Raw genomic sequence first — 54,641 nt, 5'->3', positions numbered from 1 at the left:
GCCGAGGCGGAATTCCGCGCCGCGGTCGATCGTTACTGCGAGGATTTCGAGAAGCTGCTCAAGGATGTCTCGCGCAACGACCGCGACAACATCATGGCGCAGACCTATCTGACCTCCGACACCGGCAAGGTCTACACCATGCTGGCTCACGCCAGCGGCCGGTTGCACTGACGCGCCAAGCGGAATCAGAACTAAAAAGGCGGGTCTCGACCCGCCTTTTTCATGTCCATGATTTCGATTGTCGGCTTGGCCGGCGCTCAGATCGTCGAATCCGTCCAGCGGACGATGTCCTTCGCCGCCTGTCCAAAGGCGTTGTCCAAGGCGTCGACATAAGCCGCATTGCCGCTTCCGGAGACCGGCGCGCCCGCGGTGAAGCTCTTCGAAGCGCGCACTTCGCCATTGCGGTCGTTCAGGATGCGCACGAACAAATCGACATCGGCATGCTCGCCGCCATCGACGCGCACCTCGAAGGAGCGCACCTCGACGATGATCTGGTAGTCGATCGCCAGCCCCTCGCCGGGCTTGCCGACGCCGGCAAAGCTGCCGGAGCGCTGGAAGGTTTCGGCCAGCCTTGCCTGGACGATCAGCGGCAGCCGGTCCGCCCATTGCGCGCCCTTCAGGAACTGGATCGATCGGTCGGGAGGCCTGATGACGATGTTCTGGCTATCCAGCGCCTTGAGCGCCGACGGCTGCGCAATCAGGATCTGGCGGCGGCTGTGGGCACGCACGTCGACCGACGGGGCCGACAATTCGAACGTGTCGAGCGGCGCCGGCTTGGCGCCCAATGCCGCGCAGCCGGCAAGCGCAAGCACCAGCAACGCTGCCGCGGATGATCTGAATGTCCCCGCCACCCTCACCGACTTCACGCCTGATCCCCGTCGTCCCCGGATCTTACGATCAACCCGCATTTGCAGTTTATTTTCTTGGCTGTCGCGGCAGCCGAAGTCAACGCCGCGCCCTTCCATCGAACTGCCGGACCTCGCCGGCGCCGCCGGACAGAATGCGCTGCGGATTGCGGCTGAGATCGGTTACCGCTTCCTCGATGCGATTGATCGAGCGCCGACTGTCCTGCACCAGCCCCTCGACATTCTGCAGGCCCTGGCCGGAGAAGCGCGACAGGTTGTCCACGATGGTGCCGAGGCGAGAGTTCAGCGTATCGGCCACCTGCTTGAAGGATTTCAATGTGGCCCTGGCATCGGCCATCACGCCGTTGGCCTCGCCGGAGCCGAGGAGATTGTCGACCTTTTCGAGGATGCCATCGACGCGTACCGAAGCGTCGTTGAGGCGCTGCGCAAGCTGGCGGGCATTCCTGATCGTATCGTTGATGTCGTCGGAGCGGCTGGCGATCTTGTCGGTGACCTTGGCTATGTCGGCGGCCGCCTTGTTGGCACTGTCGCTCGCCTTCTGGATATTGGCGAGCGCGGTGCGGACGTCATTCGGATCAATGCCGTCGAGCACGCCGTTGACCCTGGCCAGCGTCCCTTGCGTCTGCTTGGCGAAATCGTTGATTGAGCCGACCGCGGTATTGACGTTGCCGATGACGGTATCGAACTGCTTCGAGGTCTCCTTCAGGTTCGCCGTCACCGTATCGACATTGGCCACGATGCTCTTGATCTGGTCCTTGTCGACGGAATTGAGCAAGCCTTCGGCGGCCTTCAGCGTGCTGTCGAGGCGGCCCGAGACATTCTTCAGCTGATCCGAAAGCGAGCTCACCGCCGTCAGGAACTTGTCGATGCCGTCGGAGTTCTTGGCCAGCGCATCCGAGAAGGTTTCGACGTTCTTGACCGTCTGCGTCAGCGGGCCGCGAACATCCTTGGTGAAGCCTTCGAGCTCGCTCAGCACCTTGTCGGCGCGCGTGAAGATGTTCTGCGCCGTCTGCAGAAGGTTGGTGACCGCCGACGGATTGGCGGTTATCTCGGGGATCCTGCCCTCTTTCTCCGCCTCGTCGAGCAGCTTCGCTTCCTTGGGGTCGGCGCCCCGGAGTTCGATATTGGCTTGGCCGGTCAAGCCGGCCAGCCCGATATCGGCCTGTGTCGACTTTGTTATCGGCGTCATGCGGTCAATCTCGGTATCGGCGATGGCCACCGTCGGATTGTCGACGTCGATGTAAACCCGTTTGACGTCACCGACCTTGACGCCGTTGAACAGCACGAAGCTGCCGCGGCCGAGACCTGAGGCCGAACCCGGAATGCGCACGCGCAGCATTGCCGTTTCGCCCCTTTCGCCGATCGCCGCTGTCCAATAGACGAAGGCGAAGGCCGCCAGGATCGCACCCAGCGTGAAGATGCCGACAATAATGTAGTTGGCTCTTGTTTCCATCGCCCCACTTATGGCTATGCGCGCGCCGCAAGATCAAGTTGCCGGGCGCGTTTTCCGCGGAAATAGGATTTCACCCACGGCTCCTCGCTCTTCAGCATGTCGTCGATCGTGCCTTCGACCAGCACCCTCTTCTTGCCGAGCACCGCCACGTGGTCGCAAGCGGTGAACAGCGTGTCGAGATCGTGGGTGACCATGTAGACCGTCAGATCCATGGTGTCGCGCAGCTTGACGACCAGCTCGTCGAATTCGGCCGCGCTGATCGGATCGAGCCCCGAAGTCGGCTCGTCGAGAAAGACGATGTCGGGGTCGAGCGCCAGCGCGCGTGCCAGCGCCGCGCGCTTGATCATGCCGCCGGACAGCTCGGAGGGAAATTTCTGCGCCGCATCGGCCGGCAACCCGACCAGCTCGATCTTGAGCATGGCGAGTTCGTCCATCAGCGCCTTCGGCAGGTCGAGATATTCACGCATCGGCACCTGCACGTTTTCCAGCACCGTCAGCGCCGAAAACAGCGCTCCGTGCTGGAAAAGGACGCCGAGCCGCATGTCGATGCGCAAGCGGTCGGCGTCGCTTGCCTTATCGACGTCGACGCCGAACAAGCTGATCGTCCCCGATTGCTTCGGCATCAGTCCCAATATCGTGCGCAACAGCACCGATTTGCCGGCGCCCGAAGCGCCGACGAAGCCGAGGATTTCCCCGCGCTTGATGTCGAGCGAAAGCTTGTCGAGGATCAGCTTGTCGTCGATGGCGACGGTGACGTCGCGCACCGAAAGCACGATTTCGTCGTCGTTCGCGTCCCCCGCTGCCGTGGCGCCGTTGCCGTTCGCCATCTCAGAATCCGATCGCTGCATAGAACATGGCGAAAAGCCCGTCGAGGATGATGACGACGAAGATCGACTTCACCACCGACGCGGTGACGTGCAGGCCGAGCGATTCGGCGCTGCCGCCGACCTTCATGCCTTCGACCGATGCGATGATGCCGATGATCAGGGCCATGAACGGCGCCTTGATCAGGCCGGCAAAGATGGTGCTGAGATCGATGGCGACGCGCAGCCTGTCGATGAACGCGGCCGGCGGGATGTCGGAATACAGCCAGGCGGCGACGATGCCGCCGCCAAGCGCGGCAAAATTGGCGATGATCGTGAGGCATGGCAGCCCGATCACCAGCGCGACGAGCCGCGGAAAGACCAGCACGCCGATCGGATTGAGGCCGATCACCTTCAGCGCGTCGACCTCCTCGCGCATCTTCATCGAGCCGATCTCGGCGGTGATGGCGCTGCCTGAACGGCCGGCGAGCATGATCGCCGTCATCAGCACGCCGAGCTCGCGCAGGATGAGCACGCCGACGAGGTCGACGACGAAGATGTTGGCGCCGAAATAGCTGAGCTGATAGGCGCCCTGCTGGGCGACAATGGCGCCGACGATGGCCGACATCAGCACCACCACCGGTATGGCGCCGACGCCCATGCGATCGATCTGGTTGAAGATAGCGGCGGGATTGACCGCGTGACCGCGCCCGAGCTTCATCTGCGCGCCGCGGATCGTGGCGCCGAGGATGTTCATCGAGGCCAGGAAATCGTCGCGCATCTCATAGACGCGGCGGCCAACCAGCTCCAGCGCGCGCAGGATGATGTTGGGCGGGCCGGCCGGGCCTGATTCGGGCTCGCGGCGGACCGCGTCGCCGACCGCGCCGAGCAGGATCGAGGCGATCTCGCTCTGACCCTGCAAATGGACCTCGGTGCCTTTCTTCTCGAAGGCACTGGCCAGCCGATCGATCAGCCAGGCGCCGGCGGTGTCCATCTTTTCGATGTGGAAAAGGTCGAGTACCAGCTGTTTCGCGCCGCTTCTCTGCTCGATCTTGCGCATGTCGGCATCGACCGCCGCGACGGTGCGCGTCGTCCACACGCCTGAAAAAGCGCAGCTCAGGACACCGCCTTCTTCGCCAACGGCAACGCGCGGCCGGTGCTCGGCCTCCTTGGCGGCCTCGCCGCTTGCGTCGCGTTTGCGGATGGTCAACATGGCGTCCTGTTTAGCCTGACGGGACTGGCGTGTCGATTTGCCGGCAGACCGGTGTCGCACAGCCGGAGAAGAAAATTATGGCGCGTGTCATTTCGGTCGAAATTGAGCGATTCCCGATCGCCGGCACCTTCACCATCTCACGCGGATCCAAAACCGAGGCCGAAGTCATCACCGTAACGATCACCGACAGGGGACGTTCCGGGCGCGGCGAGTGCGTCCCTTACAAGCGCTACGGCGAGACCATGGAGGGGGTGCGCGCGGCCATCGAGGGCATGCGCGATCCGATCATCGCCGGAATCGACCGGACCGCGCTGCTCGCAGCGATGCCCGCGGGCGCCGCGCGAAACGCCATCGACTGCGCCCTTTGGGACCTGGAAGCCAAGCTGACCGGCACGCCCGTGGCGGCGGCGATTGGCGTTCTTCCGACTAGGCCGCTGGAAACCGCCTACACACTGTCGCTCGCCGAGCCGGAGGCCATGGCGGCGCAGGCGCGCGCCAACGCCACGCGGCCTCTGCTCAAGGTCAAGATCGGCGGCGACAACGACATGGCGAGGATTCGCGCCGTAACGGAGGCCGCTCCCGAAAGCCGCATCATCCTCGACGCCAATGAGGGCTGGACCGACGAGACTGTCGAGGCGAACCTTGCGTTCGCCGCCCAACGCGGCATCGCGCTCGTCGAACAGCCGCTGCCGGCGGGCCACGACGAGATCCTGCGCCGGATCACTCATCCGGTGCCGATCTGCGCCGACGAAAGCGTGCATGCGGCGAAGGACCTTGATGCGCTGGTCGGTCTCTACGATGCCGTCAACATCAAACTCGACAAGTCCGGCGGTCTGACAGAGGCATTGAAATTACGCGATCGCGCGCGCGACCTGGGCTTCGGCATCATGGTTGGCTGCATGGTCGGCACTTCGCTCGCCATGGCGCCTGCGGTGCTTCTGGCGCAGGATGCCGACTTCGTCGACCTCGACGGTCCGCTGCTGCTTGCGCGCGATCGCGAGCCTGGCCTCGTCTACCGGGGATCGCTCGTTTCACCCCCTGACAGCGTGCTTTGGGGCTGAGCGGGAAGCGAGGCCTATCAGCACCATACCGACGATCGCGATCGGGATCATCGCCCAGAAACCGTCGACGCCCAGGCGATCATAGAGCGGGCCGGACGCGAGCGTGACCGCCGCCATGAAGAAGCCGTTGAAGAAATAGGCGATGCCTTGCGCGGCACCCGTGCGCTCCTCGGAAACCGTCTCGCCGATCATCTTCTGCAGGCCGATCAATACCATTGCGACCGATACCGAATGCAGCGTCTGGACGCCGAAGAAGCCGGCGACGCCAAGACCAAGCGGCCAAACCAACGGAAAGGCGATCCAGCGCACGATCGAGCCGATACCGGCGATCACCATCACCCGGACCACCGAGATGGAGGCAAAAATACGATTGAAAAACAGAAACATGCAGACCTCGGAGACCACGCCCCAGGCCCACAGCAGGCCAACGACGGAATCGCCGATGCCGATCGACTTCCAGTAGATCGACACGAAGCCGTAGAGGAAGGCGTGGCTGGCGGTGATGATGCCGACGCCGAGCGTGAAATAGAGGAAATAGGCGTTGAACAGGCTCGGCGCCTTATGCTGGAGCTCGGTGGCTGACAGCGGCGAGGCTTTGCGAGGTCGCCCCATGCGCGGCGCCCATAGTCCCGCGACCAGAGCCGCGCCGAGCGCGATGAAAATGATGACCGGAACTGCCTGCGGACCCGTGGCCGCCAGGATGAAGCCGCCCACGACATTGGCGCCGAGATAGGAGATCGAGCCCCATTTGCGCATTGCCGTGTAGTTTGAGCCGAAGCGGCGCACGCCTGACAGCGCCAGCGAATCGGCCATCGGCGAATGCGGCGTCCAGGCGATCGTCAGCAAAAGCGACACGGCGAGCACGATCGCGTAAGTGGCCGGCAGGAAGTAACCGGCCGAGACGACCATCGAGGCCGCGACCAGTAGAATGTAGACATTGGCGCGGTCCTTCGCGCGGTCGGCAAGCGCCGTCAGCATCGGCGTCGTCACCACGCGCAGGAACATCGGCGCCGCCAGGATGACGGCGATCTGCTCTGCACGAAAACCTTTCGCCTGCAGCCAGAGCGGAAAATAAGGCAGATGCGTGCCCTGCGACACGAACAAGGTCGCGAAGATCAGACTCATGCGCAGTTCGAAGTGGCTGGGCTTGACGAGTTGCTCGGGCGACAGAGGCGGCAGCGACATGAATCGATCCAATTTCGTTGCATTTGACTTCCATGCAACGTGTCTAGACCCCCTAACATGCGGCAAGGCGCGGCGGAACTGGCTGGATCAATCGATCGGCGGCAAAGCTGTTGACGAACCGGGTCTGGGAGCGAGCGCCCCGCACGCATCAGCGCGACGAAGGCGCAAGACTGAACCGGGGACGGGCGGCTGGGTTCAGGCCGCCTGAGCCGCCCTGCCCGTCAGGTCGATGATGTCGATCGGCACCAGCGCTTCATTGCCGGCCGACGCCTCAGGCAGCACGTGCGCCCAGGTCAGGATCTCCATGCGCCCGTCGAAATGCTCGACCACCGCCGTGCAGCTTTCGACCCAGTCGCCGGTGTTGATGTACTGCACGTCGCCATAGCTTTCGATCGCGGCGTGATGGATGTGGCCGCAGACCACACCATCGACATGCGAGCGCCGCGCTTCTTCCGAAAGCACCGTCTGGAACGAGCCGATGAAGTTCACCGCCTTCTTCACCTTGACCTTGGCCCATGACGAGAACGACCAGTAAGGCAGGCCGAGCAGGTGACGCAGCCTGGTCACGACACGGTTGATCAGCATCGCCGTGTCATAGGCATAGTCGCCGAGATAAGCGAGCCAGCGCTGGTTGTGCACCACCGTGTCGAACTGGTCGCCATGGATGACCAGCAGGCGCCGGCCGTCGGCGGTCTCGTGGATGGCGCGGTCGGCGACGACGATGCCGCCGAAATGCACGCCCTGGAACTGGCGCGCGAACTCGTCGTGATTGCCGGCGATATAGGTGATCGAAGCGCCCTTGCGCGCCTTGCGCAGCAGCTTCTGCACCACGTCGTTGTGGCTCTGCGGCCAATGCCAGCTGCGCCGCAGCCGCCAGCCGTCGACGATATCGCCGACCAGATAGATGATTTCGGCATCGTGATGGCGCAGGAAGTCGATCAGGAAATCGGCCTTGGCCGCTTTCGAGCCGAGATGCACGTCGGAAATGAACAGTGCGCGGAAAGTGCGGGGCTCTGGGTCCGACATCACGATTTTACCCTTTGCTTTCGCGTGCCTATGTCCCGATTCATGCAACAACCGTATGACGGTTGCGGTTGGTCCAGCCCAGGCGCTAGCTTGCGCGACCAACGCAGCAGGAGAAAATCACCATGGATCTCGGCATTCGCGGCAAAAAGGCCATCGTCTGCGCTTCGAGCAAAGGGCTTGGAAAAGGCTGCGCAATGGCGCTAGCCGAGGCAGGCGTCGACCTCGTCGTCAACGGCCGCAACGCCGAGCTTCTGGCCAAGACTGCCGCCGAGATTCGCGAAAAGTTCGGCATCAAGGTGATCGAAGTCGCCGGCGACGTGTCGAAGCCCGACGTGCAGAAGGCGCTGCTTGGCGCCTGCCCGGATCCGGACATACTGGTCAACAACAATGGCGGCCCGCCGCTGCGCGATTTCCGCGAGCTCGACCGCGCGAAGATCCTCGAGGGCGTGACCCAGAACATGGTCACGCCGATCGAGCTGATCCAGGCGGCGATCGACGGCATGGCCAAGCGCGGCTTCGGCCGCATCGTCAACATCACCTCGCTGTCGGTCTATGTGCCGATCCCCGGCCTCGACCTGTCGTCCGGCGCCCGCGCCGGCCTGACGTCCTTCCTCGCCGGCGTGGCGCGCACGGTCATCGACCGTAACGTGACCATCAACAACCTGCTGCCCGGCAAGCTCGACACCGACCGGCTACGCGGCCCGCATGAGGCCGGCACAGCGGAAGACCCGGCCGCGGCGGCCGCGCGCAAGGCCCGCATCAGCGCCGACGTGCCGGCAAAACGTCTCGGCACGCCGGAGGAATTCGGCCAGATATGCGCCTTCCTGTGCTCGGTCCACGCCGGCTACCTCACCGGCCAGAATATCCCAGTCGACGGCGGCCTCTACGTCAGCGCGTTCTGACCGCCGCCGATCCAAAGGCTTGAAGTTCACAGCTCAACCATCTGGAATCGATCGAATATTTTCGCTCCGGCATTGTGAAGGCCGCAGCCCGCTATTTGCCGTCGCGAAAACTCTCCGGCACATGCTAAAAGGCTCCACATCAGGAACATAGGGAGGGCCGGATGGACGGCGAGAACAAGAAAACGGCCCGGTCGGACCTCGACGAGGCCGCCCTCTTCTTCCACAAGCACCCGACGCCTGGAAAGCTCGAGATCCAGGCGACGAAGCCGCTCGGCAACCAGCGCGACCTGGCCCTTGCCTATTCGCCGGGCGTGGCCGCGCCCTGCCTCGAGATCCGTGACGATCCCGCCACCGCCGCCGACTACACCGCCCGCGCCAATCTTGTCGGCGTCGTCTCCAACGGCTCCGCCGTGCTGGGGCTGGGCAATATCGGCCCGCTCGCCTCCAAGCCGGTGATGGAAGGCAAGGCGGTGCTGTTCAAGAAGTTCGCCGGGATCGACGTCTTCGACATCGAGATCGACGCGCCGGAGATCGAGCGCATGGTCGAGACGGTGGCAGCGCTCGAGCCGACCTTCGGCGGCATCAATCTCGAAGACATCAAGGCTCCGGAATGTTTCGAAGTCGAGGAGCGGCTGAAGGCCCGCATGGGCATTCCGGTCTTCCACGACGACCAGCACGGCACCGCGATCATCGTAGCCGCCGCGGTGCTCAACGGGCTGGAACTGGCCGGCAAGGCGATTTCCGAGATCAAGATCGTCACCTCCGGCGCGGGTGCTGCGGCCCTCGCCTGCCTCAACCTTTTGGTCTCGCTCGGCGCCAAGGTGGAAAACATCTGGGTCACCGACCGCTTCGGCGTCGCCCACAAGGGCCGCGTCGAGGAGATGGATCGCTGGAAAGACCCTTATGTGAAGGACACTGAGGCGCGCACGCTGGCCGATGTCATTCCCGGCGCCGACGTCTTCCTCGGCCTCTCCGCCGCCGGCGTGCTCAAGCCGGAGCTCTTGCAGCACATGGCGCCGAAACCGCTGATCCTGGCCTTGGCCAACCCCAATCCCGAGATCATGCCCGAAGTAGCGCGCACCGCCCGGCCGGACGCCATGATTTGTACGGGCCGCTCGGATTTTCCCAACCAAGTCAACAATGTGCTGTGCTTTCCTTACATCTTCCGCGGCGCGCTCGATTGCGGCGCCAGCGCCATCAACGAGGAGATGAAGATGGCCGCCGTGCGGGCGATCGCCGCCCTTGCCCGTGAGGAGCCTTCCGATGTCGCGGCGCGCGCCTATTCCGGCGAGACGCCGATGTTCGGCCCCGATTTCCTGATCCCCTCGCCCTTCGATCCGCGCCTGATCCTGCGCATCGCGCCAGCAGTAGCGAAGGCTGCCTGCGAAACCGGCGTCGCGACGCGGCCGATCGCCGACTTCGCAGCCTATATCGACAAGCTGAACCGCTTCGTCTTCCGCTCCGGCCTGGTGATGAAGCCGGTGTTCTCCTCCGCCAAGGCTTCCAGCGCCAAGCGCGTCATCTATGCCGACGGCGAGGACGAGCGCGTGCTGCGTGCCGCGCAGGTGGTACTGGAGGAAGGCATCGCGGAGCCAATCCTGATCGGCCGTCCGCATGTCGTGGAGGTCCGCCTGAAGCGTTACGGCCTGCGCATCCGGCCCGGCGTCGATTTCGGCCTGATAAACCCGGAAGACGATCCGCGCTATCGCCACTATGTCGACCTCCTGATCGAGCTTGCCGGCCGCCGCGGTATCACGACGGAAGCCGCCCGAACCATGGTGCGCACCAACAATACGGTGATCGCCGCCCTTGCGCTGAAGCGCGGCGACGCGGATGCCATGATTTGCGGGCTCGAGGGCCGCTTTGAGCGGCATCTGCGCAATGTCACGCTGATCATCGGGCCTCGCACCGGCATCAAGGACCGCGACCTGTCGACATTGTCGATGCTCATCTCGCAGCGCGGCATCATCTTCCTCACCGACACGCATGTCTCGGTCGATCCCACGGCCGAAGAAATCGCCGAGATGACGGTGCTCGCGGCCGAGGAAATCCAGCGCTTCGGCATCGAGCCGAAGGCAGCGCTTCTGTCGCATTCGGATTTCGGCTCACGCGATTCACCCGGCGCGCTGAAGATGCGCCAGGCCGCGGCGATCCTGGCTCGCATCGCCCCCGACCTGCAGTGCGATGGCGAGATGCATGCCGACTCCGCTCTTTCGGAACATCTGCGCCAGCGCGTCTACCCGCATTCCAGGCTGAAAGGCGAAGCCAATCTGCTGGTTTTCCCGAACCTCGATTCGGCCAACATCACGCTGACGGCGCTGCGCGCCATGATGGACGCCCTGCATGTCGGGCCGATCCTGCTCGGCACCGACAAGCCCGCGCACATATTGACGCCGTCGGTCACCTCGCGCGGCGTCGTCAACATGACCGCGCTCGCCGTTGTCGAGGCCGCGCATAAAGCGCAGGCGCTGGTCGACCTGAATTGAGGCGACGCGCCAAAGCACAATTGTGTCGGATTGCAAACTAGGGAACAGTTAACTACGAACGCGGTAGTTTTCCGGCCACGGGCAATCGGGATTCCAGGCGGATGAAGGGGTGGGCGCTGATGCATCTTGCGACGCTGCTTGCAGCGCTTGCATGTTCAGCTGTCACCCTCACGGAATCCAAGGCAGCTTCTCGCATATGCCGGCAACTCGAAGCCGAACTCGCCGCGACGCGCGGTGGCGGCGGAGGGCCGGGTCTCGTCCGCAAATATGACGACGCGATCGCCAGGCAGCGCGAGCAGCTTGCCAAGGCCCGCGGCCGGGCAAGCGATGCCGGTTGCGGCTTCACGCTGTTTTCGCGCAATGTCAGCCAATGCGCCGCGATCAACGCCTCGATAGAGCGCATGAACGCCAATCTCGACACGTTGCAGACCAAGCGCGAGCGGCTGGCCGGCGGCGGAGGCTCGCGGGGCGACCGCGGCCGTATCCTCGCGGCGCTCGATGCCAATGGCTGCCGCAGCGACGAGATCGCGCCGCGCCGCGCACCGCTTCAGGAGGCTTCCCGTGACAATGGTGGCGGCAATCTGTTCGAGCAGCTTTTCGGCCGACAGGACGAGCAGCTCGAAGCACCCGATGTCCCTGACATGCCGGACGCAGCGGACGTGCCGTCCGATGATCCCAGCGTGCGCAACTTCCGCCGCGTCATCAACCAGCCGGACGGCATGGACCTGCCGAGGCTGGGCGGCGAGTTCCACACCATGTGCGTGCGCACCTGCGACGGCTATTTCTTTCCGATGTCCAACGCCGCTTCCGTCGGCGATTTCGAGCGCGACCAGAAGAATTGCGAATCGAGCTGCCCCGGCACCGAGATGCAGGTCTTCTATTCGCGCGGAATGGACGACGATTGGGGTTCGATGACCTCCTCGGTCACCGGGCACCCCTACAGCGAGCTACCGACCGCCTATCTCTACAAGCAGGCCAATTACTCGCGCCCGCCGAGTTGCGGCTGCAACGCGCAGGCCGGCAATTTCACGATCATCGGCGGCAACCCGCCCAATCCCGAACAGTCGCGGCCCAACGGCGAGGCAGCGCCCTTCGTTCCCATGCCGGCAGTCAAGCCCGATCCGGGTGCCGATCCCGAAACGCTCGCCAATGCTGAAGGCGGGCTCGACCTGGACGCGATCAAGCGGCTGACCACCAAGGCGCCGGTGTCGCCGGTCTCGGCGCTGCCGCCGGATCAGCGCAAGGTCAGGGTCGTCGGGCCAGCGTTCCTTCCCGACCCATCAGCGGCAATAGATCTGAAAGCTCCGGCCCCGAAGTCAGCCCGGTAAGTGCCAGTCTCAGCGGCATGAACAAGGGCTTGCCCTTGCGCCCGGTCGCTTCCCTGATCTTGCCGGTCCAGTCTTTCCAGACCGTGCCGTTCCACGGCTCCTCGGGCAGCAGTTCGAACGCCTGATTGAGGAAGTCGCGGTCCTCGCCGGAAAAATCGGCCGGCTCTTGCGGACCCTCGTTCAGGATGCGCCACCAGGCGACCGCGTCCGACAGGCGGTCGAGATTGCCGCGCACCGCCAGCCAGAACGGCTCGGCCTTGTCGCCGGAAATGCCAAGCACAGTCAGCCGGTCGCGCGCTTCCTCGAACGACATATGATGCATCAGCGTGCGGTTGAGCACGAAGAGCTCGTCCGGGTCGAATTTGGAGGCGGACTTGGACGTCGCCGCCGGATCGAAATGGCCGGCAAGCTCATTGAGGTCGTGCGCGGCGGTGACATTTTCCGACGTGCCGACAAGCACGGCCAGCGACGCGACCGCCATCGGCTCGATGCCGTTCTCGCGCAGGCTTTCGATCGACAGCGCGCCGGTGCGCTTCGACAACCCCTCGCCCGACACGGTGGTGAGCAAATTGTGGTGGCCGAACACCGGCGGCTCGGCGCCCAGCGCCTTGAAGATGGCGATCTGCACGCCGGTGTTGGTGACATGGTCGTCGCCGCGAATGACATGGCTGATGCCCATCTCGATGTCGTCCACCACGGAAGGCAGCGTATAGAGATAGGTCCCGTCCTCGCGCACCAGCACCGGGTCCGACAGCGAGGCGAGATCGACGGTCTCCTCGCCGCGCACCAGATCGTTCCAATGCACTTCGGTGCGCTCCGGCTGCAGCGGATCGCTGGTGAAATTGGGCAGCAGGAAGCGCCAATGCGGCTTGCGTCCGTCCGACTGGTATTCGGCCACCTGCTCCGGCGTCAGCGTCAGCGCCTCGCGGCCATAGACTGGCGGCAGGCCGCGCGTGCGGCGCACCTTCCGGCGTAGATCGAGCTCTTCGGGCGTCTCATAGCAGGCATAGAGCACGCGTGCCGCCTTCAGCCGCTCGACCGCCGCGTCATAGATCTCGAAGCGGCGCGACTGGTACTCGGTGACATCCGGAAAGATCCCCAGCCAATGCAGGTCGTAAAGAATGGAATCGGCATATTCCTGCTTCGAGCGGGCAATATCGGTGTCGTCGAAGCGCTGGATGAAACGGCCCTTGTTGTTCATGGCGAAAAGCCAGTTGAACAGCGCGGTGCGCGCGTTGCCGATATGGATGCGGCCGGTCGGCGATGGGGCAAAACGTACGGTAACTGTCATGAGCGGGGCGTAGCGGATGATTTTGGTGTTGACAAGGCGCGCCCCCGCGCGAACGCAACAGATAGTGCAAGCCAGCTAAAATGAAAAGCCGCTGGCCTGACGGGCTTCGCGGCGGTCGGACAAAGCTCGTCAAGCGCCGGCAAACCCGGGCCTCTTATGTCCCCGTTATCCACATGTGTGACACACAAGATGTTGGGGTCACAAAAGCTACAAAAACGAATCCTTGACGGCTCGGAACGAGTCGCTTTTTATGGGCCATGCGCTCCTGTAGCGGGCGTGACCGGAGAGTTTAGAGGCCGGTCTTTTTTCCCGGATTTTGTGCGTTTTGCCAACTTTTCCGCCCGTCACGAGGCCGGCGGAAGCGTTGGATCGTTAGGGTTTGGGTGGGCGAAAGGGAGAATTGTCGGCCTGGAAAAAATGATCTGTTAACACTATATTTAGTGTTTGCAGGCAGGCTGAACCCTAGATAGTGTGAACCTCCCTCTTCCGAGGGAATCGACCAAAGTTTCAGTTGAGGGACCCGCGGGGGTCGGCCTGTAGCCCGGGCAAATGCCTGGCAAGGCGTTTTGCTGTCTGCATGACGGCGCCCGCGACGAGGAGAGTGCCGGCGTCGCCTGCGATGCCGGCAAACGGCGGATTGCGCTTTTCGTTCTGCGGGGCAGAGATTCTCGGAGAAAAGCGCTATATGTAGATACAAAGGGACCGGACCAATGCGCATCGAGCGTCGCTTCACCAAGCCAGAGCAATCAGCCTATGCGGAGATCGAATTCCGCAAGGCTTTGTCGGAGATCAAGAATCCCGACGGCTCGGTGGTGTTCCGCCTCGACAACATCGATGTGCCGGCGCAGTTCAGCCAGGTCGCGGCCGACATCCTGGCGCAGAAATATTTCCGCAAGGCCGGCGTGCCGGCGCGCCTGAAGAAGGTTGAGGAGAACGACGTCCCCTCCTTTCTGTGGCGTTCGGTTGCCGACGAGGCCGAGCTCGCCAAGTTGCCCGAGGCCGAGCGTTACGGTTCGGAAACCGACGCCCGGCAGGTCTTCGATCGCCTCTCCGGCACCTGGACCTATTGGGGCTGGAAGGGCGGCTACTTCAAGTCGGAAGAAGACGCGCGCGCCTTCCGCGACGAGCTTGCCTATATGCTCGCCACCCAGCGCGTGGCGCCGAACTCGCCGCAATGGTTCAACACCGGACTGCACTGGGCCTATGGCATCGACGGCCCGAGCCAGGGCCATTTCTATGTCGATCCCTTCACCGGCAAGCTGACCAAGTCGAAGTCGGCTTACGAGCATCCGCAGCCGCATGCCTGCTTCATCCAGAGCGTGCAGGACGACCTCGTCAACGAGGGCGGCATCATGGATCTGTGGGTGCGTGAGGCACGCCTGTTCAAATACGGCTCCGGCACCGGCTCGAACTTCTCGATGCTGCGCGGCGAGGGCGAGAAGCTTTCCGGCGGCGGCCGCTCGTCCGGCTTGATGAGCTTCCTCAAGATCGGCGACCGCGCGGCGGGCGCCATCAAGTCGGGCGGTACGACGCGCCGCGCGGCAAAAATGGTCATCGTCGACGCCGACCATCCGGATATCGAAGACTTCATCGACTGGAAGGTCAATGAGGAGCAGAAGGTCGCCTCGCTGGTGACCGGCTCGAAGATCGTCAAGAAGCACCTCGAAGCGATCATGAAGGCCTGCGTCAATTGCGAAGGCAATGGCGACGACTGCTTCGACCCGGCGCTGAACACCGCGCTGAAGCGCGAGATCAAGGCGGCCAAGAAGGACGCAGTGCCGGAGAATTACATCTACCGCGTCATCCAGTTCGCCCGCCAGGGCTACACCTCGATGTCGTTCAAGACCTACGACACCGACTGGGACTCGGACGCCTATCTCACCGTCTCCGGCCAGAACTCCAACAATTCGGTGTCGCTGAAGGACAATTTCCTGCGCGCCGTGGAGGCCGATGGCGACTGGCAGCTCACCGCCCGTAAGGACGGCAAGGTGCTGAAGACGCTGAAGGCGCGCGACCTGTGGGAAAAGATCGGCTACGCCGCCTGGGCTTCCGCCGATCCGGGCCTGCATTTCAACACGACGATGAATGACTGGCACACCTGCGCCTCCGCCGGTGCGATCCGGGCCTCCAACCCATGCTCGGAATACATGTTCCTCGACGACACGGCCTGCAACCTCGCCTCGATCAACCTCTTGCCCTACCGCAAGCAAGACGGCACGATCGACATCGCCGCTTACGAGCACACCGTTCGGCTGTGGACCGTCGTGCTCGAAATCTCGGTGATGATGGCGCAGTTCCCGTCGAAGGAGATCGCCAAGCTCTCTTACGAATACCGCACGCTCGGCCTCGGCTACGCCAATATCGGCGGCCTGCTCATGACCTCGGGCATCCCTTATGACTCCGACGAGGGCCGCGCGATCTGCGCAGCGCTCACCGCCATCATGACCGGCGTCGCCTACTCGACCTCGGCCGAGATGGCCGCCGAGCTTGGCGCCTTCCCGGACTATGACCGCAACGCCCAGAACATGCTGCGCGTCATGCGCAACCACCGCCGCGCCGCCTATGGCGACAAGGACGGCTACGAGAAGCTCGCCGTCAATCCGGTGCCGCTGGTCGCTGCCGACCTCAAGCAGCAGGCGCTGGCCGAGCATGCCCGCGCCGCCTGGGACCGCGCCATCGAGCTCGGCGAGGAGCATGGCTACCGCAACGCGCAGGCGACCGTGATCGCGCCGACCGGCACGATCGGCCTCGTCATGGATTGCGACACCACCGGCATCGAGCCCGACTTCGCGCTGGTGAAGTTCAAGAAGCTCGCCGGCGGCGGCTATTTCAAGATCATCAACCGCGCCGTACCGGAGGCGCTCAGGACGCTGGGCTATTCCGAGAGCCAGATCGCTGAGATCGAGGCCTACGCGGTCGGCCACGGCAACCTCAACCAGGCGCCCGGCATCAACCCCTCCTCGCTGAAGGCCAAGGGTTTTAGCGACGAGAAGATAGCGGCGCTGAATGCGGCGCTGAAGTCGGCCTTCGACATCAAGTTCGTGTTCAACCAGTGGACGCTCGGCGCCGACTGGGTGAAGGACACGTTCGGCTTCACCGATGAGCAGCTTAGCGACGTCTCGTTCGAGATGCTGCCGGCTCTCGGCTTCTCGAAGAAGGACATCGACGCCGCCAACATCCATGTCTGCGGTGCCATGACGCTGGAAGGCGCGCCCTTCCTCAAGGCTGAGCACCTGCCGGTGTTCGACTGCGCCAGCCCCTGCGGCAAGATCGGCAAGCGCTCGCTGTCGATCCAGAGCCACATCCTGATGATGGCGGCTGCGCAGCCTTTCATCTCGGGCGCCATCTCCAAGACCATCAACATGCCGAACGAGGCGACGGTGGAGGATGCCAAGAACGCCTATATGCTGTCGTGGAAGCTGGCGCTGAAGGCGAACGCCCTCTACCGCGACGGCTCGAAACTGTCGCAGCCGCTCAACGCCTCGCTGCTCGCCGATGACCACGAGGATGAGGACGAAGCGGTCGAGCAGCTGATCGCGGCGCCCGCCGCGCAGCGCGCCGTGCAGGTGACGGAGAAGATCGTCGAGCGCGTCATCGAGCGGCTCTACCGCGACCGCGAGAAACTGCCGAACCGCCGCAAGGGCTACACCCAGAAGGCCGTCGTCGGCGGCCACAAGGTGTATCTCCGCACCGGCGAGTTCGACGACGGCCGCCTGGGCGAGATCTTCATCGACATGCACAAGGAAGGCGCCGCTTTCCGCGCCATGATGAACAACTTCGCCATCGCGATCTCGCTCGGCCTGCAATATGGCGTGCCGCTCGACGAATATGTCGAGGCCTTCACTTTCACCAAGTTCGAGCCGGCCGGCATGGTGCAGGGCAACGACGCGATCAAGAACGCGACGTCGATCCTCGACTATGTGTTCCGTGAGCTCGCCGTCTCCTATCTCGGCCGCCACGACCTCGCCCATGTCGACCAGTCGGACTTCGACAAGACCGCGCTCGGCCGCGGCATCACCGAAGGCAAGGCGACGCCCTTCTCTAAGGGCCTCTATCGCGGCGCCTCGCCGGTGAAGCTGGTGTCGGGCATCGGCTCAGAGCCCAAGGGTTTTGGGGGCTCAGCCCCGACCACCACCCCTGCCCGCGCCGCGCCCACCGCCTTCGCCGGCTCCAACGTGCTGGCGCTGAAGCCGGCCAGCGACGAGGCGCTCGCCTACAAGCGCGACTACGAGGAGCGCGCCCGGGAACTGGCCGAGGATATGGTGGAAAAAGCAGCCGAGGCCGCCGGTGGCACTGAGGCTTTATTCACCGACGCCGCAGCCAACGAAGCCGCCGAGGCCAAGAAGCTCGCCGCGACAAGGCGCCAGCAGTCGCTGCTCCAGGGCTACACCGGCAACGAATGCTCCGAGTGCCACAACTTCACCATGGTGCGGAACGGCACCTGCGAGAAGTGCGACACTTGCGGTTCGACGAGCGGGTGCAGCTGAGACCAACAAGCCCCTGCCACTCTTGCGGCAGGGGCATTTTTTTGAGGGAGCGTTTCACCTACAGGTGAAAAAAGAAGGAAGCAAAATATGTCGGGAAAGACTCTGACGGCATTTGGGTCCGCATGCCGAGAAATCAGAATGGCGCGAAAGTTGCGGATGATCGATCAGGCAAAGGAGTTCGCCTGCTCTCCGTCGTTTATCTCCACTGTTGAAACAGGAGGAAAGCAGGTTCCAGAAGGTTACGTCGAAAAATTTGGAGACTGGCTGAAACTGGACCTTGTAACGAGAAAACATCTTCAAGCACTGGCCGACGCTCGTGCAAATGTCATTCGATTCATACCCGTCAACAAAGAACGAGCCGCACTCGCAAGAAGACTGTTCAGGAAAATCAATAAGATGTCTCCTGACGAGATTCGAAAACTCGATGCGGATCTTCCAGGAGATTAATATGAGCCACGATTACTGCGTTTCTCCGAAGCGCCGCATCGAAATCGAGATACTGGCTGCAGCATGGCGCGAGGCATTGCATATACCTACGGCCTGCCAGGCTCCCGACATGGTAAGCGTCCTTGAAAACGAGATGCCGAGGCTATTTGGCGATTTCGCATTGGTTGTGAAAGATGACCACCAAATGGACGGAGCTGAAGGATACACGGAATTCGATCCGCCTTGCGTCGTCCTGTCTACAACGAGCTACCAATCCGCTGCAAACTTGAAGGACGAGGCAGATGGACAGCGGCCCATGAACTGGGACACCTAGTCCTTCATAAGTCTGCGGTTCCGCTGGATCGGGCTCCGACGCGATACTCCAAAATGAAGGAGTTGCCTGCTTACGCGAGCGCAGAATGGCAGGCCAACGCATTCGCCGCTGCGTTTTTGATGCCGGAAGCGCTGATTCGAGACTTCTTTGAAATTTCAGAAATCATGACGTTCTTCGCAGTCAGCCGAAGCGCGGCCGAGAATCGCGTGAAAAACCTCGGACTTTCCGAACAACGTCCTGTTCCGCCTCAAGTTAGGGCAGCAATTTCGAACCTGCACAACAGGACTGGAACACCAAAGCCGGCTCGATAGAGCCGGCTTTGGATACCGCGAAAAGGCCAGAGCCGACGCGGGGCGAAGAGGTTGATTTTCCCTCTCCTGTAGCAAGGTTATTATAGGGGAATGTCTTCCTTGGAGTCGAGGTAGCTCTGGCGCATGCCACCAATGAGAAAGTGGAAATGTCAAACAAAGAGCGAAAAACCTTCGATGTCGGACGGGACTCCAAATCCGGCCAATTCATTCCGGTTAAGGAGGCAGAACGTCGGCCTACGACAACCACCGTCGAGCGGGTACCGAAGCCCGGTTTCGGTGACACCAGAAACGAGCCTTCTCGGAAAAAATAGCTAAACCTCAAACTGGGTGGGTAGTGCCTAAGTCAAGCGCCGCCCACCCAACATACCATCTTATGTCAGCCTATCACCATGATCGACCACATCACCATCGAAGCGAGCGACCTCGCCAAGAGCAAGCTCTTCTACGAAAAGGCTTTTGCGCCGCTGGGCTACAGCCTCGCCTTCGGCAAGGAAGACATATTCTGGGCCTTCGATGTCGGCAATGGCTGCCTCTTCGAGATCCAGAGCACGGGCGAGAAGCCGCCGCTCACCCATCTGCATGTGGCCTTCAGGGTGAACAGCAAGGCGGAGGTCGATGCGTTCCATCGCGCGGCGCTCGACGCTGGCGCCGCGGACAATGGCGCGCCCGGGCCGCGTCCGGACTATGCGGAGCATTACTACGCCTGCTTCGTACTCGATCCCGATGGCTATAATATCGAGGCGATGATCAACGAGGTGTAACACGCCCTCTCCTTCTCCCCTTGTGGGAGAAGGTGGATCGGCGCGCAGCGCCGAGACGGATGAGGGGTGTTCCAGCGGAGCGAGACGCCGGCGGTCTTGCTGCGGCGCCCCCAGCTGGCAAAGGTTTCCGTCAAGCTGGAACACCCCTCATCCGGCCGCTTCGCGGCCACCTTCTCCCACAGGGGGAGAATGGAAAACTCCGCCTCAATCCGCGTCGGCCACCATCTGCCCGCCACCGCCCAGCCAGGCGCGCCATTGGCGTTCGTCGCCATGGAAGACGTTTAGGTCGATCCGGCCGCTTACACCATGCGACAGGCCGGAGCCGGAATACTGCCAGAACAGCCACCTACGGCCCGGATAGACCTTTGACGGATGCGCCGCCACCGCGCGCAGCCAGAACGGGTAATCCAGGAAGGCGCCGCGCAGATTGTCGCGATAGAAATCGGGGCTGGTGTAGATGATGGGCCGCTGGCCGTAGTGGCGCTCCAGCTTGTCCATGAACACCTGCATCTTCTCCAGCACCTTGTCGCGCGACGGCTTGCGTCTGCATGAAGAGTCGCCGTTCCACTCGACGTCGATGACCGGCGGCAGCGCGCCATCGACCTTGGGCACATTGCGGATGAACCAGTCGGCCTGCTCGCCCGCGGTGCGGCACCAGTAGAAGAAATGATAGGCACCGCGCTTCAGCCCGGCGGCATCTGCGTTGCGCCAGTTCTTCATGAACATCGGGTCGAGATGGTCGCCGCCGTCGGTCGCCTTGATATAGGCGAAATTGGCGCCCTGGGCGCGCAGCTTTTGCCAGTTGATGTTGCCCTGCCAGCGCGAGACGTCGACGCCGTGAACGGCCAGATGGCGCGGCGAAGCGCGGCCGAAATTGATCGGCTTGGCGTCGCGGAACGCGTAGCGCGTGACCGGACCGGCGAGCATCGCAGGTGCCGCACGAGACAGTCGCTTCGGCGGCGAGACGAGCGCCGCCTCCTGCACCGGCGGCTCGGCGCTGTCCGGCAGATCGGACGCCGGGAAGTTCACCGTCTCCTCCTCGGCAAGGCCGAATGGGCGCGAGTTCTCGTCGCCGGGGCGCGAATTTTCGTCGCCGGGGCGAGCATCCTCGTCGCCGGGGCTCGCGTTAGCCTCGTCAAGCAGCGGCGCCGGCGGCTTGATGCGCGCGGCGCCCGACATCGACGCGGTCTCGACGGTTCTTTCGGTGACGGCGGTCCTCGCGACCTTCGACACCGGCGCGCTCGGCCGCACGACCGAGCTCGTCGTCTCGTTGGACGGCATCTGCAAGGCATCGACGCCCGACGTGGACGAGCAGCCGGCAAGGCAAAGCGATGCGAGCACGAAACTGACGACGCCAAAAATCCGCATCTTGACCTGTACGCAAAACAAAACAGACCGAAGGCAGGAACAGCGCCGCCGGAAACCCCATTCCTAATGAGAAATTACCAACAAAGTTTGAATCAAAATTTACTTTTGGCGCGGCCGGATGATTCGGGGAGGCGCCAAGTGGCTCTCGGCTAGCGCCTGAACACGCCGATCATCGGCCCCAGATTCCAGAAATCGTCGTTGCGGCCGATCCCGGGCGCATAGAGGCTCGAGATCGAGCCGTCGAGGAAGAGCGCGTTCGGGCAGCCGAGCCGGTCGCGGAACAGCCGCGCGAATTCGTGGAAGGTCACGACGTTGTCCGAGATCGCGAAGACCGCGACGCCGTCGGCACGCACGCCCACGCCGTCGCGGATCTTGCGCGAGGTGCCGTCGTAACGGAATTTCGGGTGCAGCTTGCCGTCGATGACCAGCATCGGCCCGGATTGCGTGGCGTAATCGACGCGCGGCGGACGCTTGAGATAATCCCTGGTGGCGCGAACGCCGGCCTTGCCGGCGCTGAGATAGAAGATGCCGTTCGGCTGCATGGAGAAATTGCCGGTTCCCGATCCGGTCTTCGCCGGCGTGACCTGCTCGCCGCGTTCGACATAGAGCCCGACCGGCGCGAGATCGGGGTGATACATGCCGGCATTGAGGCCGAAGAGCAGGGTACGTCCCGTCGCCTGCTGCGCGCTGCGCAGATTGTGCAGCGACCGATAGAGCTCGCCGTCCTTGTTCTTCCAGAACAGCTCGATCGAAAAATGCTTCGGATCGGCCTCGCAGACCAAGTAGGTCGCGTTCTCAAAAACCTGATTGCGGCAGGGCGGCAGCGCCGCCAGCCATTGGCCAAAGCCCATACCCGCGCCAATTGCCGCCGGCACCGCCGATTTCACCAGCGCGGCCAGCAAAGGTACCGACTGCAGCAGCGTCCCAAGATCCATCAGCGCGTCCGGCGGTCAGCTGGCGGTCGAGATTTAGGTCAGCCAGCCGGTCGCGACGCCTAGCAGCAGCACCACGCCGAGCAGACCGCGATAGATGACGAACGGCCAGGCGGAGAAGCGCTCGAGCACCCGCATCAGCCCCCAAATGGCGAAGAAGGCCGAGATCGACGCGACGATAAGGCCCACGGCCAGGATCGACCACCCATGCGCGTCGAGATGCACCTTGTGCAATTCATAGAGCTCCTTGAGGCCGGCCAGCGCGATGGCCGGCAGGCCGAGCAGGAAAGACAGGCGCGCTGCCTCCGGGCGGGCGAAGCCCAGCCCCATCGCCGCAGTCAGCGTCGAGCCCGAGCGCGAGACGCCAGGGATAAGCGCGCCGACCTGGGCGACGCCCACCAGCAGTGCGTCAAGGATCGATGCCTGGCGCAGCACGAGCTTGTGGCTGGCGAAGATCTCGGCGAGCGCCAGAAGGATCGCCATGGCGATGCAGGCCCAGCCGATGACGGCCAGCCCGCGCAGCGGCGAGTTGCAGGCGTTGAGCACGCCGGAAAGCGCAAGGCCGGCAATGACGATCGGGACGGTGGCAAGCAGGATGCTGATCGCGAGGCGGAAATAGCGGTCGCTGAAATCGCGGCGCGAGATCGCCGTCAGCGAACCGAACAGCACGTCCCTGACATCGCTCCAGAAATAGCTGACCACCGCCGCCAGCGCTGCCAACTGCATGGCGGCGGAGAAGGCCGAGCCGGGATCCTGCCAGCCGAGCACGGCCGGCACGATGCGCATATGCGCGGTCGACGAGATCGGCAGCAATTCGGTGATGCCTTGCACGATGCCCAGAAACGCCACCTTGGCATAACCCAGGCCGACAAAGCCGGTATCCAGTCCTTGAGTGCAGACGTCGGTCATCTCAATCCTTTTCCCAGCGCCCCGGCCCGAGGCAAAAGTGAATCGTCATTCGAAAAGCCTGGAACACAGGCTTAGCCTCACGATAGCGTGATTCCAACTCACGGATTTGTAAGGTGCCGCTAATCCCGCTTGACAACTGATGCTATCATATTATCCTCCGCTAATCTTACACTGTAAGGCAAATCGGAGGAGCATCACGATGTCGACCGCCGCCCTCTCGGAATTGGAGCCGGTCACGCCGCCGGAAACGCATGCTGCGGAAATCACGATCGAGGAGGTGTCGCGTGATACCAGCCGCGCCATCGAGCGCGCCGAAGTCGCTGCCTGGCTCGACCTCTACGAAGCGGCGCCCGCGGATTTCGCGGCCCGGCAAGGACTGACGATTGACAGGGACGGCGATCTTGTCTGGACCACCTGCACGACGATCCCGTTCATCCATTTCAACTGCGTGAAGAATATCGGCGTGGATGGTCCGGCGACGGAAGAACAGGTCGACACGTTGCTCGCCCATTACCGCGATGCCGGCATCAGGCGGCCGTGGTTCTATACCAATCCACATGCTGAACCGGCGCGGCTGCGGTGCTGGCTGGAAGCGCGCGGCCTGCAGCATCAGGGCGGCTGGGAGCGCATTTATCGCGACGCGACGCCGCTGCCGGACGAACCGCTTTTCCCGGGCGACCCGCTGATCCCGGTCGACGATCTGGTGGTTGAGGAGGTTACGCCCTGGACGGCGGCGGAATGGGCTTCCTTCATCGATGCCAAATACAGGCTTCCCACCACGCCTTGGCTCACGGCGCTTGTCGGTCGCAAGGGCTGGCGTCACTATATGCTGAAACGCAGGGGCGCGGTCGCCGCGGTGCGCTCGCTCTTCATCTCAGACGGGGCCGCCTGGAGCGGCATCGACGCGCCGGTGCCGGGCATCATGGCGCCGAGCTTCGATCTTGACGCCATGCTTGGCGAAAGGCTGGTCCGCGACGGCATAGCCGCCGGCGCGAAACTGTTTGTCGCCGATATGGAGGCGCCGCGCCCCGACCGCGACGGGCCGGCCTATCGCAACTACGACCGGCTCGGCTTCAAGCTCGCCTATTTGCGCAATCATTACAGCTATCTGCCCGCTCATTCGAGCTGACCCGGGTCGCCTCAGCGGTAGAGCCACTGCTTCAGGCAGCTTCTTGCCACCACATGCGCGGGCGGCACCGAGGCCTGATCGATGCGGGAATCATCGCTCGCCCTCTCGCGAGCCTTTTCCAGAAGCAGGCGAAGCTCGGCCGGGCGCACGCGGTCGCGCGCCATCACGAGTTGGACCATCGGGTCGTTCAAAAGCTCGTCCAGGGTGTTGATGCTCTCGCTCATGCGTCGCCTCCTCGATGCCTTCCCGCATGGCGCTTAGATAGGCAGCCAAAGATGGCCCGCCAATGACGCTTTGCCGGCTATGTCGTGAATCGAAGATGAAATTATTGTGCAGGCCTGCGTCGCAATGACTCAGGCCGGCGGCGCGCCTTCATATTGAGGCAGGCCATCGTCAAGCATCACCCAGGGCTGCTTCGAGGCGGTCCAGAAATGCATGTCGGGCTTGAACAGGGACGGGTCGTCGAGCGAGCCAGAGGTGACGCCGAGGATGCCCCTGGAATCCCGCCGTGAAAACAGGGTCGTACCGCAGGCCGGGCAGAAGCCGCGCTTGAGGTCCGGCGTGGAATTGATTGCCGCCACCGGTCCTTCGATGGTCACGTCGTCGATACGAAACAGAAGTCGCGCATTGAAGGCGGCGCCGATCGCTCTCTGGCAGATCCGGCAATGGCAGACGCGTTCGTTGACCGGCTCGACTTCGGCCTTGTAGCGCACCGCGCCGCATAGGCACCCGCCCTCATATTTCGCCATGGTAAGTTTCCTGTTCCTGGAGTAGCGGCACGCTTTAACTGCAGGCACGACAGCGTCAATCAAAAAGCGTTGATGGAACGCGATCGCTAACGGTGATAGGTCCCGCCCCCTAACGAGAAATCAGTGGCGCTTGGCCTGCACGAGATAGGCGTCGATCGTGGTCTCGCCGAGCCACTTCGCGGCTTCGAGCCTATGCAGCCCCTCGACCAGGATGTGGCGCTTGCCGTCGTGCCGCACCTGGATCGGCGTCTTCATGCCGTTTTCGAGAATATCCTCGGCGAGATGGCGCACCGTCTCGGGATGCAGCGTCTTGCGCCGCGCCATCGGCACGTAGATGTCGTCGACCTTGACCTTTTGCACACGCAGCATGTCGGCTCCCGGCGTTGAAACGTCGCCTAAGGATGAAGTAACTCGTTTGCCGGACATCGCCAAGCGCAAGCGCGCTGGCCCGATGCTTTCCATTTGACGCTTGGCCGGCCAACGGTCTCAATGACGGCCTCGTGATCTCAGGTGTTCCTTGACGCAACTGCCCACCGAATTCCCCGATTTCGGGCTCACGCCCGAGCAGCGCCGCGAGGCGGTGCGCGGCCATTATTACGAATGGCCGGGAATGGATGGCTCGAGCGGCGAGATTTGGGCCTACAGCGACCGGTTTTCCTATCGTCCCGGCGAGACGGTAACGCTCTTCGTCAGCGCGTCGGCGCCGCAATTCAGCCTTGCCGTCATCCGCGACGGCGAGAGCGAAACAAAAGTCTTCGAGGGAGCGGGGCTGTCGGCGCGCTGGCAAGATACGCCCGACCAATGCTCTGTAGACGGCTGCGGCTGGGAGGCCTCGTTCGAATTCCGCGTCGGCGACGACTGGCCGTCCGGCGCCTACCGCGTGACGCTCTCGGCCGAAGGCCGCGACGGGACGCCGATCCACAGCCATCATCTCTTCATCGTCACACCCTTGCCCGGCCGCAAGCCCGGCCGCCTGCTGCAGGTCGCCGCGACCGGCACCTGGCTCGCCTACAACACCTGGGGCGGCTCGAACCACTATCAGGGCATCACCGGCCCGAACCGCGATCAATACGCCACGACGGTCTCGACGCAGCGACCCTGGTGCCGCGGTTTCGTCGTGCTGCCCAAGGATGCGCCGCGCGTGCCGCTGGAAGTCGCGGTACCGCCAAAGACCGTGCCACGTTACCCGCATATGGAATGGGCTTTCGCCACCGGCCATTCGAAGAAATACGCCTCGTCCGGCTGGGCGAGCTATGACAGTCACTTTTTCCGCTTCGCCGAGCGCGCCGGCTATCAGGTCGACCTGGTGAGCCAGCACGAGCTCCATTTCTCGCCCGAAATCCTCGACGGCTATGACTGCATCGTCTTCGTCGGCCACGACGAATACTGGACCTGGGAGATGCGCGACGCCGTCGACGCCTATGTCGAGCGCGGCGGGCATGCGGCGCGCTTCGCCGGCAATTTCATGTGGCAGACGAGGCTGGAGGACCAAGGCCGCCGCCAGGTCTGCTACAAATACAAGGCGCGGGCGGAAGACCCCGCCTATCGCGGCGGCGACGACACCCGCGCCACCAATTCCTGGGAAGCGCCGGAGATCGGCCGCCCGGGCAGCGCCACCTTCGGCCTCAACGCTACGCGCGGCGTCTATGCCGGCTGGGGCGGCTGCGCTCCGCGCGGCGTGCGCGGCTTTCCGGTCTACCGTCCCGAGCACTGGGCCTTCGCCGGCACCGGCATCTATTATGGCGACCTGCTCGGTGCCGACAGCCATGTCTATGGCTATGAGGTCGACGGCCTCGATTTCGAGATCCGCGGCGGCCTGCCCTACCCGACCGCGACCAGCGGCGCGCCGGACGGCTTGCAGGTGCTGGCCGTCGGCATGGCGAGCCAGGTCGAGGAAAGCGCCGACATCCCGATCGACGACCAGTTCCTCACCGACGAGGACGGCCGCTTCACCGCCGAAACGTTGTTCGGCGAGGCCAGCGACGCCAATCTCGACAAGGTCAAGCGCGGCAACGGCATGATCGTCAATTTCCCGCGCGGCAAGGGCGAGGTCTTCCATGCCGGAAGCTGCGAATGGGTCGCCGGCCTGCTAAGGCAGGACGCGATGGTCGAACGCGTGACCAAAAATGTTCTCGACCGCTATCTCGGAAAGTCCTGACATGTCGAAACTGGAAGTCCAGCCCGCAGCAGAGGCCGACACGCGGCCGCCGTCGCATCTGTTCTATCTCTCCAGCCTGCGCCGGCCGCTCGTCGACCACGCCGAGGGTATCTATTTCTGGACGAAGGACGGCCGCCGCTTCATCGACGGCTCGAGCGGGCCGATGGTCGCCAATATCGGCCATTCCAACCGCAACGTGCTCGACGCCATGAAGCGGCAGATGGACAAGACCACCTTCGCCTACCGGCTGCATTTCGAGAACGAGCCCGCCGAAGAGCTTGCGCGCGCGCTGGCCGGCAAGCTGCCCCAAGGCATGGACCGCATCTTCTTTGTTTCCGGCGGCTCGGAAGCAACCGAATCCTGCATCAAGCTCGCCCGCCAATGGGCGGTCGCCACCGGCCAGCCCAAGCGCTGGAAGGTGATCACCCGCTTCCCGTCCTATCATGGCGGCACGCTGGGCTCGCTTTCCGTCACCGGCGACGATGCGCTCGCCGAAACCTTCACGCCGATGATGAAGGTGATGCCGACGGTGCCGGCGCCCACAGCCTGGCGCGACCGCGACAACCTTTCGATGGAGCAGCGCGGCATCCGCTACGCCGACATGCTGGAGGAAAAGATTCTCGCAGAAGGCCCTGAAAGCGTTTTGGCCTTCATCATGGAGCCGATCGGCGGTGCCGCAACCGCTGCCCTGGTCGCGCCCGACAGCTATTATCCGCGCATCCGCGAAATCTGCGACCGCTACGGCATCCTTCTGATCCATGACGAGGTGATGAGCGGCGCCGGCAGGACCGGCAAATTCCTCGGCGGCGACCACTGGAACTGCAGGCCCGACATCGTCGCCCTCTCGAAGGGCCTGGGCTCAGGCTACGCGCCGCTCGGCGCTCTGGCAGCACCCATGCGCCTGGTCGAACCGCTGCTGGCCTCCGGCGGTTTCCAGCACGGCCATACCTATGCCGGCAATCCGCTTGCCTGCGCCGCCGGCCTCGCCGTGCTCGGCGAGATGGACCGGCTCGACTTGATCGCTAATGCCGCCGCGATGGGCGACGTGCTGATGGCGGAGTTGAAGGGCTTGCAAAAACGCTTCCCCTTCATCGCCGACGTGCGCGGCAAGGGCCTGCTCACCGGCGCCGAAATGGTCGCCGATCCGGAGACACTGAAGCCGATCGACCCGGCCAGCAAGGCGACGCAGCGCCTGCTCGACCACGCCTATGCGCGCGGCCTCATAATCTATGGCCGCAAGGTCAAGGGCGGCGTCGACGGCGACAATTTCATGGTCGCGCCGCCGATGATCATCACGGCCGAGCAGATCGGCGAGATGATCTCCATCATCGGCGATTCGCTGGAGGCGCTCGCCGTGGAGCTCGACCTGCCGGTGGAAGGATGAGAAAGGTGTTTTGATGCCGGCACCAATCACCCTCCGCCCCGGCACCATTGACGACGTCGAAACCATCCACGCCGCCCTGCTGCGCCTCGGCACACATATCGGCGCGCATCAGGAAATCACCTCGACGCCCGAGGATCTGCGCCGCTACGGCTTCGGCGAAAAGCCCGCTTTCTCGACCCTGATCGCCGAGATCGACGGCGAGTTCGCCGGGCTTTGCCTGCATTTCCCGATCTTCTCGAGCTGGATGGGCCGTCCCGGCGTCTATGTGCAGGACCTTTACGTCGAGGATCGCTTTCGCGGCCGCCGGGTCGGCGAAAGATTGCTGCGGCGCGTGGCGAAAGAGTGCCGGGCGGTGGGCGGCGTCTACCTGCGGCTCTCCGTCGATACCGACAACGAGACCGCCAAGGCCTTCTATGAGAAACTGGGCATCGGCTGGTCGAGCTACGAGCAGGTGCAGAAGATCGTCGGCGACGCCTTTTTCGCCTTTGCCGATACGCCGGAGGAATGACGATGAAGGCCTTCTATGCCGAGGAGCAGAAACGCCATGACCCGAAGGCTTTCCTCTCCAGCGGCGCGCCGCAGCCGAACCCGGAAAAGCCGGAGCGGATCGAACGGTTGTTAGCCGGCGCAAGATCGGCCGGCTTGACGATCGAACGCCCAGGGAATCATGGACTCGGCCCGATCGCGGCGGTGCATACGCCTGAATATCTCGATTTCCTCGAGCACATTTTTGCGCGCTGGCAGCGCATCGAAGGCGCCTCCGCGGAAGTCATCCCGAACATCCACCCGATCGCCCGCAACGGCTCCTACCCGGCCTCGGCGGTCGGCCAGGCCGGCTACCACATGGCCGACACCGCCTGCCCGATCTCGGCCGAGACCTGGAACAGCGCGCTGTGGAGCGCCTGGAGCGCGGTGGAGGCTGCTGACGCGGTGATGGCCGGCGCGCCTTCGGCCTATGCGCTCTGCCGCCCGCCCGGCCACCATGCTTTCGCCGATGTCGCCGGCGGCTTCTGCTTCATCAACAATTCGGCCGTCGCCGCGCAGGTGCTGCGCAGACAAGCCACGCGCGTCGTCATCCTCGACGTCGACCTGCACCACGGCAACGGCACGCAAGGCATCTTCTACACCCGCCCTGATGTGCTCACCGTCTCGCTGCACGCCGATCCGGTGCGCTTCTACCCGTTCTTCTGGGGTCACGCCGACGAGCGCGGCGAAGGTCCCGGCCTCGGCTACAATCTCAACCTGCCGCTGCCGCGCAAGTCCGCCGACGCCGCCTTTCTCGATACGCTGACGACGGCCTTCCAGCGCATCCGCGCCTTCGCGCCGGAAGCGCTGGTCGTGGCGCTCGGCCTCGACGCTTTCGAGGGCGATCCGTTCGGCGGTCTGTCGGTGACGACGCCAGGCTTCTCGCGCATCGGAGAAGCGATCGCCGGGCTCGGCCTGCCGACGGTCATCGTCCAGGAAGGCGGCTATCTCTGCGATGCGCTCGGCGACAACCTCACCGCTTTCCTCACGGGCTTCGGCGGCAAGCAGGGTTAGAAGCAATTCCAGGAAAAGTGTGTAGCGGTTTTTCGTCCGGAATTGCGTAAAGCTAAAAACCTACGAACGCTGCTGTCGCAGCATCGCGATCACGCGATGCGCGCTTTCCAGCGTCTCCTCGATCTCGTCCGCCGTGTTGTAATGCGCAATGCCGATGCGCACGACGCCCTGCTCGGCGGGTATGCCGAGTTGGTGGACGACCTCCCACGCATAATTGTGGCCTGACCACAGGAAGATGTTTTCGGCATTCATCTGGCGCACGATCGTCTCCGGCGCGATGCCTTCGACGGTGAAGGAAATGGTCGGCACCCGCTCGGCGAGGCGTTCCGGATCGGTGATGCCGTGGATGACCAGGCCCTCGATGTCGGACAGGCCTTCGATCAGTTGCCGGGCAAGCCTGTTCTCGTAAGCGATCGAGACCTCGAACGCCTTTGCGATCCGCTGCCGCCGCGACCCGCTCTCGCCGGCGGCAGCGCCGAGATCGGCGAAATAGTCGATGGCCGCCGTCAGTCCGGCCATCAGCTCGATCTGCGGCGTGCCAAGCTCGAACCGCTCCGGCAGAGCGTTGGACGAGCAGCGGCATTTGTAAGGTTGGAGCGCGTCGATGACGTCGCGCCGGCCCCACAATATGCCGATATGCGGCCCGAAGAATTTATAGGCCGAGCAGATCAGGAAATCGCAGCCGAGCGCCTGCACGTCGATCAGCCCGTGCGGCGCGAATTGCACGGCATCGACGTAAACCAGCGCGCCGGCCAGTTTAGCTGCCACCGTCAGCGCCTTCACCCGGTTGATCGAGCCGGTGAGATTGGAGGCATAGTTCAGCGCGACAAGCCGCGTCTTTTCCGAAAGCAGTCCCTTGAGCGCCGCCTCCTCCACCTGCCAGCTCCGCTCGTCGAACGGCAGGAAGCGCACGACCAGGCCGAGATCCTCGGCAAGCTGCAGCCAGGGCGAGACATTGCCCTCGTGGTCCATGCGCGTGACGATGATCTCGTCGCCCGGCTGCATCGTGCGGCCGAGGGTGCGCGACATGTGGTAGGTCAGCGTCGTCATATTGGCGCCGATGACGATCTCCCCGACGCTTGCGGCGTTCAGGAAATCAGCCATCGCGGCATGCGCAGCGTCGACCACTTTTTGGGCGGCGACCGTAGTCTCAAAAAAACCGCCCAGATTGGCATTGGTCGTCAGCAGGCAGCGGGAGACTGCATCTGCCACCGCCTGCGGCACCTGCGTGCCGGCGGGATTGTCCAGATAGATGCGGCGATGGCCTTGGTCGGTCAGAGAAAGCGCCGGAAACCTGCCGCGCACGGCCTCGATCGGAAAGTCTGCCATCGTCTCCACCCCCTTTGTTTTGTCAAACGATTCCCGTCACGGGCATGGATTGCCGACACGCTGGTGGATAGCGTCGACCGCTTTCTGCATCTCTTCCGTCCAGGTGACGTCGACCGAGGACAGCGCCGTCTCGAGCTGCGCGATCGTGGTCGCGCCGACGATGTTCGCCGTCACGAAGGGCCGGCTCGCCACATAGGCGTTGGCGAAAAGCGCCGGCTCCATGCCGAAGGAACGCGCCAGCTTATTGTATTGAAGCAGCACTTCCGCCGCATTCGGCGTCTCGTAGCGCTGGCCGCGGTTGAAGAGCTGCGAGCGCGAACCTTGCGGCCGCGCGCCATGATCGTATTTTCCGGTGAGATAACCCTGCGCCAGCGGCGAATAGGGAAGGAATGCGATCTCCTCGCGCGCGCAGACCTCGGCAAGGTTCACCTCGAAAGTGCGGTTGACGAGGTTGTAGGCGTTCTGCAGCGAGGCGACGCGCGGGCCGCTGCCCTTTTCGGCTTCGAACACGAAGCGCATGACACCCCAGGAGCTTTCGTTCGAGAGCCCGAGGTGGCGGATCTTTCCGGCCTTCACCAGCTCATCGAAGACGGCGAGCGTTTCGGCAACCGGCGTCTCGTCTCCCGGAGCCCCTGCCGCATCCGCGCGCCGCGCCACCGCTCCGACGCGCGTCGGGTTCGAACCCCACGGAATATCCCGGTCCGGCCAGTGGATCTGGTAGAGGTCGATATAGTCGGTGCCGAGCTTGGCCAGCGATTTCTCGACCGCGTCGAAAATATCGGAGCGCACCAGCTTCGACGGGCGATCGCCGCGGAACCATGTGTTGGCCGTGCGGCCGACCACCTTCGAGGCAAGGATGACCTTGTCGCGGTTGCCGTTGGCCTTCATCCAGCTGCCGATGATCCTCTCGGTTCGCCCTTGCGTCTCCGCCTTGGGCGGGATCGGGTAAAGCTCGGCCGTGTCGATGAAATTCACCCCGCGCGAAAACGCCAGGTCCATCTGCGCATGGCCATCGGCCTCGGTGTTCTGCTGGCCCCACGTCATCGAGCCGAGACAGATTTGCGAAACAAGAAGATCGGTCCGACCGAGGCGGCGTTTATGCATGGGGTTCTCCGGCGGGAGGTTTGCGCGGACAGCGCGGGGAGGAAATTCAAGCATAAAGCACAGGCTGGAGTTTCTCCAAGCCCTCGCTCGCAACGACTTTTGAGTGAATTGCGAGACTGCGCTAACGGCGCGCCCCGGCCAAAGCCCGCCGCTTGGCCTCGTCGATCAGCATGTTGGCCACCTGCATGCGGATCATGGCGCGCTGGCGCAGATGCGGCGCGACCCGGTCCGGATGGTTGGCGAAGGCGAAGTTACGGCGGATGCGGCCGAAATCGGGGTTCTTGGCGGGACGGTCGAGGCCGAGCTCGCCTGCGATCGCTTCGGGATCGATCGGCGGCAGCTTCTCCTCCGGCCAGTGCTCTTCGCCGGCAAGCGTCAGTTTCGCCCGATCGAGAAGTGCCGCGAACTCGGCAGCAAGGTCGGCGCCTTGCTCGCGATATTCGGCGGCGACGCTCTCGCCGGCGACTTTAATGCGGCCGGAATGCAGTTCATCGGCCACGGACAGATAGTCGAATGGGATAGACGGCCGGGCGCCCTCGTCTTCGCCTTTCTCCGAGGCGACGATCAGGTCGTCGAGCAACGAAGCGAAATCGAGCTTGTTCCCGGTGCCGATCTCAACCTCCCTCGTGACGGCATGCAGTGACGACGCCAAACATAGGGGGCTCTCGTTAAGAATGAATTCTGGCGATGTTAACAATTGGCGGCTTTTCCACCCGGCAAGACGGCATCGGAAAATAAAAAGCCGGACTGCTCTTTGTGCAGTCCGGCAAGGTCGCCAAGAGTGGCGAGGAAAAAGCCAGCCATGTGCCGGCCCGATTGCCTACGGTCGAGCCTACCGAAAGTTTCACGGAAAATCGACTGTGACGGAAAAATTTGGTGCAGCATGGCAGCCATGCAAATGCTGCACTGCACAATTTTTACCAAATCGCCTATATAGTGATGTCGGGAGGACCAACAGGGGCAACTGAGTCATGGGGTTCTTCACTGAAATGTTCGCCCGGCCGAGGCCGCAGGAACACCAGCGTTACCGCTCGGCGCTCGCACTTCTGAACGCGATGAGCAATGCCGACCGCGCCGATATCGGCATCAAGCCGGCGGATTTTCCGCGCGTCGCGCGCGAAATGTCGATACGCTGAGGCCGCGCCGAACCAACGAGGTTTCCCGGAGTGCTGGGAAACCTCTAAACCGCTCCAAAGTCAGCGATTTCCCAGAAAAGTCTGCTTGCCGAGCGGCACGCCGTTGTGGCGCAGGATGTCGTAGGCCGTGGTGACGTGGAAGTAGAAATTCGGCATCGCCAGGTGCAGCAGATATTGCAGGCAGGGCAGAGTGGTTTCACGCCCTCCGAGTCTCACTTCGACGGTCCGGTCGTCGGAGCCTTCCAGGTCAGCCACGGAGAAAGTCGCCAGATGATCGAGCGTCTTGGCGATCCGGGCCTGCAGCTCGGCGAAGCTCGCTTCATTGTCTTCGTATTTCGGCACGTCGCGGCCGGCGAGCCGCGACGGCGCGCCCTTGGCATGGTCGGTGGCGATCTGGACCTGCCTGGCCAGCGCGAACATGTCGGGCGCCAGCCGCGCGGTGAGGAACACCTGCGGATCGATCTTGCGCTCGCCGGCATTCTGCTCCGCCACGGTCAAGACGCTGGCCAGCGCCTTCAGCCTGGCGGAAAATACGCCGACCGATATGTCGTACATGGAAATGGTCACGGGTAACCTCCGACGCGGCCCCAGCGCCGCGGCCGTGACCTAGCGCCTCCCACCACGATTCTTCAAGCGGTCCTGTTCACGGCGTCACCACGCCGCCGCAATCGCCGTGGTAGTATTTTCGTTACCGAGCGGAGGATTTGATGAAAAGAGCCACTTTCGCAGCGACCGTCTTTTTCTCACTGGCCGGCTTCACGCAGTCCGCGCCCGCGGCGGATGCGCCCTATATCGATGACCGATCAAGTGCCGAAGCGGTTGTCCGTTCGCTCTATAGCGCCATCAACCGCCACGAATTCGCACGTGCCTGGGGCTATTTCGGCGACACGAAGCCGGCAAAGGACTTCAATGCCTTCGTCAAGGGTTACGACGGCACCGACAGCGTCGAAGTCAAGACCGGCGCTGTCTCGGAGGACGGTGCTGCCGGCAGCATCTACTACAGCGTTCCGGTTGCCATCCAGGCGACCGACAAGAAGGGCGAGGCCAAGGTTTTCGCCGGCTGCTACACGGTCCGCCAGGTCAACGCGCAGATCCAGGAGCCACCCTTCCAGCCGATCTTTATCGACAAGGGCGCGTTGAAGCCGTCGACCGAGGATTTCGACAGCGCCGTGCCGGCAAGCTGCGGCGACGGTCCGCCGCCGCCGAAGAAGGATGAGGCGCTGGAGCAGGCCAAAAAAGTCTTCCTCGCCACCTATGGAGGACAATGCGACAAGCAAGATCCGGACGGCAAGCCGATCGGCGAGCCAGAGGCTCATTCCATCCACTACAAGGACAAGGACGCCCAGCCCAGCGACCCGGAACGCGCGACGCGGCTGTTCCGTTTCTTCTGTTCGATGGCCGCCTACAACGAGACGGCGGTCTACTACGTCGCCGACGATGTCAACGGCGTCTCACAGCTGCAGTTCACCGAGCCGGACCTCGACATCCGCTACGAGAACAACGACAACGAAGGCAAGGTCGAGTCGATCCACATCATTGGTTTCAAGACCAGCGGCTGGGCAACCAACTCGGACTATGACGACAACACCAAAACCATCACCACATCCAACAAATGGCGTGGTGTGGGGGATGCCTCGTCATCGGGAACCTACCTCTTCCGCAACGGCGATTTTTCGCTCGTCCAGTATGACGTCGATGCATCCTATGACGGGGAGCAAAATCCGCAGACAATCATCGATTACAACACCGCGCCTTGAGGCGCTGCAGCGCAATCACGGCGCTTTCGTCAGCATCCAGTTCAGCGTGCCGCGCCAGTCGACCATGCGGATCGGCGTGCCGTGCGTGCCGGTCTCGAAGCGCACGAAGCGGGTCGGATAAGACCTCTTGGCCAGAATCGAGCGGAAGAAGGCTTCCTGCTTCTCCACCGGGAAGACCACGTCGTGGCTGCCCTGACCGAAAAACACCGGCACGCGGCGCTTGAAGGCGGGGCTGGTAAAAAAGCTGTCGTCCCACAGCGAACCGAGCAGCAGCAGTCCATTGATGCGGCCGCCCGTGTCCTTGCGCGCGGCGAGCTTCCAGCAGATCATGCCGCCCATCGAGCCGCAGGCGACAAAGATCTTCGCGCCGGGCGATGTCTCGGCGTAGTGGTCGATAAGCGCCGCGACCTGCGCCGCGCCCTTGTCGCCGAAATCGGGGAAATCCGGCGAAAGATAGAGCCCGTTATTGGCGGCCATCAGGTTCTTGATGCGGTTGAAGTTGCCGCCGAAAGTAAAATCGTCGACGCCCTGCTTGCGGCTGCCACCCTGCCCATGCAGGTAGAGCACGATGATGGAGGCGCCTTCCGTCCTGCCGACCGCGACATGCCTGATATCGCCGGCGTCGGTCTTCAGCATCAGGTCCTGCTGCACCTTGCGCACGCCGGGATCAGTATACTGCGCATGCACACGCCTTTCCGGCACTTCGTCACGCTGATTGATGTCGCGCATCTCGCGATAGTCGAGAACGACGTAGGCGCCGTTGTCGCCGGTCGACAGTGTCGCCGGATAGGCGAACAGATCGTCCTTGAACGATTTCAGCGAAAGCGTCTGCCCCTCGGCGGCAGAGAGGAACAGCGCCGTCGCGGTGATCAGGGCGAAGAAAAGTGAATAACGCGAAGCCATGCCGAGAGGCATGCGAAATTCGGCTCTGCTTTGTCAATCCTGCAGGACGCCACCCGCCCCTTCCAGCGCCTCGCGCGTGTCGACATCGATCGAGGCGCCCTGCCCGATCTCGACATCGATAACGTCGAGACCCTCGGCCTCGACCAGATGGCGCGCGCCGGTATCGCCCTCGAGCTGCGCGACGGCCGCGAAAAGCGATCGCGGCAAAAGCACCGGATTGCCGCGCTTGCCCTGGTGCGAGGCGCGTACCACGGAGCGGCCGCCGGAGCTGCGGAAAGCATCGATCAGGCTGTCGAGATCCCGCGACGAAACGCCGGGCATGTCGCCAAGCACGATCATGGCGCCGGCCGCGTCGGGCGCGACCTTCGCGATGCCCGCCTTCAATGACGAAGCGAGGCCATCGGCGAAATCCGGATTGTCGGCGACCGTCACACCGAGACCGGAAAGCGCTGAGCGCACGCGCTCGCGCTGGTGGCCGGTGACGACGATGGTGGCGGCAGCCTTCGAGCCCAGCGCGCGGGAAGCGGTACGGCGCACAAGCGGCTCGCCGTCAAACAGCGCCAGAAGCTTGTTCGGCCCGCCCATGCGGCTCGAGCGGCCGGCGGCCAAAAGCACGATGTCGACCTTCAGCGCCGACCTTGCCGGCTGCAGCGCCGGCTCGCGCGGCTGCGGCCTGGTCGGGATTTCCATCAGGAGCCCCCCGACGCCCATGCCGGCAATGTCGCCCGCCGTTACCTCGAGTCCGGCAACCAGGCGATCGAGCACCCAGTCGAAGCCATTCTCTTTCGGACTGCGTGCACAGCCGGGCGCGCCGACGACGCGCTTGCCGTCGAGCGTTCCGAGCACCAGCAGATTGCCGGGATCGACCGGCATGCCCGCGCGGACGATTGTGCCCCCGGCCCGCTCGATCGCGGCCGGCACGACATCGGCGAAGTCGCTCATCGCCGAGGCGCCGAAAATCACCACCATGTCGTTGTCACGCGCCAGCTGGGTTGCGGCCGTGGCGACCGCCGCCACCTCATGCGGCGTGCGTCGCTCGGCCGTCAGTCGGCCGCCGAAACGCGCCAGCCGCGCCTCGGTGACGCGCAGCGTCTTGTCGAGCACGCTCGGCTTGACGCCGGGAAGCACCGTCTGGATGACGCCGACAGTGATGGGGCGATAGGCGTTGACGGCAAAGATCTCGCCGCTAGCGCAGATCCTTTCCACCTTGTCCACCAGGCTTGCGGCGACGGCAAAGGGGATGATCTTCACCGTCGCCACCATCTGGCCCTTCTCGACCGACGCGTGCTGCGCCAGCGTCGCGACGGTGATGGCCGGATCGACGGCATTGATGGCATCGATCATACTGGCGTCGACGGTAAAGACGCCTGAGGCTTCCGCATGCAAATTCACCCGCCCGGTCGCGGCCGGCTTGACCTCGATGTTGCGGTGACTCATGGCGGCGGCGATCCTGGCGGCAGCGGCATCCTCGCCGAGATCGTCCTCGGCAAGAACCGCCGCGACGACCTCGCCGACGCCCGCCGCCTTGAGCGCCGCGACATCATCACGGCCCAGCCGATGCGCCTTGCGGAAACGTTTTTCGCCGGCGGTGGTCGCATGCGCCAGCACCGCCCCTTCCGCCTCGTCGATCGGAACCGGTCCGAATTTCACGCCACGGCGCCTTTTGCTTCCAGACCGCGCGAGCGGAAGGCGTGGATGGTCTGCGCAAGCACAGCGACGGCGATCTCGGCCGGACTGGCAGCACCGATATCGAGGCCGATCGGCGCGTGGATGCGGGTAATCTGGTCGGCGCCGGCGCCAAGCGCCAGCAGGCGTTCGACACGCTTGGCGTGGGTCTTGCGGCTGCCCAGCGCCCCGACATAGAAGCATCGGGCGTCGAGCGCCGCCTTCAGCGCGAAATCATCGATCTTCGGATCGTGGGTGACGGCGGCAAGGGCGGTATAGCTGTCGAGCGGCGCGCGCTTCAGCACATCCTGCGGCCATTCGGCATGCAGCGTCACGTCGGGAAAGCGTTCCGGTGTGGCAAACGCGGTGCGCGGATCGATGATCTCGACCGGATAGCCGGCGATCCTGGCCATCGGCGCCAGCGCCTGGCTGATATGCACGGCGCCGATCACCACCAGGCGCGGGCGCGGCAGATGCGCATTGAGGAAAAAGGTCCGCCCTTCCGCCTCCACCGACTGCGAATTGCCGGTGCGGAACGCATTCGCGATCGCCGCGCCGAGATCGCCTGCGACATGATCGCTCTCGCGCACGATGCGGTCGCGGCCGTCGCCGAGGTCGGTGACAAGCACCGCGGCGCGGCGGGCGCGGCGTTCTTCGTTGAGTGTCTTTAGAACGTAGGGATCCATGGCGGTCAGCCCAGCCTTTCGACATAGACCTTGATGCGGCCGCCGCAGGAAAGGCCCACCTGCCAGGCGGTCTCGTCGGCGACGCCGAACTCCAGCATCCTGGCCTTGCCCGAGCCGATAACGTCCATCGCCTCCGTCACCACCGCGCCCTCCACGCAGCCGCCGGAAACCGAACCGTGGAAGTTGCCCTCGGCGTCGATGACAAGATGGCTGCCAATCGGGCGAGGCGCCGAACCCCAGGTCTCGACCACGGTCGCGATGGCGACATCCTTGCCGTCCTTCATCCAGCCTTCCGCGATGATCAGGGGGTCGCGGGCCTCATCGAGATAAATGCTCTCATCCATCGTCGCTTCTCACGAAGTCTGTTTTTCAAGGGAAACTTCAGTTTTCGCTTGGGGGCCATTCCCCAGAAATATATAGCTGCAAAACATATGGCTATGCGGCACGCCTCCCGCCAGCTTGCAGCCAGCGGCGCGGGTCGACCGATGCCGCCGGCCGCTGGTCGAGCGAGGCGCAAAGATCGGCCAGCGCATCGAGATTATGCACCGCCCGGAACTCGTCGACATAGGGCAGCATCGCTTTCACGCCGCGGGCGCGAGCCTCGAACCCGTCGAAGCGCAGCAGCGGATTGAGCCAGATCAGCCGCCGGCAGGATTTATGCAGCCGCTCCATCTCTTGCGAAAGGCCGGCGACGTCGTCGCGCTCCAGCCCGTCGGTGATGAGAAGCACCACGGCGCCCTGCCCCAGCACGCGGCGCGACCACAGCCGGTTGAATTCGGCGAGCGTATCGCCGATGCGGGTGCCGCCCGACCAGTCCTTCACCGCCGCCGAGCATTCGGCGAGCGCCTCGTCGGGATCGCGATGGCGCATCTGGCGGGTCAGGTTGGTCAGCCGCGTGCCGAAGACGAAGGCGTGCACGCGCCGGCGCTTCTCGGTCAGGGCATGCAGGAAATGCAGGAAGATGCGCGTATACTGGCTCATCGAGCCGGAAATGTCGGCCAGCACGACCAGCGGCGGATGCACTTCGCGCTGCGACCGGAATTTCGGCAGGATAAGCTCGCCGCCGGTGCGAGCGGCCGAGCGCATCATGGCGCGCGGATCGATGCGGCGCCCTTGCGCGTCCGCCCTGAAGCGCCGCGTGCGGATAAGATCGAAAGGCAGCCGCAAGGCCGCGATCGCCCTTTTGGCTTCGGCCATCTCCGCCGCATCCATCTGGGCAAAATCCTTGCCCCGCAGCACCTCGTTGCCGGAAAAGGTAAGGCGCGCATCGACCTCGATCTCCGGCACTTCGCGCACAGGCTGGTTCTTCCGATGGCCCTCGAACATCGCCTGGCTGACCCGGTTCTCCGCCGCCCGCGGCTTCTGCTTTTCGCGATGATCCGGCGCGACCGGCGAGAACATCGCCAGCAGCTTCTCGATCAGCTCGCGCGATTTCCAGAACAGGCGGAAGGCCTCGTCGAAGACAGGATGATCCTCGTGCCGCGAGACGAGCACCGCATGCAGGGTCCAATAGAAATCGTCACGCGAGCCGATGCCGGCGGCAAGCACCGCCTCGATGGCGTCCTTCACCGAGGCCGGGCCGATTCGGATGCCGGCCTTGCGCAGCGCCCGCGCGAAATAGACGATGTTGTCGGCGATGCGCCCATCGGCGAGCGCCTCTTTGGGTTCCGGACGCGGCGACGGCATCGCGCCTACTCCGCCGCCGAAAGCTCGGCCTTCACCTCATTGAGGATGCGCCGGCTCTCGCCCTCGCCGATACGGGCGATGTCATCCTGGTATTTCAAAAGCACCCCAATCGTGTCCGACACGGTCTCCGGATCGAGCGCCACTTTGTCGAGCTCTGTCAGCGCGCCGGCCCAGTCGATGGTCTCGGCGACGCCGGGCGCCTTGAACAGCTCGACCTGGCGCAGCTTCTGGATGAAGGACACGACCTCCGCCGACAGCCGGCGGTTCGCCTGCGGCACCTTGCGCCGCACGATCTCCAGCTCGCGCTCGGCATTCGGATAATCGACCCAATGATAGAGGCAGCGACGCTTCAGCGCGTCGTGGATCTCGCGTGTGCGGTTAGTGGTGATGATGACGATCGGCGGCTCTTCCGCCTTGATCGTGCCAAGTTCCGGGACAGTCACCTGGAAGTCAGACAGGATCTCGAGCAGGAACGCCTCGAAAGCTTCGTCGGTGCGATCGAGCTCGTCGATCAGGAACACCGGCGCCGCGCCAGCCTTGCCGGTCAGCGCGTCGAGCACCGGGCGGCGGATCAGGTATTTTTCGGAAAAGACGTTGCGCTCCATGTCGGAGCGCACGATCTTGCCCGCCGCCTCCTCCATGCGGATCTCGATCATCTGGGCGGCGTAATTCCACTCATAGACGGCCGAGGAGACGTCGAGCCCTTCATAGCATTGCAGGCGAATCAGCCGGCGGCCGAGCGCGCCGGCCAGCACCTTGGCGATCTCCGTCTTGCCGACACCCGCCTCGCCTTCGAGGAACAGGGGCCGCTTCATGCGCAGCGATAAAAACAGCACGGTCGCCAGCGAGCGGTCCGCGACATAGTCCGCGCCGGTCAACAGATCGAGCGTTTCGTCGATCGTTTTCGGCGCGGGGCGCGGCGAGGTCATCTTGTCTCCGTGGATTCCGCCCGCCCGTTTCAAAGAAAATGGTAGCCGCGGTTGTGGTAGATCAGCGGCCGCAAATTATCGCCGATGCGCAGGCCTGTCACCTTGCCAAAAAGCACACGGTGGGTGGCAAGATCCTTGCTATCGATGATCTCGCAGTCGAACACGGCAAGGGCGCCTTTCAGGGCCGGCGCGCCGGTCGAGATCACATCCCACTCGGCCAGCGCAAAGCGCTCCTCCACCGGCAGGCCGGTGACGCCGGAAAAGCCGACGGAGACGGCTTCCTGATCCGAGGCGAGCGTGTTCAGCGCAAACCTGCCGTTCTTGATAAAGGCCTCGTTCTTGACGTTCTCACGGTTGAGGCAGACCAGGAGCGTCGGCGGTGTGTCCGAGACCGAACATGCGGCGATGACCGTCGCGCCCCGTTTGCCGCCGGGTCCGTCCGTGGTCACCACATGCACATGGCCGGCAAAATGCGCCATTGCATCGCGATAATGCTGCGGCCCGATGTCATTGATCTTCAGCACCCGATAGTCCACCTGTCGAAACCAGTTCGTTATATATGGCGGCATATTGCATGCCACAAGTTGCCCGGCAGGGGCGAAGTGCTTGACGGCAATCCGCAAATTCGCGTGTTGCGCGCCGCTTAGCCAGCCTTTAGGCATTTCTTGGAATAGTGTCGGGACTGTATTCCCGGCATGGAGGATCTCTTAGCCCGAATGCGTCTTCTCACGACGACATCAGCCGTGCTGCTCTGGCTGTCGCTGGCCGCGAGCGCCGATGCCCAAGCGCTGATCGGCGTTGCGGCGCCGCTTTCCGGTCCGTCGGCGATCCTCGGCAAGCAGGTCGAGACCGGCGCGGGCCTGGCGGCGGAGGCAAACGGCATCGCGGTGAAAACCGTCGACGACGCCTGCACCGCCGAGGGCGGCGCCGCGGCGGCGAAGGAATTCGTCGACGCGAAGGTCAATGTCGTGGTGGGCTTTCTCTGCACCGAGGCGATCGAGGCGGCGCTGCCGATCCTGAAGGATGCCAACATCCCGGTCATCACGGTCGGCGTGCGCACCGAAAGCCTGACCGACCGGCGCGCCAAGACCGGCTGGCCGGTCTACCGGCTTGGCCCGCGCGGCGACGATGAGCGCAATGCGGTTACCGCCAAGCTTATCCAGCTCTGGCGCGACGACCTGTTCGCCATCGTCGATGACGGCACCATCTATGGCCGCGAGATGGCCGAGACCTTTCGCGCCGCGGCCGAGCAGGCTGCCTTGAAGCCGGTCTTCGCCGACACGTTCCGGCCGCAGCTCGACAACCAGATCGGACTAGTCGGCCGGCTGAAGAAGGCCGGCGCGACCAAGGTGTTCGCCGGCGGCGACGGCGACGACATCGCCATCATGGGTCGCGACGCCGCCCAGCTCGACGCCGGCATCACCTTCGCCGGGGGCGAGAACCTGCGCACGCCGCCGGGCGATGTGCCTTATGCCGTCGGCACGCTGATGATCGCCACGCCGGAATGGTCGGAGATTGCCGACCCCAAGATCGTGCAGGCCTTTGGTGCGAAGAACATCGCGCCGGATGGGTACACGCTGCCGGCCTACGCCGCGGTCGAGGTCGCCAAGGCCGCGCTGGCCGGCGCGGAAAGCTCCAGCCAGCCGCTCGGCGAAGCGCTGACCGGCCATGATTTTGCGACCGCGATCGGCACCATCCGCTTCGATGACAAGGGTGATCTCAGCCAGAACCCGTTCCGCCTCTTCCGCTTCGACGGCACGCATTTCGTGCCGCTGGAGGACAAGTGATGTTCCGCACCGGTCCGCGCAATCTGATCACTGACGTTGCCGGCCTTCGCGTCGGCAATACGGCCGACACCAGTCTCAAATCCGGCGTCACAGTGGTGCTGTGCGACGAGCCCGCGGTTGCCGGCGTCCAGGTGCTGGGCGGCGCGCCGGGCACGCGTGAGACCGATCTGCTCGAGCCGCAGAATTCGATCGCGATGATCCATGCCGTCGTTCTGTCGGGCGGCTCCGCCTTCGGCCTTGACGCCGCCTCGGGCGTACAGGCGGCGTTGCGCGAGAAGGACATCGGTGTGGAGGTCGGCGGCTTCCGCGTGCCGATCGTGCCGGCCGCGATCCTGTTCGATCTGCGCAATGGCGGCGACAAGGATTGGGGCCGTTACCCGCCCTATCGCGAGCTCGGCTATGAGGCCGTACAGGCGGCAACCGTAGATTTCGCCATCGGCACGGCGGGCGCCGGGACTGGCGCCCTGACCTCCGGGCTGAAAGGCGGGCTGGGCTCCGCCTCGACCGTGCTCGACAGCGGCGTCACCATCGGCGCGCTCGCCGCCGTCAATCCGACCGGCTCGGTGACGGTCGGCCGCAGCCGCCATTTCTGGGCGGCGCCCTTCGAGATCGGCGACGAATTCGGCGGCCTGGGCTATCCCGATCCGCTGCCGCAGGACGCCAGGAATATCCTGCTGAAATATCGCGACAGGCGCGTCGGCGCGCATGGCGAAGCCGGCAGCACCACCATCGCCGTCATCGCCACGGATGCCGTCCTGACCAAAGCCGCGGCCAAGCGGCTGGCGATTTCGGCGCATGACGGCTTCGCCCGCGCCATCTGGCCGACCCACACGCCGGCGGACGGCGATCTGGTGTTTGCCCTGGCGACCGGCAGGAGCGGCATCGAGCTCGGTGCAGATGCCGCGATCGACCTGTTCGCGGCGGCCGGTGCCACCATGGCACGCGCGATCAGCCGCGGCGTCCATGCCGCCACGCCCGCCGACGGTGATTTGTTTCCGGTCTGGTCCTCGCGCTGACCGGCCAATCAGGTCGGATCGGACTTTTCTTCCTCGAAGGTGACGGCGACATCCGAATTGGCCGAAAGCCATACCTTCTGCCCGTCGATTTCCGCGACCAGGGCGAGCGAAATATAATGGTGATGACCCTTATGCGAGCCCATGCCGCTGTCGGCCTTGGTCAGCTTGATCCGGTCACCCTCGACCTTGTCGACGGTGCCGATATGGACGCCATCGGCGCCGATCACTTCCATATGTCCGCGTATCTTGCTGATGTCGGTGCTCATGCTGGTCCTCCGCTGGATGGCGATGTGCCCTTTCGGATGCGAGACGGCCGACAATAACAAATGAACGCCGGATTGGATGCATCGCACGGCACGTCTCGTTCACCATGGCGTGATAGACATGACGCCGATGAGACAGATGAGGCCTAGCCTGCCAGGCCATGCGACGCGCGATAGGACTTGCCGCCTATGACGCCGTTGGAGCAAGTCCCGCTGCGCCGCGCTCTCACGGATCGGCTGCGTGCCGCAGTTCCTTCGGCAAGCGAGGCTGTTGTCGGAACCTTGCTCTGGGGCGTGGCCATGGGTGGCAGCGCGCTGACAAATCTTCTGCTGGCCGCATGGGAAACGCCCGACAGGATCCGCTTTGTCGCGCTGCTTTATGGCCTTGGCGGCGTGCTCGCCTTCCCGGTCGGGCTGACGCTTGCCAGGCTGCTTTCCCGCGGCCGTGATTGGGAAACGGCCTTGGCCGCGGCATTCGTGTCCCTTGTGACGACGACACTCGCCTTCACCGGCGGCCTGTTCGCCCTGCAATACCGCTCCTATTACGCCGAGTGGCATGCGCCGGCATTGACGCTGACTGGGTCTTCGAGTTCGCCTTCACGCTGGCGACTGCGCTCTACCAATTCCTCGCGCTTGGCGTGCGGCTCTATTTTCCGGCGGGTTTTGCGGCACTTGTCGGGGTCAGCATCTGGTTTGCGCGGCAGCGGCGTTGAGCATTGGGCCTGCCTCTGTTAGGACGCGGCCGACGCTTCTCCCAGGCAGGACTTAGAAAACGGATGATCCCTCGCTATTCCCGGCCGGAAATGGTCGCCATCTGGTCGCCCGAAACCCGCTTCCGCATCTGGTTCGAGATCGAGGCGCATGCCTGCGATGCGCTGGCCGAACTCGGCGTCATTCCGAAGGAAGCAGCAAAGACGATCTGGGAAAAAGGCGGCGCAGCCAAATTCGACGTCGCCAAGATCGATGAGATAGAGCGTGTGACCAAGCATGACGTCATCGCTTTCCTGACCCATCTCGCGGAATTCGTCGGACCGGATGCCCGCTTCATCCACCAGGGCATGACCTCGTCGGACGTGCTCGACACCTGCCTTGCCGTGCAGCTGACGCGCGCCAGCGACATCCTGCTTGCCGATATCGACGCGTTGCTTGCGGCGCTGAAGCGCCGCGCCTTCGAGCACAAGAACACCGTCACCATCGGCCGCAGCCATGGCATCCACGCCGAGCCGACCACCTTCGGCGTCAAGTTGGCCCAGGCCTATGCCGAGTTCTCGCGCTGCCGCGACCGGCTGCTGCATGCGCGCGAAGACATCGCCACCTGCGCCATCTCCGGCGCGGTCGGCACCTTCGCCAACATCGAGCCTTATGTCGAAGAGCATGTGGCGGCAAAACTTGGATTGAAGCCGGAGCCGGTGTCGACCCAGGTCATCCCGCGCGACCGGCATGCCATGTTCTTTGCCACGCTTGGCGTCATCGCCTCGTCGGTCGAACGCCTCGCCATCGAGATCCGCCATCTGCAGCGCACCGAAGTGCTGGAAGCGGAAGAATATTTCTCGCCGGGCCAGAAGGGCTCGTCGGCGATGCCGCACAAGCGCAACCCGGTGCTGACAGAAAACCTAACCGGCCTCGCCCGTATGGTGCGTGCCTACGCCATGCCGGCAATGGAGGATGTGGCGCTCTGGCATGAGCGCGATATTTCGCACTCCTCGGTCGAGCGCATGATCGGGCCGGACGCGACGGTGACGCTGGATTTCGCGCTGGCGCGCCTGACCGGCGTCGTCGACAAGCTGCTGGTCTATCCCGAGAACATGGAGAAGAACCTCAACAAGTTCCGCGGCCTGGTCCATTCGCAGCGTGTGCTGCTGGCGCTGACGCAGGCCGGCCTGTCACGTGAGGACGCCTATCGGCTGGTGCAGCGCAACGCCATGAAAGTCTGGGAGCACGGCGCCGATTTCCTCGAGGAACTGCTTGCCGACAAAGACGTGACGGCGGCGCTGCCCGAAGCCGAGATCCGTGAGAAATTCGACCTCGGTTATCATACAAAGCATGTCGACACGATCTTCAAGCGGGTGTTTGGGGAGGCTTGATCTTTCCTTCTCCCCGTTCACGGGGAGAAGGTGCCCGAAGGGCGGATGAGGGGCGGCGCCGACTTCGGTGACTATCGCACCCGTCTGTCGTGAAACATCCTTACGCCGGCGCTGCCCCTCATTGCCCTGCCGGGCATTTCTCCCCGTAAAGTGACGGGGAGAAAGACGCTGTCACCGACGTCGCTCAAGCTTTCCCAGGCACGGTCCTGATCACCGTGCCCCAAGGGTCCTCACGGCTCGTCTCATCCTTGACATTGTCCGAGCGCATCTCGACCCAGGCGAGGCCCGAGCGGGACGGATCGCGGCGGCCGGCGCCGGCGCTCTGCCAGGCATTGGCGCCGATATGGTGGTGGTAATGACCGGACGACAGGAACACCGCCTGGCTGCCATATTTGGCGACGGTGTCGAAGCCGAAGGCGTCATGCCACCAGGCTTCGGCATCTTCCGGCCGGCCGACACGCAAATGCACATGGCCGACAACGGTGTTTTCCGGCGCGCCCTGCCAGCCGGCATCGCCTGCCGGCACGCTTCCCACCACCGCCGGCAGGTTCAGCCGCTCGGTTGCCATGGCGATACGGTCGCCGTTCCATTTCCAGTCCTGCGGGAGGCGGTCGGCATAGATTTCGATGCCGTTGCCTTCCGGGTCGGTGAGGTAGAGCGCCTCGCTGACCAGATGGTCGGAAGCGCCCTCGATACCGATCCGGTTGGTGGCGGCGTGGCTGATCCAGCGGCCAAGGTCGGCGCGCGACGGCAAGAGAAAAGCGGTGTGGAAAAGCCCGGCGCTGCGTGGATCGTCCGGCTTGGCCGAAGAATCCTGTTCAAGCACAAGCAATTGTCGGTTGGCGGCGCCAAGCGTGATCGCCCCGTCGGCGCGGCTCAGTTCCTGCAGCCCGACGACGGCGCGGTAATAGGCAGCCAGGCTCTCGGCATCGCGCGTCTTCAACCCGACGCGCGACACGCTGACCGGGGTGGTCGCGGCAAAAGGCAGTTCGCTCATCAAACTCTCCGTTCGGCGACGTTCCCGATATGGGGCTTTCGAGGCCGCAGCGCTTGTTCCTTCTCCAAATCGTCGATTGCGATCGTTCACACAAGGCAGCACTTGTCGAACAAGTTGTTCACAATCGTGATCACCCGATATCGGCGACAGGGTTGCGGGCGAGAAAGCCGCTCGCTACATCCGCGCCATGAAAGTCAAAGACGCAGATATTCTGATCGTGCCGGGCTACACCAATTCCGGTCCCGAGCACTGGCAGACCCGTTGGCAGTCGAAACTGTCGACGGCGCGCCGGGTCGAGCAGGCGGAATGGAGCAAGCCCGTGCGCGAGGACTGGACGGCGAGCGTGGCGAACGCCGTCAACGAGGCAGAGCGGCCGGTGGTTCTCGTTGCGCACTCGCTCGGCGTCGCGGCGGCGGTCCAGGCCATCCCGCGATTCAAGAAGCCGGTCGCGGGCGCCTTTTTCGTGGCGCCACCGGACGTTTCCAATCCGGAAATCAGGCCAAGGCATCTGATGACCTTCGGCCCTTATTCGCGCGATCCCCTGCCTTTTCCATCCATCGTGATCGCCAGCCGCAACGATCCGTTCTGCGCCTTCGCAGTCGCCGAGGACATTGCCGCCGCCTGGGGATCGCTCTTCATCGATGCCGGCGAGGCCGGCCATCTCAACCACGACGCCGGCTTCGGCCCTTGGCCGGAGGGTTCGATGACTTTCGCCAAATTCCTGACGGAGTTGAAGGAGCCGTAGCGCCGGCTTCAGGAACCGATCGAATCCCGCATGCTCTTGAGCAGCGTCTTTGCGCCGAGCGAGATCAGCGTGTGATCCGAGCCCATGGCGAGCAGCCGGAAGCCCATCGACACGACGCGCCCGGCGATCGCCGGTTCGACGACATAGATCGCCGCATGCTTGCCGGCCTTGCGCGTCCGCTCGGCTATCGACGCGACCGTCTCCATCATGCTTTCCAGCGTCGAGCTGACAGTGGCGCCGTTCGACCAGGCGATCGAGAAATCCGACGGGCCGACAAAAATGCCGTCGATGCCGGGCGTATCCAAAATATCGTCCAGCGCCTCGAGGGCCGCCCGCGTCTCGACCATGGCGAAAGCCATGGTGCGCTGGTTCGTATCGCGCAGCCATTCGGCATGGTCGCCTTTGCCGTGACGCGGGAAGGCATAGGTCGGGCCCCAGGAGCGCTCGCCCAACGGCGGATATTTCATCGCGGCGGCGAACTGCCTTGCATCGGCAACGGAGTTCACCATCGGCGCGATCACCGCCTCGGCGCCGAAATCGAGCGCGCGGCTCGCCATGTCGAAGCGCCCGACCGGAATGCGCACCAGCGCCGGCTTGTTGGCCGCCAGCACCGGCACCAGGCCGCGCAGCACGCTGTCTTCGTGGTGTCCGCCATGCTGCATGTCCAGAGTGACCGCATCGAAACCCTGCTTGGCGATGATCTCGACCGTCAACGCGTCCGGCACGCCCGACCATGCGGTGAAAAGCGTTTCGTCGGCGGCCAGGCGGGATTTGAGCGACATCGGAACTTTCCTTGCTAACAATCCGCAGTTTTGGCCGGAAACGATGTGAAGGCAAAGAAAAACCGCCCGGTTTGGCCGGGCGGTCGATTGGTCCAGTCAGAGCAATACCAGGAAAAGTGTGTAACGGTTTTCCGTCCGGAATTGCGTAAAAACAAAGAGATAGCGCATGATGCCGAAAAGCGTGAAGCGGTTCTCGGGAGGCATCATGCCCACGCAGCCTTAGCTGTTCTTGATCTGCTCGATCGCCTGCGCCATCAGCTCGTCCATGGTCCGGCGAATCTGGTGGTCGGACTGGTTGACGCCGGCGGCGTCGAAATCCTTGCGGATCTTGCGGAAAACGTCGTGGTCGCCTGCTTCCTCGATATCGGACACCACCACTTCCTTGGCATAGGCTTCGGCATCGGCGCCGGATTTGCCGAGTTTCTCGGCGGCCCAGAGGCCAAGCGCCTTGTTGCGGCGCGCCGAGGCCTTGAAGCGAAGTTCCTCGTCGAAGGCGAATTTGCGCTCAAAACCCTCTTCGCGGTCTTTCATGCTGCTCATTACGTCCCTCCGATCAATCCGATTCGCTTGGCGGTGAATATGTGTGATGGGCAAGCACAAACCAAAAGGCCGCGAGCCGGTCAATATGCTTCGTCGCATGCTGCGCTGCGGCATTTCGGTCCCGAAAGCGGTTGATTCGCGGGATTTGCGGATTGAGCAAACAAGGCGATTGCGATAACACCGGCATTGAACGCCGCCTTCGCCATACTAATTTAGGCAGACGGGCAGGAATCGGTCACTTGCCGCCTGCCCGCAGATCCAGAGAAAAAATCAAATGAAAAATCGCCGCCGCATTTATGAAGGCAAGGCCAAGATCCTCTATGAGGGACCTGAGCCGGGGACGCTGATACAGTTTTTCAAGGATGATGCCACCGCATTCAACAAGAAGAAGCACGAAGTGGTCGATGGCAAGGGCGTGCTCAACAACCGCATTTCCGAGCACATCTTCAACCACTTGAACCGCATGGGCATCCCGACCCACTTCATCCGCCGGCTCAACATGCGCGAGCAGTTGATCAAGGAAGTCGAGATCATCCCACTCGAGGTCGTCGTGCGCAATGTCGCCGCCGGCTCGCTGTCCAAGCGCCTCGGCATCGAGGAAGGCACGGTGCTGCCGCGCTCGATCATCGAATTCTACTACAAGGCCGACGCGCTCGACGACCCGATGGTGTCGGAAGAGCACATCACCGCCTTCGGCTGGGCAAGCCCGCAGGAAATCGACGACATCATGGCCCTGGCCATCCGCGTCAACGACTTCCTGTCCGGCCTGTTCCTCGGCGTCGGCATCCAGCTGGTCGACTTCAAGATCGAATGCGGCCGCCTGTTCGAGGGCGACATGATGCGCATCGTCGTCGCCGACGAGATTTCGCCGGATTCCTGCCGGCTGTGGGACGTCGCCACCCAGGACAAGCTCGACAAGGACCGCTTCCGCCGCGACATGGGCGGCCTTGTCGAAGCCTATCAGGAAGTTGCCCGCCGTCTCGGCATCATCAACGAGAACGAGCCGCCGCGCCCGACTGGTCCGGTACTCGTCGCCTCTTCCGAGGCGCCCAAGGGCCTGAAGCACTAACTATTGACCGGCCTGCCTAAAAAGGCAGGCCTTTTTCTAAACGACTGTCTGCCCAGGAGTATCGATGAAAGCCCGTATCACCGTGACCCTCAAGAACGGCGTCCTCGACCCGCAGGGCAAGGCGATCGAGCACGCGCTCTCCGGGCTCGGCTTCGATGGCGTCGGCCAAGTGCGGCAGGGCAAGGTGTTCGACATCGAACTCGCCGGAACCGACAAGGCCAAGGCCGAAGCCGACCTAAAGGCCATGTGCGACAAGCTTCTGGCGAACACGGTGATCGAGAACTACGCGGTGGAGATCGCCTGACAATGAAATCAGCCGTCGTCCTCCTGCCTGGCCTCAACCGCGACCGTGACATGATCGCAGCGCTGACCAAGATTTCCGGCCAGGCGCCGGCGACCGTCTGGCAGACCGACACTGAAATCCCCGATGTCGATCTGATCGCCATCCCGGGCGGCTTCTCCTTCGGCGACTATCTGCGCTGCGGCGCGATCGCGGCGCGCATGCCGGTGATGCGGGCGGTTGCCGAAAAGGCGGCCAAGGGCGTGACCGTCATCGGCGTCTGCAACGGGTTCCAGATCCTGGTCGAGGCGGGATTGCTACCAGGCGCCCTGATGCGCAATGCCTCGCTGAAATTCGTCTGCCGGCAGGTGAAGCTTGAGATCGCCAACGCCAACACCATGTTCACCCGCGGCTACCAGCCCGGACAGGTCATCCGCTCGCCGGTGGCGCATCATGACGGCAACTATTTCGCCGATGCCGAGACGCTTGCGCGGATAGAAGGCGAAGGCCAGGTGGTGTTCCGCTATGCGGAAGACACCAATCCCAACGGCTCGATCAACGACATTGCCGGAATCGTCAACGACAAAGGCAATGTGCTCGGCCTGATGCCGCATCCCGAAAACCTGATCGAAGCGGCGCATGGCGGCAATGACGGGCGAGCGCTGTTCGAAAGCGCGCTCGGCGTCGCGGCTTGATCCTTTAACATCCTATCGGAACGCGGGGGCGGACTGACCATGAGACTGACGATCGCTCGCCTTGCTCTCCTGGCCGCCGCCGGGCTCGGCTTGGCTTCCTGCCAGTCCAGCCCAAAGACCACGCCGGTTCCCTCGGGCAAGAGCGCCTCGCTGCTTGCGATGGAACAGGTTGCCATCTCGGCGCATAAATGCTGGATCGCCAGCAAGGACCCGGCATTCAAGGCCTACCAGATGGCCAATGAGCTCAATTCCTACAGCGGCACGCCGCGCTTCCTGCTGGTGCCCGCCAAGCATTATGGCGGCAAGCCGCTGCTGGTGGTGCAGGCACAGGGCAATTCCAGCCGCGTCGACGCTTTTGGCCCGCTGATGAATGAGCCGGTCGGCGCGCGCATCGGTTCCGATATCGCCCGCTGGCAGGCCGGCAATCCGTCCTGCGCGGCTGCCGCCTGAAATTGTCATGGCCCGGTTCCTGCAGACCGCGGGACTGATTATCGGGCTGATTGCGCTTGTCCTGCAATTCGCCATCACCATACCGGCATCGATGGCGGCGGGACGCAGCCTGCTCGGCTCGGTCGTCTTCTATTTCAGCTTCTTCACCATCCTCACCAACATCGCGGCGGTGATGGTGCATGCTTCACTGCTGTCACTCACCGGCTATGCCTGGTTTCCGGCCTTTGCCGGATCGCGGACGCGGACTGGCGTAGCCGTGGCCCTGACTCTGGTTTTCATCGTCTACGCCACAGTCCTGGCGAGGCTCTGGCAGCCGCAGGGTTTGTTCCTGCTCTGCGGACGTCCTCTTGCACTATGCGACGCCGGTTCTGTTCGTGCTGTGGTGGCTGGTGGCGGGCGCCGATGGCAGGCGGCAGTGGAGCGACATCGCGTGGTGGATGGTCTACCCGGTCGCCTATCTCGCCTACGCGCTGATACGCGCGCCCTTCGCCGGCGAAGTGCCTTACCCGTTCCTTGACGTCGCCAAGAACGGCGCGGCCAGCGTCGCCGTTTCGGCGTTGGCCGTCACCGCGTTGTGCGTCGGGTTGAGTGTGCTCGCCGTGCTTGTCGATCACGGCGTCGGCCGGTTGCGGAGAAAGCCCGCAAACCGAAGATAGACCGTCACTCCCAGAACGCCCTGATGCCTTCGCGATGGGCATCGCAGCGCGAGATGCCGATATCCTTCAACTGATCGTCCGTCATCTCCATGAGCGCGAGGCGGCCGCGCCGGCGCTCCAGCATGCAGTCGATCTGCCTGGCGATGGAGCGGAGCATAACCGCTATGCGGCCGACGAAGCCGCGATGGGCCAGGGGCTCGACCTGTGCGCCAAAAACCGGGCGAGCATAGCGAATTGTCTCGATTGTATCCATTGTCGTTCCGCCTTGTTCCGATTGTACCTTAACAATCTCGAGATCGATATGAATTGACTCATCGCGCGGTGCAATATAGAAAATTGTTACCATGACAAATTGGCTCCCTGATCTTTCCTCCGGTTCCGGTCCGCTCTACCAGCGTCTTGCTGACAGCATTGAGTCAGATATCGACAAGGGCGTCATCGACGCTGGTGCAAAACTGCCGCCGCAGCGCGACCTCGCCTATGACATCGGCACGACCGTCGGCACTATCGGCAGGGCCTATCAGCTGCTGCGCGAGCGCGGTCTGGTGAGCGGCGAAGTCGGCCGCGGCACCTATGTGCTCGGCCAGCGCGCCGCAGACCCGAAGCCGGATTTGGAACCTGCCATCCAGGGCACGCGCCCCATCGACGCACCGAGCGGCAAGCTGCGCTTCGACAGCACCGCCGCGCCCGATGTCGGCCAGGGCGCGGTGATTGCCGACATGCTGGCACGCACGGCGCAGGAGCATCCGCACGACATTTCGAGCTATACGCGGGATTTTCCCGAACGCTGGTACGAAGCCGGAAGCCGCTGGCTGGCGCGCAATGCCTTCCGCCCCTCGCTCGATTCGATCGTGCCAACGCTGGGTACCCATGCCGCGGTCATGGCGGCGATCGCGGCGCTGACCATGCCCGGCGACTACGTGGTCTTCGAGCATCTCACCTATTCGCAGATCGCGCGCAGCGCCGGGCTGATCGGCCGCCGCACGGCGCTGGTTTCGGCTGACGAGGACGGTATCGACCCGGATGATTTCGAGCGCGTCTGCGCGCAGAAACACCCAAAGCTGATGTTCCTGATGCCGACCGCGAAGAACCCGACGCTGGTGACGTTGTCGGCGGAGCGGCGGCAGGCGATCGCGCGGATTGCGCGCGAGTACAATGTCGCGCTGATCGAGGACGATCTTTACGGCGAGCTCACCGACGACCCGACACCGCTGCTGGCTGAATATGCGCCCGAGCGCACGATCGTCGCCGGCGGCCTGTCGAAGTCGGTCGCGGCAGGCGTGCGCGGCGGCTGGCTTTCCTGCCCGCCGGCCTACCGCCACCGCATCCGTGTCGCCCACAAGATGATGACCGGCGGCCTGCCCTTCCTGCTGGCCGAGGTCGGCACGCGACTGGTGATGTCGGGGCAGGCGGGCGAGATTCGCAAGCGCTGCATTGCCGAAATCCAGGCGCGCCTCGCCATCGTGCGCGACGTGCTGGCGGGGTTCGACATCAAGACGCGGGACAACGTGCCCTTCGTCTGGCTGACCTTGCCGGACCCGTGGCTGTCCGGCACTTTCAAGAACGCCTGCCTGGCGCAAGGCGTGCTCATCGACGACGAGGACGAATTCAAGGCCGGCCGCTCCGAGCAGGTCTTTCACGGCGTGCGCTTTGGCGTGTCGCAGCCGCGGCAAAGCAAGGATGTCGCCGGCGGCGTCGCCGTCATCCGCCGCCTGCTCGACGAAGGCCGCGCCGGCTACGACAGTTTTTCCTGATCAAGCTGGCGAGTCCTAGGCCCTGACCCCCCCTTGTGGGCATATGCGCTAAGATAGCTTTGGCATGGCTTGAAACTTGCGCTTTCGTGGTGGCTCGCGCCAACGATGTCGCAAGGCATGGAGATTCTGGCGCAGGGTTGCCAAGGGCGGCTGAGTAAAGATGGCTGCGATCAGGGAGGCGACGATCTGGCGGGTAGCGCGCCACAGCAGCGGGCGCCCGTCGCTCA

The 54,641-nt window shown here is 63.7% G+C and carries 57 protein-coding genes and 1 pseudogene (1 of these 58 running past the window's edge); 28 read left to right on the top strand and 30 right to left on the bottom strand.

The window, feature by feature from the left end:
- Positions 1–171, top strand: the final stretch of a protein-coding gene (locus O7A05_RS12595) for a kinesin (RefSeq protein ID WP_337093429.1). The gene continues 6,030 nt to the left of window position 1, outside the view; only the last 171 of its 6,201 coding nucleotides appear in the window; the start codon falls outside the window, past its left edge; it ends in the stop codon at positions 169–171.
- A gap of 86 nt (positions 172–257) precedes the next feature.
- On the opposite strand, the gene O7A05_RS12590 is transcribed toward O7A05_RS12595, so the two are convergent.
- From O7A05_RS12590 to O7A05_RS12575, 4 genes are read right to left on the bottom strand one after another with little or no spacing between them, the layout of a single operon-like run.
- Positions 258–908 carry an ABC-type transport auxiliary lipoprotein family protein gene (locus O7A05_RS12590; protein ID WP_415927000.1) on the bottom strand — a complete coding sequence of 217 codons (651 nt, stop codon included), beginning with the start codon at positions 906–908 and terminating at the stop codon, positions 258–260.
- A gap of 37 nt (positions 909–945) precedes the next feature.
- Positions 946–2,319 carry an MlaD family protein gene (locus tag O7A05_RS12585; protein ID WP_337093427.1) on the bottom strand — a complete coding sequence of 458 codons (1,374 nt, stop codon included), beginning with the start codon at positions 2,317–2,319 and terminating at the stop codon, positions 946–948.
- 14 nt (positions 2,320–2,333) lie between these two features.
- Entirely contained in the window at positions 2,334–3,146 is an 813-nt protein-coding gene (locus O7A05_RS12580; protein ID WP_337093426.1) for an ABC transporter ATP-binding protein, read from the bottom strand.
- Position 3,147: 1 nt separating this feature from the next.
- Positions 3,148–4,335, bottom strand: coding sequence for an ABC transporter permease (locus O7A05_RS12575; protein WP_337093425.1), 1,188 nt, complete (start codon positions 4,333–4,335; stop codon positions 3,148–3,150).
- Between the two features lie 77 nt (positions 4,336–4,412).
- On the opposite strand from O7A05_RS12575, the gene dgcA reads away from it, so the two are divergent.
- On the top strand, positions 4,413–5,396 hold the full coding sequence (gene dgcA, locus O7A05_RS12570; protein WP_337093424.1) for an N-acetyl-D-Glu racemase DgcA: 984 nt from the start codon (positions 4,413–4,415) through the stop codon (positions 5,394–5,396).
- Here dgcA and O7A05_RS12565 read toward each other — a convergent pair.
- Entirely contained in the window at positions 5,367–6,581 is a 1,215-nt protein-coding gene (locus O7A05_RS12565) for an MFS transporter (protein WP_337093423.1), read from the bottom strand. The genes dgcA and O7A05_RS12565 overlap by 30 nt on opposite strands.
- A gap of 195 nt (positions 6,582–6,776) precedes the next feature.
- Positions 6,777–7,607 carry a UDP-2,3-diacylglucosamine diphosphatase gene (locus O7A05_RS12560; protein ID WP_337093421.1) on the bottom strand — a complete coding sequence of 277 codons (831 nt, stop codon included), beginning with the start codon at positions 7,605–7,607 and terminating at the stop codon, positions 6,777–6,779.
- Between the two features lie 122 nt (positions 7,608–7,729).
- Here O7A05_RS12560 and O7A05_RS12555 point away from each other — a divergent pair, with 122 nt between their 5' ends.
- The 3 genes from O7A05_RS12555 (at position 7,730) to O7A05_RS12545 (ending at position 12,323) form a co-directional block, all read left to right on the top strand.
- Entirely contained in the window at positions 7,730–8,509 is a 780-nt protein-coding gene (locus O7A05_RS12555; protein ID WP_337093419.1) for an SDR family oxidoreductase, read from the top strand.
- A 161-nt stretch (positions 8,510–8,670) separates the two neighbouring features.
- Entirely contained in the window at positions 8,671–10,995 is a 2,325-nt protein-coding gene (locus tag O7A05_RS12550) for an NADP-dependent malic enzyme (RefSeq protein WP_337093417.1), read from the top strand.
- A gap of 101 nt (positions 10,996–11,096) precedes the next feature.
- A complete protein-coding gene (locus O7A05_RS12545) occupies positions 11,097–12,323 on the top strand; it encodes a DUF2865 domain-containing protein (protein WP_415926999.1) in 1,227 nt (408 codons plus the stop codon).
- On the opposite strand, the gene gltX is transcribed toward O7A05_RS12545, so the two are convergent.
- Positions 12,241–13,614, bottom strand: coding sequence for a glutamate--tRNA ligase (gene gltX / locus O7A05_RS12540; RefSeq protein ID WP_337093415.1), 1,374 nt, complete (start codon positions 13,612–13,614; stop codon positions 12,241–12,243). The two genes, O7A05_RS12545 and gltX, sit on opposite strands and share 83 nt — an antisense overlap.
- A gap of 710 nt (positions 13,615–14,324) precedes the next feature.
- On the opposite strand from gltX, the gene O7A05_RS12535 reads away from it, so the two are divergent.
- The 5 genes from O7A05_RS12535 to O7A05_RS12515 all read left to right on the top strand — a co-directional run bounded on the left by O7A05_RS12535 (position 14,325) and on the right by O7A05_RS12515 (position 19,933).
- Positions 14,325–18,101 (top strand): vitamin B12-dependent ribonucleotide reductase, encoded by a 3,777-nt coding sequence (locus tag O7A05_RS12535; RefSeq protein ID WP_337093413.1) that lies wholly within the window; start codon positions 14,325–14,327, stop codon positions 18,099–18,101.
- Between the two features lie 87 nt (positions 18,102–18,188).
- Positions 18,189–18,548: a hypothetical protein gene (locus tag O7A05_RS12530; RefSeq protein ID WP_337093412.1), complete on the top strand. Its 360-nt coding sequence runs from the start codon at positions 18,189–18,191 to the stop codon at positions 18,546–18,548.
- Between the two features lies 1 nt (position 18,549).
- Entirely contained in the window at positions 18,550–18,861 is a 312-nt protein-coding gene (locus O7A05_RS12525; protein ID WP_337093568.1) for a hypothetical protein, read from the top strand.
- Positions 18,771–19,172, top strand: a complete 402-nt coding sequence (locus tag O7A05_RS12520; protein ID WP_337093411.1) for an ImmA/IrrE family metallo-endopeptidase — start codon at positions 18,771–18,773, stop codon at positions 19,170–19,172. Before O7A05_RS12525 ends, O7A05_RS12520 begins: the two co-directional genes overlap by 91 nt.
- Positions 19,173–19,561: 389 nt before the next feature.
- Complete coding sequence (locus O7A05_RS12515) at positions 19,562–19,933, top strand: VOC family protein (RefSeq protein ID WP_337093409.1); 372 nt, start codon at positions 19,562–19,564, stop codon at positions 19,931–19,933.
- 204 nt (positions 19,934–20,137) lie between these two features.
- On the opposite strand, the gene O7A05_RS12510 is transcribed toward O7A05_RS12515, so the two are convergent.
- From O7A05_RS12510 to O7A05_RS12500, 3 genes are all read right to left on the bottom strand, one after another.
- The gene (locus O7A05_RS12510; RefSeq protein WP_337093408.1) at positions 20,138–21,301 is read right to left on the bottom strand and encodes a glycoside hydrolase family 25 protein; all 1,164 of its coding nucleotides are present in this window, start codon (positions 21,299–21,301) and stop codon (positions 20,138–20,140) included.
- Positions 21,302–21,450: 149 nt separating this feature from the next.
- A complete protein-coding gene (locus O7A05_RS12505; RefSeq protein ID WP_337093407.1) occupies positions 21,451–22,236 on the bottom strand; it encodes a phosphodiester glycosidase family protein in 786 nt (261 codons plus the stop codon).
- Positions 22,237–22,269: 33 nt separating this feature from the next.
- Complete coding sequence (locus tag O7A05_RS12500) at positions 22,270–23,142, bottom strand: undecaprenyl-diphosphate phosphatase (protein ID WP_337093405.1); 873 nt, start codon at positions 23,140–23,142, stop codon at positions 22,270–22,272.
- Positions 23,143–23,341: 199 nt separating this feature from the next.
- Between O7A05_RS12500 and O7A05_RS12495 the strand changes: the two genes are divergently transcribed.
- Positions 23,342–24,271 (top strand): hypothetical protein, encoded by a 930-nt coding sequence (locus O7A05_RS12495; RefSeq protein WP_337093404.1) that lies wholly within the window; start codon positions 23,342–23,344, stop codon positions 24,269–24,271.
- Between the two features lie 11 nt (positions 24,272–24,282).
- Here O7A05_RS12495 and O7A05_RS12490 read toward each other — a convergent pair whose 3' ends face one another.
- The 3 genes from O7A05_RS12490 to O7A05_RS12480 all read right to left on the bottom strand — a co-directional run bounded on the left by O7A05_RS12490 (position 24,283) and on the right by O7A05_RS12480 (position 25,389).
- Complete coding sequence (locus tag O7A05_RS12490; RefSeq protein ID WP_140848002.1) at positions 24,283–24,495, bottom strand: hypothetical protein; 213 nt, start codon at positions 24,493–24,495, stop codon at positions 24,283–24,285.
- A 129-nt stretch (positions 24,496–24,624) separates the two neighbouring features.
- The gene (locus O7A05_RS12485) at positions 24,625–25,020 is read right to left on the bottom strand and encodes a GFA family protein (protein WP_224512077.1); all 396 of its coding nucleotides are present in this window, start codon (positions 25,018–25,020) and stop codon (positions 24,625–24,627) included.
- Positions 25,021–25,140: 120 nt separating this feature from the next.
- Positions 25,141–25,389 (bottom strand): ParB N-terminal domain-containing protein, encoded by a 249-nt coding sequence (locus tag O7A05_RS12480; RefSeq protein ID WP_337093400.1) that lies wholly within the window; start codon positions 25,387–25,389, stop codon positions 25,141–25,143.
- A gap of 148 nt (positions 25,390–25,537) precedes the next feature.
- Between O7A05_RS12480 and O7A05_RS12475 the strand changes: the two genes are divergently transcribed.
- From O7A05_RS12475 to O7A05_RS12460, 4 genes are read left to right on the top strand one after another with little or no spacing between them, the layout of a single operon-like run.
- Positions 25,538–27,178: a N,N-dimethylformamidase beta subunit family domain-containing protein gene (locus O7A05_RS12475; RefSeq protein WP_337093399.1), complete on the top strand. Its 1,641-nt coding sequence runs from the start codon at positions 25,538–25,540 to the stop codon at positions 27,176–27,178.
- Position 27,179: 1 nt separating this feature from the next.
- Positions 27,180–28,562 carry an aminotransferase family protein gene (locus tag O7A05_RS12470; protein WP_337093398.1) on the top strand — a complete coding sequence of 461 codons (1,383 nt, stop codon included), beginning with the start codon at positions 27,180–27,182 and terminating at the stop codon, positions 28,560–28,562.
- 13 nt (positions 28,563–28,575) lie between these two features.
- Positions 28,576–29,070, top strand: a complete 495-nt coding sequence (locus O7A05_RS12465) for a GNAT family N-acetyltransferase (RefSeq protein WP_337093397.1) — start codon at positions 28,576–28,578, stop codon at positions 29,068–29,070.
- Positions 29,071–29,072: 2 nt separating this feature from the next.
- On the top strand, positions 29,073–30,101 hold the full coding sequence (locus O7A05_RS12460; RefSeq protein ID WP_337093396.1) for a histone deacetylase family protein: 1,029 nt from the start codon (positions 29,073–29,075) through the stop codon (positions 30,099–30,101).
- Between the two features lie 60 nt (positions 30,102–30,161).
- Here the strand turns inward: O7A05_RS12460 and O7A05_RS12455 are convergent, their stop codons facing one another.
- From O7A05_RS12455 to O7A05_RS12440, 4 genes are all read right to left on the bottom strand, one after another.
- Positions 30,162–31,430 (bottom strand): cysteine desulfurase-like protein, encoded by a 1,269-nt coding sequence (locus tag O7A05_RS12455; protein WP_337093395.1) that lies wholly within the window; start codon positions 31,428–31,430, stop codon positions 30,162–30,164.
- 36 nt (positions 31,431–31,466) lie between these two features.
- Positions 31,467–32,534: an aldo/keto reductase gene (locus tag O7A05_RS12450; protein ID WP_337093394.1), complete on the bottom strand. Its 1,068-nt coding sequence runs from the start codon at positions 32,532–32,534 to the stop codon at positions 31,467–31,469.
- 121 nt (positions 32,535–32,655) lie between these two features.
- Complete coding sequence (locus O7A05_RS12445) at positions 32,656–33,114, bottom strand: hypothetical protein (protein WP_337093559.1); 459 nt, start codon at positions 33,112–33,114, stop codon at positions 32,656–32,658.
- A gap of 110 nt (positions 33,115–33,224) precedes the next feature.
- On the bottom strand, positions 33,225–33,428 hold the full coding sequence (locus O7A05_RS12440) for a hypothetical protein (RefSeq protein WP_337093393.1): 204 nt from the start codon (positions 33,426–33,428) through the stop codon (positions 33,225–33,227).
- A 77-nt stretch (positions 33,429–33,505) separates the two neighbouring features.
- On the opposite strand from O7A05_RS12440, the gene O7A05_RS12435 reads away from it, so the two are divergent.
- Positions 33,506–33,670: a hypothetical protein gene (locus O7A05_RS12435; protein ID WP_337093391.1), complete on the top strand. Its 165-nt coding sequence runs from the start codon at positions 33,506–33,508 to the stop codon at positions 33,668–33,670.
- A gap of 60 nt (positions 33,671–33,730) precedes the next feature.
- Here the strand turns inward: O7A05_RS12435 and O7A05_RS12430 are convergent, their stop codons facing one another.
- Complete coding sequence (locus O7A05_RS12430) at positions 33,731–34,237, bottom strand: DUF1993 domain-containing protein (protein ID WP_337093390.1); 507 nt, start codon at positions 34,235–34,237, stop codon at positions 33,731–33,733.
- A 140-nt stretch (positions 34,238–34,377) separates the two neighbouring features.
- Here O7A05_RS12430 and O7A05_RS12425 point away from each other — a divergent pair, with 140 nt between their 5' ends.
- Positions 34,378–35,427 (top strand): DUF1176 domain-containing protein, encoded by a 1,050-nt coding sequence (locus O7A05_RS12425; RefSeq protein ID WP_337093389.1) that lies wholly within the window; start codon positions 34,378–34,380, stop codon positions 35,425–35,427.
- A 15-nt stretch (positions 35,428–35,442) separates the two neighbouring features.
- Here O7A05_RS12425 and O7A05_RS12420 read toward each other — a convergent pair whose 3' ends face one another.
- The 7 genes from O7A05_RS12420 to O7A05_RS12390 form a co-directional block, all read right to left on the bottom strand.
- The gene (locus O7A05_RS12420) at positions 35,443–36,342 is read right to left on the bottom strand and encodes an alpha/beta hydrolase family protein (RefSeq protein WP_337093388.1); all 900 of its coding nucleotides are present in this window, start codon (positions 36,340–36,342) and stop codon (positions 35,443–35,445) included.
- A gap of 21 nt (positions 36,343–36,363) precedes the next feature.
- Positions 36,364–37,980, bottom strand: a complete 1,617-nt coding sequence (locus O7A05_RS12415) for a molybdopterin-binding/glycosyltransferase family 2 protein (RefSeq protein WP_337093387.1) — start codon at positions 37,978–37,980, stop codon at positions 36,364–36,366.
- Positions 37,977–38,681, bottom strand: a complete 705-nt coding sequence (locus O7A05_RS12410; protein ID WP_337093386.1) for an XdhC family protein — start codon at positions 38,679–38,681, stop codon at positions 37,977–37,979. The genes O7A05_RS12415 and O7A05_RS12410 overlap by 4 nt, the downstream gene beginning before the upstream one ends.
- A 5-nt stretch (positions 38,682–38,686) precedes the next feature.
- Positions 38,687–39,025, bottom strand: coding sequence for an XdhC family protein (locus tag O7A05_RS12405; RefSeq protein ID WP_095818560.1), 339 nt, complete (start codon positions 39,023–39,025; stop codon positions 38,687–38,689).
- A gap of 91 nt (positions 39,026–39,116) precedes the next feature.
- Positions 39,117–40,367, bottom strand: coding sequence for a vWA domain-containing protein (locus O7A05_RS12400; protein WP_337093385.1), 1,251 nt, complete (start codon positions 40,365–40,367; stop codon positions 39,117–39,119).
- A gap of 5 nt (positions 40,368–40,372) precedes the next feature.
- Positions 40,373–41,296, bottom strand: coding sequence for an AAA family ATPase (locus tag O7A05_RS12395; RefSeq protein ID WP_337093384.1), 924 nt, complete (start codon positions 41,294–41,296; stop codon positions 40,373–40,375).
- A gap of 29 nt (positions 41,297–41,325) precedes the next feature.
- Positions 41,326–41,820, bottom strand: a complete 495-nt coding sequence (locus tag O7A05_RS12390) for a flavin reductase (RefSeq protein WP_337093383.1) — start codon at positions 41,818–41,820, stop codon at positions 41,326–41,328.
- Positions 41,821–42,012: 192 nt separating this feature from the next.
- Here O7A05_RS12390 and O7A05_RS12385 point away from each other — a divergent pair, with 192 nt between their 5' ends.
- Positions 42,013–43,083, top strand: a complete 1,071-nt coding sequence (locus O7A05_RS12385; RefSeq protein ID WP_337093382.1) for a branched-chain amino acid ABC transporter substrate-binding protein — start codon at positions 42,013–42,015, stop codon at positions 43,081–43,083.
- The gene (locus O7A05_RS12380) at positions 43,083–44,099 is read left to right on the top strand and encodes a P1 family peptidase (protein ID WP_337093381.1); all 1,017 of its coding nucleotides are present in this window, start codon (positions 43,083–43,085) and stop codon (positions 44,097–44,099) included. Before O7A05_RS12385 ends, O7A05_RS12380 begins: the two co-directional genes overlap by 1 nt.
- A gap of 8 nt (positions 44,100–44,107) precedes the next feature.
- Here O7A05_RS12380 and O7A05_RS12375 read toward each other — a convergent pair whose 3' ends face one another.
- Entirely contained in the window at positions 44,108–44,365 is a 258-nt protein-coding gene (locus O7A05_RS12375; protein ID WP_040982323.1) for a DUF2171 domain-containing protein, read from the bottom strand.
- A 297-nt stretch (positions 44,366–44,662) separates the two neighbouring features.
- Here O7A05_RS12375 and O7A05_RS12370 point away from each other — a divergent pair, with 297 nt between their 5' ends.
- Complete coding sequence (locus tag O7A05_RS12370) at positions 44,663–45,097, top strand: hypothetical protein (RefSeq protein ID WP_337093380.1); 435 nt, start codon at positions 44,663–44,665, stop codon at positions 45,095–45,097.
- A gap of 41 nt (positions 45,098–45,138) precedes the next feature.
- Complete coding sequence (gene purB / locus O7A05_RS12365; protein WP_337093379.1) at positions 45,139–46,446, top strand: adenylosuccinate lyase; 1,308 nt, start codon at positions 45,139–45,141, stop codon at positions 46,444–46,446.
- A 184-nt stretch (positions 46,447–46,630) separates the two neighbouring features.
- On the opposite strand, the gene O7A05_RS12360 is transcribed toward purB, so the two are convergent.
- Positions 46,631–47,443: a VOC family protein gene (locus tag O7A05_RS12360; RefSeq protein ID WP_337093378.1), complete on the bottom strand. Its 813-nt coding sequence runs from the start codon at positions 47,441–47,443 to the stop codon at positions 46,631–46,633.
- A gap of 187 nt (positions 47,444–47,630) precedes the next feature.
- Between O7A05_RS12360 and O7A05_RS12355 the strand changes: the two genes are divergently transcribed.
- Positions 47,631–48,188 carry an RBBP9/YdeN family alpha/beta hydrolase gene (locus tag O7A05_RS12355; protein WP_337093377.1) on the top strand — a complete coding sequence of 186 codons (558 nt, stop codon included), beginning with the start codon at positions 47,631–47,633 and terminating at the stop codon, positions 48,186–48,188.
- 8 nt (positions 48,189–48,196) lie between these two features.
- Here O7A05_RS12355 and O7A05_RS12350 read toward each other — a convergent pair whose 3' ends face one another.
- Positions 48,197–48,970, bottom strand: a complete 774-nt coding sequence (locus tag O7A05_RS12350) for an HpcH/HpaI aldolase family protein (protein ID WP_337093376.1) — start codon at positions 48,968–48,970, stop codon at positions 48,197–48,199.
- 219 nt (positions 48,971–49,189) lie between these two features.
- Entirely contained in the window at positions 49,190–49,510 is a 321-nt protein-coding gene (locus O7A05_RS12345) for a DUF1476 domain-containing protein (RefSeq protein WP_217577192.1), read from the bottom strand.
- A gap of 274 nt (positions 49,511–49,784) precedes the next feature.
- Between O7A05_RS12345 and purC the strand changes: the two genes are divergently transcribed.
- The 5 genes and pseudogenes from purC to O7A05_RS12320 all read left to right on the top strand — a co-directional run bounded on the left by purC (position 49,785) and on the right by O7A05_RS12320 (position 52,660).
- A complete protein-coding gene (gene purC / locus O7A05_RS12340) occupies positions 49,785–50,579 on the top strand; it encodes a phosphoribosylaminoimidazolesuccinocarboxamide synthase (RefSeq protein WP_040995384.1) in 795 nt (264 codons plus the stop codon).
- Between the two features lie 64 nt (positions 50,580–50,643).
- The gene (gene purS, locus O7A05_RS12335; RefSeq protein WP_095765207.1) at positions 50,644–50,883 is read left to right on the top strand and encodes a phosphoribosylformylglycinamidine synthase subunit PurS; all 240 of its coding nucleotides are present in this window, start codon (positions 50,644–50,646) and stop codon (positions 50,881–50,883) included.
- 2 nt (positions 50,884–50,885) lie between these two features.
- Positions 50,886–51,554, top strand: a complete 669-nt coding sequence (purQ, locus tag O7A05_RS12330; RefSeq protein ID WP_337093375.1) for a phosphoribosylformylglycinamidine synthase subunit PurQ — start codon at positions 50,886–50,888, stop codon at positions 51,552–51,554.
- Between the two features lie 39 nt (positions 51,555–51,593).
- On the top strand, positions 51,594–52,004 hold the full coding sequence (locus tag O7A05_RS12325) for a hypothetical protein (RefSeq protein WP_337093374.1): 411 nt from the start codon (positions 51,594–51,596) through the stop codon (positions 52,002–52,004).
- Positions 52,005–52,011: 7 nt separating this feature from the next.
- A pseudogene (locus O7A05_RS12320) lies at positions 52,012–52,660 on the top strand (Pr6Pr family membrane protein).
- A gap of 4 nt (positions 52,661–52,664) precedes the next feature.
- On the opposite strand, the gene O7A05_RS12315 reads toward O7A05_RS12320, so the two are convergent.
- Complete coding sequence (locus O7A05_RS12315) at positions 52,665–53,006, bottom strand: DUF1127 domain-containing protein (RefSeq protein WP_415926998.1); 342 nt, start codon at positions 53,004–53,006, stop codon at positions 52,665–52,667.
- Between O7A05_RS12315 and O7A05_RS12310 the strand changes: the two genes are divergently transcribed.
- A complete protein-coding gene (locus tag O7A05_RS12310; protein ID WP_337093373.1) occupies positions 53,005–54,414 on the top strand; it encodes an aminotransferase-like domain-containing protein in 1,410 nt (469 codons plus the stop codon). The genes O7A05_RS12315 and O7A05_RS12310 overlap by 2 nt on opposite strands.
- Positions 54,415–54,641 lie beyond the last annotated feature (227 nt).

The organism is Mesorhizobium argentiipisi (SeqCode) (assembly GCF_037179585.1).
GTDB classification, from domain to species: Bacteria; Pseudomonadota; Alphaproteobacteria; order Rhizobiales; family Rhizobiaceae; genus Mesorhizobium; species Mesorhizobium argentiipisi.
The sequence above is the reverse complement of the archived record's forward strand: the minus strand, read 5'-3'. Positions and strand labels throughout refer to the sequence as shown.

What these genes read in the sequence shown, in the direction of transcription:
- O7A05_RS12590 (WP_415927000.1), bottom strand. Translation starts at nt 908, where the DNA reads ATGCGGGTTGATCGTAAGATCCGGGGACGACGGGGATCAGGCGTGAAG.
- O7A05_RS12585 (WP_337093427.1), bottom strand. Translation starts at nt 2,319, where the DNA reads ATGGAAACAAGAGCCAACTACATTATTGTCGGCATCTTCACGCTGGGT.
- O7A05_RS12580 (WP_337093426.1), bottom strand. Translation starts at nt 3,146, where the DNA reads ATGGCGAACGGCAACGGCGCCACGGCAGCGGGGGACGCGAACGACGAC.
- O7A05_RS12575 (WP_337093425.1), bottom strand. Translation starts at nt 4,335, where the DNA reads ATGTTGACCATCCGCAAACGCGACGCAAGCGGCGAGGCCGCCAAGGAG.
- dgcA (WP_337093424.1), top strand. Translation starts at nt 4,413, where the DNA reads ATGGCGCGTGTCATTTCGGTCGAAATTGAGCGATTCCCGATCGCCGGC.
- O7A05_RS12565 (WP_337093423.1), bottom strand. Translation starts at nt 6,581, where the DNA reads ATGTCGCTGCCGCCTCTGTCGCCCGAGCAACTCGTCAAGCCCAGCCAC.
- O7A05_RS12560 (WP_337093421.1), bottom strand. Translation starts at nt 7,607, where the DNA reads ATGTCGGACCCAGAGCCCCGCACTTTCCGCGCACTGTTCATTTCCGAC.
- O7A05_RS12555 (WP_337093419.1), top strand. Translation starts at nt 7,730, where the DNA reads ATGGATCTCGGCATTCGCGGCAAAAAGGCCATCGTCTGCGCTTCGAGC.
- O7A05_RS12550 (WP_337093417.1), top strand. Translation starts at nt 8,671, where the DNA reads ATGGACGGCGAGAACAAGAAAACGGCCCGGTCGGACCTCGACGAGGCC.
- O7A05_RS12545 (WP_415926999.1), top strand. Translation starts at nt 11,097, where the DNA reads ATGAAGGGGTGGGCGCTGATGCATCTTGCGACGCTGCTTGCAGCGCTT.
- gltX (WP_337093415.1), bottom strand. Translation starts at nt 13,614, where the DNA reads ATGACAGTTACCGTACGTTTTGCCCCATCGCCGACCGGCCGCATCCAT.
- O7A05_RS12535 (WP_337093413.1), top strand. Translation starts at nt 14,325, where the DNA reads ATGCGCATCGAGCGTCGCTTCACCAAGCCAGAGCAATCAGCCTATGCG.
- O7A05_RS12530 (WP_337093412.1), top strand. Translation starts at nt 18,189, where the DNA reads ATGTCGGGAAAGACTCTGACGGCATTTGGGTCCGCATGCCGAGAAATC.
- O7A05_RS12525 (WP_337093568.1), top strand. Translation starts at nt 18,550, where the DNA reads ATGAGCCACGATTACTGCGTTTCTCCGAAGCGCCGCATCGAAATCGAG.
- O7A05_RS12515 (WP_337093409.1), top strand. Translation starts at nt 19,562, where the DNA reads ATGATCGACCACATCACCATCGAAGCGAGCGACCTCGCCAAGAGCAAG.
- O7A05_RS12510 (WP_337093408.1), bottom strand. Translation starts at nt 21,301, where the DNA reads ATGCGGATTTTTGGCGTCGTCAGTTTCGTGCTCGCATCGCTTTGCCTT.
- O7A05_RS12505 (WP_337093407.1), bottom strand. Translation starts at nt 22,236, where the DNA reads ATGGATCTTGGGACGCTGCTGCAGTCGGTACCTTTGCTGGCCGCGCTG.
- O7A05_RS12500 (WP_337093405.1), bottom strand. Translation starts at nt 23,142, where the DNA reads ATGACCGACGTCTGCACTCAAGGACTGGATACCGGCTTTGTCGGCCTG.
- O7A05_RS12495 (WP_337093404.1), top strand. Translation starts at nt 23,342, where the DNA reads ATGTCGACCGCCGCCCTCTCGGAATTGGAGCCGGTCACGCCGCCGGAA.
- O7A05_RS12490 (WP_140848002.1), bottom strand. Translation starts at nt 24,495, where the DNA reads ATGAGCGAGAGCATCAACACCCTGGACGAGCTTTTGAACGACCCGATG.
- O7A05_RS12485 (WP_224512077.1), bottom strand. Translation starts at nt 25,020, where the DNA reads ATGGCGAAATATGAGGGCGGGTGCCTATGCGGCGCGGTGCGCTACAAG.
- O7A05_RS12480 (WP_337093400.1), bottom strand. Translation starts at nt 25,389, where the DNA reads ATGCTGCGTGTGCAAAAGGTCAAGGTCGACGACATCTACGTGCCGATG.
- O7A05_RS12470 (WP_337093398.1), top strand. Translation starts at nt 27,180, where the DNA reads ATGTCGAAACTGGAAGTCCAGCCCGCAGCAGAGGCCGACACGCGGCCG.
- O7A05_RS12465 (WP_337093397.1), top strand. Translation starts at nt 28,576, where the DNA reads ATGCCGGCACCAATCACCCTCCGCCCCGGCACCATTGACGACGTCGAA.
- O7A05_RS12460 (WP_337093396.1), top strand. Translation starts at nt 29,073, where the DNA reads ATGAAGGCCTTCTATGCCGAGGAGCAGAAACGCCATGACCCGAAGGCT.
- O7A05_RS12455 (WP_337093395.1), bottom strand. Translation starts at nt 31,430, where the DNA reads ATGGCAGACTTTCCGATCGAGGCCGTGCGCGGCAGGTTTCCGGCGCTT.
- O7A05_RS12450 (WP_337093394.1), bottom strand. Translation starts at nt 32,534, where the DNA reads ATGCATAAACGCCGCCTCGGTCGGACCGATCTTCTTGTTTCGCAAATC.
- O7A05_RS12440 (WP_337093393.1), bottom strand. Translation starts at nt 33,428, where the DNA reads ATGGCTGCCATGCTGCACCAAATTTTTCCGTCACAGTCGATTTTCCGT.
- O7A05_RS12435 (WP_337093391.1), top strand. Translation starts at nt 33,506, where the DNA reads ATGGGGTTCTTCACTGAAATGTTCGCCCGGCCGAGGCCGCAGGAACAC.
- O7A05_RS12425 (WP_337093389.1), top strand. Translation starts at nt 34,378, where the DNA reads ATGAAAAGAGCCACTTTCGCAGCGACCGTCTTTTTCTCACTGGCCGGC.
- O7A05_RS12420 (WP_337093388.1), bottom strand. Translation starts at nt 36,342, where the DNA reads ATGCCTCTCGGCATGGCTTCGCGTTATTCACTTTTCTTCGCCCTGATC.
- O7A05_RS12410 (WP_337093386.1), bottom strand. Translation starts at nt 38,681, where the DNA reads ATGGATCCCTACGTTCTAAAGACACTCAACGAAGAACGCCGCGCCCGC.
- O7A05_RS12405 (WP_095818560.1), bottom strand. Translation starts at nt 39,025, where the DNA reads ATGGATGAGAGCATTTATCTCGATGAGGCCCGCGACCCCCTGATCATC.
- O7A05_RS12400 (WP_337093385.1), bottom strand. Translation starts at nt 40,367, where the DNA reads ATGCCGTCGCCGCGTCCGGAACCCAAAGAGGCGCTCGCCGATGGGCGC.
- O7A05_RS12395 (WP_337093384.1), bottom strand. Translation starts at nt 41,296, where the DNA reads ATGACCTCGCCGCGCCCCGCGCCGAAAACGATCGACGAAACGCTCGAT.
- O7A05_RS12385 (WP_337093382.1), top strand. Translation starts at nt 42,013, where the DNA reads ATGCGTCTTCTCACGACGACATCAGCCGTGCTGCTCTGGCTGTCGCTG.
- O7A05_RS12380 (WP_337093381.1), top strand. Translation starts at nt 43,083, where the DNA reads ATGTTCCGCACCGGTCCGCGCAATCTGATCACTGACGTTGCCGGCCTT.
- O7A05_RS12375 (WP_040982323.1), bottom strand. Translation starts at nt 44,365, where the DNA reads ATGAGCACCGACATCAGCAAGATACGCGGACATATGGAAGTGATCGGC.
- O7A05_RS12370 (WP_337093380.1), top strand. Translation starts at nt 44,663, where the DNA reads ATGGGTGGCAGCGCGCTGACAAATCTTCTGCTGGCCGCATGGGAAACG.
- purB (WP_337093379.1), top strand. Translation starts at nt 45,139, where the DNA reads ATGATCCCTCGCTATTCCCGGCCGGAAATGGTCGCCATCTGGTCGCCC.
- O7A05_RS12360 (WP_337093378.1), bottom strand. Translation starts at nt 47,443, where the DNA reads ATGAGCGAACTGCCTTTTGCCGCGACCACCCCGGTCAGCGTGTCGCGC.
- O7A05_RS12355 (WP_337093377.1), top strand. Translation starts at nt 47,631, where the DNA reads ATGAAAGTCAAAGACGCAGATATTCTGATCGTGCCGGGCTACACCAAT.
- O7A05_RS12350 (WP_337093376.1), bottom strand. Translation starts at nt 48,970, where the DNA reads ATGTCGCTCAAATCCCGCCTGGCCGCCGACGAAACGCTTTTCACCGCA.
- O7A05_RS12345 (WP_217577192.1), bottom strand. Translation starts at nt 49,510, where the DNA reads ATGAGCAGCATGAAAGACCGCGAAGAGGGTTTTGAGCGCAAATTCGCC.
- purC (WP_040995384.1), top strand. Translation starts at nt 49,785, where the DNA reads ATGAAAAATCGCCGCCGCATTTATGAAGGCAAGGCCAAGATCCTCTAT.
- purS (WP_095765207.1), top strand. Translation starts at nt 50,644, where the DNA reads ATGAAAGCCCGTATCACCGTGACCCTCAAGAACGGCGTCCTCGACCCG.
- purQ (WP_337093375.1), top strand. Translation starts at nt 50,886, where the DNA reads ATGAAATCAGCCGTCGTCCTCCTGCCTGGCCTCAACCGCGACCGTGAC.
- O7A05_RS12325 (WP_337093374.1), top strand. Translation starts at nt 51,594, where the DNA reads ATGAGACTGACGATCGCTCGCCTTGCTCTCCTGGCCGCCGCCGGGCTC.
- O7A05_RS12310 (WP_337093373.1), top strand. Translation starts at nt 53,005, where the DNA reads ATGACAAATTGGCTCCCTGATCTTTCCTCCGGTTCCGGTCCGCTCTAC.
- O7A05_RS12315 (WP_415926998.1), bottom strand. Translation starts at nt 53,006, where the DNA reads ATGGTAACAATTTTCTATATTGCACCGCGCGATGAGTCAATTCATATC.